This is a genomic window from Staphylococcus nepalensis (genome assembly GCF_014635045.1).
Taxonomy (GTDB): domain Bacteria; phylum Bacillota; class Bacilli; order Staphylococcales; family Staphylococcaceae; genus Staphylococcus; species Staphylococcus nepalensis.
In genome coordinates this window covers 57,672-115,342 of sequence record NZ_BMCF01000004.1, presented here as the reverse complement: position 1 = coordinate 115,342, position 57,671 = coordinate 57,672, and the positions used below count along the sequence as shown (strand labels likewise).

Here is a 57,671-nt window from a genome sequence, read left to right as displayed (position 1 = left end):
CAAAACTTTGAAAAACGTCAAAATATATATGAACAAATGAAACAATACGTTAATGATCCAGAAAAAATAAAACAGTATCTTCAATCACTTGAAGATTTAGAATAATAGAACACATAAAGGAGGGTATTGATATGGCATTTGAAGGACTGTCCGATCGTCTTCAAGGGACGATGCAAAAAATCCGAGGCAAAGGAAAAGTGACAGAAGCAGATATTAAATTGATGATGCGAGAAGTCAGACTGGCATTACTTGAAGCCGATGTTAACTTTAAAGTTGTAAAAGATTTTGTCAAAACCGTATCAGAACGAGCTTTAGGTTCAGATGTAATGAAATCATTAACACCTGGGCAACAAGTTATTAAGATTGTACAAGAAGAATTAACACAACTGATGGGTGGCGAAAATGCTACAATTCAGATGGCTAATAAACCACCAACAGTAGTGATGATGGTTGGTTTACAAGGTGCAGGTAAAACAACGACCGCTGGTAAATTAGCATTATTAATGCGTAAAAAATATAACAAAAAACCTTTATTAGTAGCAGCAGATATTTACCGTCCAGCTGCGATTGATCAGTTACAGACTGTAGGTAAACAAATTGATATTCCTGTCTATAGCGAAGGAGATCAAGTAAAACCGCAACAAATAGTAGAAAATGCAATTAAACATGCTAAAGAAGCACATTTAGACTTTGTGATTATTGATACTGCAGGTCGTTTACATGTGGATGAAGCATTGATGGAAGAATTAAGTGATGTTAAAGAGATTACACAACCAGATGAGATTATGCTTGTTGTGGATGCTATGACTGGTCAAGATGCAGTTAATGTCGCCCAATCTTTTGATGAACAGTTAGAGGTTTCAGGTGTTACGTTGACTAAATTAGATGGCGATACACGTGGTGGTGCTGCATTATCAATTAGAGCGGTAACACAAAAACCAATTAAATTTGTTGGTATGAGTGAAAAATTAGATGGCTTAGAACCCTTCCATCCAGAACGTATGGCATCACGTATATTAGGTATGGGTGATGTGTTAAGCTTAATTGAAAAAGCACAGCAAGATGTGGATGAAGACAAAGCCAAAGATTTAGAAAAGAAAATGCGTACGTCGTCATTTACATTAGAAGATTTCTTAGGACAATTAGATCAAGTGAAAAATCTTGGCCCGTTAGATGATGTTATGAAAATGATTCCTGGTATGAACAAGATGAAAGGTGTTAACAATTTAAATATGGATGAAAAACAAATTGACCATATCAAAGCGATTATTCAATCTATGACACCGAATGAGCGTAACAATCCAGAAACATTGAATGTATCCCGTAAAAAACGTATTGCTAAAGGTTCTGGTCGAACTGTCCAAGAAGTCAATAGACTAATGAAACAATTTAATGAGATGAAGAAAATGATGAAACAATTTTCTGGTGGCGGTAAAGGCAAAAAAGGTAAACGTAAACAAATGGAAAATATGCTTAACGGTATGAACTTGCCATTTTAATGTTTGCTTAAAAGACCAACCAAATGGATTAAACGAATACGTATGGAATATCAATACCTACGCTTAAAAGAAAAATTTGAGGCCGGGACATAAAGTTCTTGGACAAGAGAGAAGGCAATTTCTATTGAAATAATATAGAAATTGCCTTTTTCATTATTGTTTTGATTATAGTTAGCTCGTTGAGCTACTACTTTTCTTATATTAAGTGCCATTAATACAAAGCCCAGTTCTCTTTTGACTTTATTTATGCCTCTAACCGACATTCGAGTGAAACCCAAAATAGCCTTCATAAATCCAAAAACAGGTTCTACATCCATTTTTCTTTGATTGTAGATTTCTTTTGTTTCTGGTTCCGAAAGCTTTTGATTGATCTGGGCTTTGAAATATTCCCAGTTATAATTTCTCATTATTTTTTATTCGATTGTGAATTTGATTTCATACAATCGTTCTTCAGTGGACATTCTGAACAATCATCGCATTCATATAATTTAAAATCTTTCCTAAACCCATATTTATCATGGCGATAGGCATATCTTTTAAAACCAAGTCTTTTATGATTCGGGCAAATAAATTCATCATTGATTTCATCATATTCCCAATTGTGAGTATTAAAAATGTCACTTTTATATTTGTTAGTTTTATCTTTAATAAACATGCCATAAGTTATGAGCGGTGTTCGATTAAATTCATCTATAATTGCCATATAATTAGGTTCACTACCATAACCAGCATCAGCTACAATATATTCAGGTAAATGACCGTAGGTCTCTTTAATTAAAGTTAAAAGAGGAATCATTGTTCTTGTGTCTGTCGGATTTTGATACACATCATATGATAAAACAAATTGAGAATTTGTCGCTATTTGTAAATGATATCCTGGCTTAAGTTGTCCATTTTTCATATGGTCTTCTTTCATTCTCATGAAAGTCGCATCATGGTCTGTCTTAGAATAACTATTTCTATCTTGGAGTATGGCTTTTTGTGTTTTATATTTATACTTTCGTTCTGACTAAGCAGCGAATTTCTTTTTATATCTTTTGATTTCAGTTCGCTTTTGACGTGTTTGCTTTCTTAACCGAGTAGATTTTTCATGTTCAATGTAATGATTTAAATCTTCGATTTCTTTATCCAAATGAGTACCAATTAAATCTATTTCTTCTTGTGTTAATTTACAATTTAACTTCTTTCTGAAATCGTAGCCTGTTTCGCATTCCATGCTACAGCGTAAACAGCATCTGCATATTTAGTAGCTAAAGCAATGCCAGAATCTGAAGCGCCAGCTTGCATTGCGACAGGTTTACCTTGTGGGCTACTCGGCGTAGTTAAAGGGCCTTGTACATTGAAATAGTGTCCTTCATAATTTATAGCGTTAATACCATCACTATTTACTAAAATATTTTTTCCTTGTTACCCAAAAAATCTGAAACATGGCAAGATTCTAATAATTGGTTTGTTACGAATGCAAATTCATCTGCTTTTTTATAACGCTCATGATGGTCAGGTAGTCTGGACATACCGTGATTAGCCGCTTCTAAATCTGACATAGATGTGACTAAACTCCAACCTGCGCGTTCATGACTCATATAATCAAGGCTTAATAATTGTCTTGCGACGGTAAACGGATTAGAAAAAGTACTCGAAATAGTAGCAACTAATCCGATATTTTAAGTAACTTGTGGTATTGCTGCTAAATTCATTAAAGGATCAAACCAAAATGCTGGCATATCACTATCAGATTGAGCTGGGAAAGATTGGTTATCTGCAAAAAACACATCATCAAATACTCCTTGTTCTGCTATTTGGCCTAATGATTGATAATATGTTATATCACTAATGCGTCCAATGCTAGACTTAGGCATACGCCAAGCAGCTTGATGATGACCACAGCCATAAATTCAAACACCAATATTGAGATGTCGTGTATGTGTCATTGATTACTTCGACCTCCATTCCTCAATTATTTTTAATTCATTGTTAAGCCACCGTCAATGGTAAAGTTTTGACCAGTTATACCTTTGGCCTGGTCTGTAACTAAATAAGCAACCATATTTGCAACGTCTTGTGGAGATGTAACTTTACGTAATGGGGTAGTCTGTGCAATTAAATCAAATACTGCATCTGATGTTACTGCACTGGCGTCTGTAGATTTTAATAAGCCGCCAGAAACTACATTAGCATTGATGCCATATTGACCTAATTCGGCAGCGATATTTCTTGTGAAACCGATTAAGCCTGCCTTGGCTGTCGTGTATTCATGATAGGGGACGACCGGGTTTTGATATAAATTTGTTCCAATTGATAGGATGGTTCCTGATTTGTTTTGGATAAATTGTTGAATAACACTTTGCGTGACATTAAAAGCGCCTTTTAATGTACCATCAATTTGTTGTTGGTAATCCGTCCAAGATAAATCTTTAAACGATTTTTGAGAGGTAGGGTCAAACTTAAACCCTACTAGTGCATTGTTCACAACCGCATCTATTTTTCCAAAGTGAGTGGATGCTGTCGCAATTAACTGATCAACTTGTGCTCTGTCAGTGATATCTGCTTGTATTGCAAGCGCAAGGTCATTTCCGATTTCATTTACCAATTGCTTTGCCAAAGTTTCGTTCTGAACATAATTGATAATCACATTGTGGCCTTGAGCAGCTAAAGTTTTTGCAATCGTTGCGCCCAACCCCCTACTGCTACCAGTTACTAGAATTGTTTTACGCATTATTTCACTCCTAAAATAATATATTAAATAAAAAATACACAATCTTCACTAGGGAAGTTGTGTATTAAAAAGATATAGATGAAAGATTATAGATATTAAAATATCATCGTTATTTTCTAACACTTTCCTTCGCTAGTCTTGGCTAGATCAGGTTCAAAGGGTTTGAGTAAATCTCATCTCAGTTTAAAAAACACCCCTAGTGCGTGCATGATTTCATTTGTTTTCAATGTATATCTTTTCAAGCCTGATGTCAATATTGTTTCAACCCGGTAAAGTTTAAGTGTAGGGATACTATGATTAGAAAAATATATATTGGTAAAGAAGAAACGCTTTACAAAGTAGTTAATTACTGTTATTATTATTTCTTGTAGAAAATAAAAACTATGAAAATTAAAGGAGAGAATATAAATGGCAGTTAAATTACGTTTAACACGTTTAGGTTCAAAAAGAAATCCATTCTATCGTATCGTAGCAGCAGATGCTCGTGCGCCACGTGATGGTCGTAACATCGAACAAATTGGAACATATAACCCAAATAATGTGAATGCTCCAGAAGTTAAAATTGATGAAGCATTAGCATTAAAATGGTTAAAAAACGGTGCTAAACCAACAGACACTGTACACAACATTTTATCAAGAGAAGGTATCTTGAAAAAATTTGACGATCAAAAATAGTCGTTATTATTCACAAATATAAAATTTGTAAAGGCTGGGGCATGAAAAAGTGTCTCAGCCTTAAATATTATATTGGCAGTATTTGATAAAGCACTACTTATCCATGTGCTTTAGTTCATGTAATCTGTCTAACCCAAGTGATGCCTTCTAGTTAATTTCCAGGATAGTATCATGAAATTTTAGAAAAAATCGGATTGCTATTCTGTTTCATTTTCACACTGAAATAGTCTAAAAAGCATATTGACGATGTAGAAACGATATTTTAATATCATAGCAATTATAATGATTTATAATAATACAAATATTTCATGTTATAATAATTTAAGTTATAGTAAAGATGAAATCAATTATCAAAATAATTGATACACGGATATTATCGGAGGAACATATATGAAAGTTGAAATTGGTAAAATTATTAACACACATGGTATAAAAGGCGAAGTAAAAGTGAAATCCCATTCAGATTTTACTGATATACGCTTTCAACCTGGTGAATCTGTCATGATAGAACGTCAAAATGGAACGGCATTAGAATTAAAAATCGCGTCTTATCGTATGCATAAAGGATTACATATGCTTACTTTTGAAGATATCAACAACATTAATGATATTGAATATTTAAAAGGTGAAACACTTTTACAAGAACGTGACCATGAAGAAATCGAATTAGGCGAACATGAGTATTATTATTCAGATATCATCGGGTGTACTGTGTTCGATGATAAAGAAACGCCAATTGGTAGAGTAATAGAAATCTTTGAGACAGGTGCTAACGACGTGTGGGTCGTCAAAGGCGATAAAGAATACCTTATTCCTTATATAGAAGATGTTGTTAAACGTATAGATGTGGAAGGTAGACGCATCGACATTACGCCTATGGAAGGGTTGTTAGAATAATGAAAATTGATTATTTAACATTGTTTCCGCAAATGTTTGAAGGCGTATTAAATCACTCAATTTTAAAAAGAGCGCAAGATAAAGAGATGTTACAAGTTAATACTGTAGATTTTAGAAATTTTGCTGAAAATAAACATAATCAAGTAGACGACTATCCGTTTGGCGGTGGTCAAGGCATGGTACTGAAACCTGAACCTATCTTTAATGCCATGAATAGTATTGAAAAAACAGAAAGCACACGTGTGATATTAATGTGTCCGCAAGGGCGGCCATTTAACCAAGCAATTGCGCAAGAACTGAGTCAAGCAGAGCATTTAGTTTTTATTTGTGGACATTATGAGGGGTATGATGAGCGTATACGTGAGCATCTTGTGACAGATGAAATTTCTATGGGAGATTATGTATTAACAGGTGGGGAACTACCAGCAATGGTAATGACTGACGCTATAGTCAGATTAATACCAGGTGTTTTAGGAAATCAACAGTCCCATGAAGACGATTCGTTTCAAGATGGCCTATTAGAATTTCCACAATATACAAGACCGCGTTTATACAAAAACATGGATGTTCCGGAAGTATTATTATCAGGCAATCACGCCAATATTGATCAATGGCGTCATGAACAAAAAATTATACGTACTTGGGAAAAGCGTCCAGATTTATTAGCAGATTACCCACTTACAGACAAAGATAAAGATATTATAGAAAGATATAAAAAGCAATTGAAAAATGAATGACAGTGTGCTAACATAATTTAAGTGTGCGACACACGAAAATCACTATGATCCGCTGCTATATATTTGTCTAGGCAAGAACATAGGTTGAAGGAGAGAAAAAATAATGAGCAATCACAAATTAATTGAAGCAGTAACACAATCACAATTACGCACAGACTTACCTTCATTCCGTCCAGGTGACACTTTAAGAGTTCACGTACGTATTATTGAAGGTACACGCGAACGTATCCAAGTATTTGAAGGTGTAGTTATCAAACGTCGTGGTGGAGGCATTTCAGAAACTTTCACAGTACGTAAGATTTCTTCAGGTGTTGGTGTGGAACGTACATTCCCATTACACACTCCAAAAATTGAAAAAATCGAAGTTAAACGTCGCGGTAAAGTACGTCGTGCTAAATTATACTACTTACGTGAATTACGTGGTAAAGCTGCTAGAATTAAAGAAATTCGTTAATCAGTATAAAAGTTATAAAAAAGAAGCGATTCCTAAAAGGAATCGCTTCTTTTTTATATTAATTATTTTGTTTTTGAGGGTTAAGCCATTTTGTAAATATGAAACTTAAGATGATGCCAATAATACTTATAATAATCAATTTCCATATATGAGGGGGCGTATATTTAAGATTGATCGTCTCATGTCCCTGTTCTACTGGAATCACAGTCATAATTCCATTTCCTTGCTTAACAGGTAAATCTTTTCCATTATCTGTATATGCCTTCATGCCATCTCTATAAGCCATTGGTAATACGAGATAACCTTCGTCATTTTTATTTTTTTCAACCTTATAACCGCTTGCGTTTTGTGAAACTTTCACAGAATTTAATTGTTTACGTGCTTGGTTTAAAGTATTGTAATTTTCACCGTAAATGCCTTTAATATTAAATCGATAAGTACCTTTAGATAATTTGATATTTAAATCCTCAGTTGATTTAACACGCATTGTAATGGGAGTAACGAAACGTCGGTATTTATATGTTAATTTGTTTCGCTGTTGATTGTACTCATTCACGCCCACATCATGTGCTTTATCTGGTGTTAGCAATTCAACATCCATTTCTACATATAAATCCTTATATTGATTTGCTATAGAGGAGGGTAGTTGATAATTGATGCCACCTTGGTCTTTGGTTACATTTAGTTTGTTGTTTTGGATATACTGCGCGTTAATCAATTTAGATGAAGCTTGGTTTAATAAATTTTTGTTTGGCGTAAAATTTTGGTTAATAGTGGCTTTGTTATTGTTTTCAAATACCACACCTTGTAACATAGCTTGTTCTCTATCTAAAGGAGAGTCGAGATCGTTTTTGTTAAACACTTTTTTAGTTATATGTGCACTAGGGTAGTCGATTTTATTAACTGAATGAAGAAATGATGCTTCATCAGAATGCTTGATAATATCTTGTTGAGAGAAACCATAAGGCATATTCATGTCTTTTGGACGACGAATACGGTCATTTACGTCCCAAAGTGCCATTAAGTTCGCTCTATTGGAAAGTAAGCGATATGTACTATTTTTATCTGTATGCATATTGATTTGTAACGTTTTATCATAATAATTTAAAATATCTCCATCAAAAATACTAGAGTACAATGCGATACCGTTGAAATGATAAAGCATGGGTGAATTCAACCCATATTGTGACATATAATCAATTCTACTGAGAGGATTATCATGACCTTTTTTGATAGATTCTATTTTTTTTGCTAACGCTGGGCTTTTATATTTTGAGTCATGCATTGAAGAAATAGTTGATTCGTACTTTTGAATATTATTAACATAATTATTTGCTAAAATAAAACTTTGTTGAATAATGAATAACGATATAATGGCAACATACGGCCATTTTGATTTGAATAAAGATTTTTTATAAAGCAAAACGCTAATAAGTATCATTAGGATAAAACATATCAGCATCCATGACATTTCTTGTTCTTTAACGATGAATTGCATCACCAACATGATAACCAACACAGGACTACAGGCTAAAATATATGATTTTAATGTTAATTCTGAAAGATGTTGAATAAATAATGCAATTAGGCCTGCTGTGGTAAGTGCAAAAATATAAACCCAACGACGTTCTGGCGTTGAAAAGCCGTTGAACATACTATCGAAAAGCGGGGTTAATGATCCCAGAAGCATGATCCAAGTTGCAATCGCAAATAATCTATAATAGTAATGTTTGTATAGTTTAAAAGATAATAATGCAACCACTGCTATAATTGAAACAGTAATATAAAATCCATTTGTAAAAAAATGTTTTTGCCGTGCAAAGTCTGTGATAAGGCCATAATCAAAATGAGGATTACTCACCCTATCATTATTTAAAAAAGAAGAAACGCCTGTATAAAAGCCCCAGATGCCAATTAAAGTGCTCAATAAAACGGCTGTTGGAATCATCCATAGTTGTTGCTTTCTAGAAACGATGTCCTTAGCATGCGGGAATATACACCTATATAAAAAGTAAGCAAAGATAACGATAGCTTCATAATAACTGAAGTAAAAATTTGAAAAAAGTGTTAAGGCAATCGCAAAAATAAACAAGCCTATTTTCTTTTCTTTATAGAACCTTTCAATCGCTAATATGGATAGTGGAAGAAATATAAATAAATCACCATAATACGACCAAGTAAAATTAAAATAAACCAGGGTTGTTGATGCGGCGTATAACATTGCACCTAAAAAAGATGTGTAATATTTAAGTCTTATATAATTAAATAAATAAAAGGCTAGGATAAAAGTAACGACGCCTTTACAGAAAGCGACAATTAATTGGTTACTTGCCCAATATGTAATATTACTAGGGCTACTGTTAAATACGGACTCGGTAAGCCAGACAAATAAAAAGTTTATCATCACAAATGGTGAGGTCGCATAATAATAAGATAAATCTTTGATGTAGTCTCCACCTAAACCAAAAGAATGATCATAAAAACTTTTGAATTGAATGACATGTTCGTACAGATACATTTGAAAAGGCATCATTTGTCTAAAGCCATCGCCATTACCGCTAAAGACAATACCCTGAGTCAAATAGCGGTAAATATGCGGCGTGAAAGTTAATAATGCTACTGCTATTCCCATTAAAAAAATACATAAAAATCTTGTTAATTTGTGAGACCAAAGTCTATGAAACATGGTCATACCTCATCTCAGACAAACTCCTTTATTTAAATTTAAATTTTTTGATTAAACACCAAAAAACACTTATTACGATACATATAGCTGAAATTGTAATCATTGTAAACCAATATTTAGGGCGGTATTTAATAACTATGTTGCTATCATTTTCTGAAACAGGGATACCTGTCATCATATAATTGACTTTTATAGGTTTTACCTTTTTATGATCTACATAAGCTATCATACTGTCACGAAAAGGTATATTAACCGTCGCGATGCCTTTTTGATGCGGCGCTAATGTCATCTTAACGCCATTTTTAATATCTTTATAGTGGTTGTTTTGTTGTAACTTAAACGCACGTTTAAGCTTATTATAGTTTTCACCATGAAGGCTTAGAATTTTAAAATGATAGTTTCCATTTGGGCTAAGCGTAATATTAATATTACCATTTTCATCTGGTTGCGTCCTATATAATTGAGTTTCGACCCCAGTTTTATACGTTGAATTATTATATAAACGCTGATTGGCATAATTATTAATATTAATCGTGTAATTACTATCGGGTTGACCGCGTCTGATTTTCAAAGTTAAATAAAAGTCTGTATAGCGTTCTCTTAAATCACTAGGTACGTGTATTTGTATGCTGCCATTTGATTGAGGCAGATAAATCTGGTTATTATCCCTAAAATCTATATTTTTGGATGATATATCAGTACTATTTTTAAGATTATTGGCATTATCAGTGTATGATTTCCCTTTATCATTGATAATGACACCATCTAACATTGCATGTTCTCTATCAATAGGCGTCTTTAATTTTTGAGCATCATATAAATGGTTGGTTACTTTGACTGAAGGTAAATTTAAAGTATTTTCATAAATTTGGTATTGTCCTTTACTTTCAACTTTTTTAAAATACGCAGGCACGTTATCTTGATAATCTTTTAACATTAAATATTTAATTGAAAATAAACTATTAATATTTTGTCTACCATTAGTAGATTGATATCTGCTTACAGATTCAGATTGTAAATTGATTTTTAACGCGTCATAATAATAATCTAAAATGTTATGGTCAAAAATACTTGAGTATATACTTGTACCTTTAAAAAATTGGTACATTGGTGTATTATCTTGTTCATTAACACGCCAATCGATACGTTCGTCTTCTGATTTAGAATAGTTCATTTGAGATACTAATTGATGTTGTAATGGCGTATTAAAAAGACTTGCATTAACATAATCATTATTTGCACGTTCAACGTGATCTTCAAAATAAATTTGATTTCGTATAAAAACATCCGCTACTAATGTTGCAAGAATCATTATGGCAATATAGTAAAAATAAGATAATTTATTACGATAAATGGACGCTTTGACGCATAATACTAATAAACCAACTAAACTGACAATCGGTGTAAACCATAGCCAGGATACATATGTATCATAGACCCATGCACTGACAAAAACAAAACCTAAACTTACTATTGAAGAAAATATGTAGTTTTTGATAGTTAATGTACTAAAATATTTTGCGTATAACCCCATGAGCATTGCAGCATTAAAAGCAATTAAATAATGCCATCTTTTTTGAGGCGCAGAAAACCCGTTAAATAACTGGTCGACAAATGGTAAAAAATGAGCACCTATGGACATAATCATAAAAATAGCAAAAAGTTTAAAATAAAAATGTTTATAAAGCTTAAATGATAACAAAGCTTGTATCACTATATATAAAATGACAATTAAATAATTATCGTAAAACAAGTTGGTATTTTGATTAAATGGTTCAAAGGCGTCTACGTTTCCATCAAAAGGTATACGTCTATTATTTAAATAAGCTTGTATTCCATGATAAAAAAAGAAAAGGCTACATCCAAGAGACAATAGCGCAGCCGTAGATAATGTATATATGGCTTTGAACCTAGGGATTACGTCGTGTCTATGTTTAAAAATCAATCTAGCTATAAAGTAAATTAAACCTACTACTAATTGATAATAAGCAAAATAAAAATTATTAATTAATGATAAGGTTACTATCAAAATAAATATACCCTTTTTTCCTTTTTGTAAATATAATTCAATAGACCATAATAATAGAGGCAATAATATAAAAATATCACTAAAAAAGGGCCAATATACAGTAAACCTAAAATAAATAGGTGATATGACAAAAATGTATGAAGTCAGTAAGGAAATAATTGTATTATTAGTTATTCTTCGTACAAAACCAAATGTTGCTAACATAGCTAAACTAGATTTAATGATTGAGATAACAATTGCGTTTGTCATCCAAAACATCACATCTTGTGTATTTAAATGAAAGCATAAATCCACCGCAAAGATAAATAAAACGTTTAATATAAACAAGATATTTGTTGAAAAATAATAACTTAAGTCAGTGAAAAAATCTCCACCTAAACCGAAATCAGTTGCGTAAAACCATTGTCCTTGACTCCATTTATCATATAAATACATTTGAATAGGTACCATTTGCTCCATACCATCATTAGGACCAGTAAATAAAATACCATCACTAATAAATCTGTAAATAACATATCCATGACCAATGATTGCTAATATAAAGCTTAGTATTATGTAAATAAGTATCCTTTTCATGAATAATCTCCTGTAATTTAAGTCAATTTAATTCTATTGTAACCATTTTTTTGAATGATTGATAAAAATTACTATTATTTTATCTATATTAAATAATAGTGATTTTAAAAATACATTTAAATCATTACAACGCGTTGAAGGTGTAAATTCAGTTCTAATGATACAATGATTTAATTAATTAGAGCTTACAACAAAAAAATACTGTAAAATAGTGATTATCATCGTAAAGTAAAGCAAAATTTTTATTTATCTTTAATCGAGCAACATGTTATCATTTTAAGGTCAAATAATAGAGGAATAAATTTTAAAATATTGAAAATACAGTATAAGAAAGGTGAAGCAAATGGTAATCCAATGGTATCCAGGCCACATGGCAAAAGCAAAACGCGAAGTTGCTGAACAATTAAAAAAAGTAGATGTTGTATTTGAACTTGTAGATGCTCGTATTCCTTATAGTTCACGTAATCCAATGATTGATGAAGTCATACAGCAAAAACCAAGAGTTGTGATCTTAAATAAAAAAGATATGGCAAATTTAAAAGAATTAGAAAAATGGGAATCATATTTCAAGTGTAAAGGATATTACCCAGTTGCAATCGACGCTAAGCATGGTAAAGGTTTGAAATTAGTAGAGCAAGCTGCTATTAAAGCAACACAAGAAAAATTTGAACGTGAAAAGAAAAAGGGTTTAAAACCACGTGCAATTAGAGCTATGATTGTCGGCATCCCAAATGTAGGCAAATCTACATTAATTAATAAATTAGCGCATAAATCTATTGCTAAAACAGGTAATACACCTGGAGTAACAAAGCAACAACAATGGATCAAAATCGGTAATTCACTTCAGTTGTTAGATACGCCGGGGATTTTATGGCCTAAATTTGAAGACCAATTAGTAGGAAAAAAATTAAGTATTACGGGTGCAATTAAAGATAGTATTGTTCATTTAGATGAAGTTGCCATCTATGGTTTAGAATTCTTAAAGGAACACGACTATGAAGGGCTTAAAAACCACTATAAAGTTGATGTTGCTATAGAAGCGGAAAACATTGAATGGTTCGATGCTATCGGACGTCGTAGGGGATTATTACGTAGTGGGAACGAAGTGGATTACGAAGCGGTAATTGATTTAATTATTCATGAAGTTAGAAACGCTAAAATTGGCACTTACACATTTGATGTAATTAAAGAAATGGATGTGTAACCTTAGAATATGAAACAGACAATAAAAGAAATTAAAGCACATTTAACTCAACTTCAGTCTATTAAAGCAATTCAACAACAAGCATATTTTATGGACAAACGTATAGGAGTTCAAAAAGCGATAGCGACTCGACTTAAACAATTAGACAAAGCCCAACAATTGGTAAAGCAATATGAAGCAATGTCTTATTATGAAACACAAATATTAGAAAAAGATAACAATGCTTTTGTTTGCGGTATTGATGAAGTTGGTAGAGGACCACTTGCTGGGCCAGTTGTAGCATGTGCCGTTATTTTAAATAGCGGTCATCAATTTACCGGTCTTAATGATTCAAAACAACTTTCATCAAAAAAACGTAAAATGTTGGAAAGTCAATTACTAGAAGATTTGTACGCGTATGCTTTTGGTTATGCATCTGTTGAAGAAATTGATCAAATTAATATTTATGAAGCTACAAAATTAGCAATGAATCGGGCGATTGACGGGCTACCAGTAAAACCGACGCATCTTCTTATTGATGCAATGACATTAGAGACTGATATACCGCAGACATCATTAATTAAAGGAGATGCTAAAAGTGTATCGATAGCTGCAGCAAGTGTTTTAGCTAAAGAGAATAGAGATCGTTACATGATTAAACTTGCTCAAAAAAGCCCCGGATATGGTTTTGAAAAAAACGTTGGATATGGAACACAACAACATTTAGATGGAATTAAGCAGTATGGGATTTTAAATGAACACCGAAAAACTTTTGAACCAATTAAATCACTTTATAAATAATCATAAAATTAAAAGAATTGAAATAAGTAGTTTAAATGAGTTTACAATAGCGCTTTCATTTCCTATAATTAAAGGTGAACTTAACCTAAGAAACAGGAGGATGGAGAATGAATATCCACGAGTATCAAGGTAAAGCAATATTTCGTTCAATGGGCGTTGCTGTCCCAGAAGGACGCGTAGCATTCACTGCAGATGAAGCAGTGGAAAAAGCAAAAGAATTAGATTCAAATGTATATGTTGTAAAAGCACAAATACACGCTGGGGGTAGAGGTAATGCAGGCGGTGTTAAAATTGCAAAATCACTTTCTGAAGTGGAAACATATGCAAAGGAATTGTTAGGTAAAACCTTAGTGACACATCAAACGGGTCCAGAAGGTAAAGAAATTAAACGCCTTTACATAGAAGAAGGCTGCGATATTCAAAAAGAATATTATGTTGGATTTGTAATTGACCGTGCAACTGACAGAGTAACATTGATGGCTTCAGAAGAAGGCGGCACTGAAATTGAAAAAGTTGCTGCTGAGACACCTGAAAAAATCTTTAAAGAAACGATTGATCCAGTTGTTGGTTTAGCGCCTTATCAAGCAAGAAGAATTGCTTTCAACATTAATATTCCTAAAGAATCCATCAATAAAGCAGCTAAATTTTTAGTATCACTTTATAATGTATTTATAGAAAAAGATTGTTCTATTGTAGAAATTAACCCACTAGTGACAACTGGTGATGGTCAAGTACTTGCGTTAGACGCAAAACTTAATTTTGATGATAATGCATTATTCAAACATAAAGATATCCAAGAATTACGCGATTTAGAAGAAGAAGATCCAAAAGAAATTGAAGCTTCTAAGTATGATTTATCATACATCGCTTTAGATGGTGACATTGGTTGTATGGTAAATGGTGCTGGTTTAGCAATGGCAACGATGGATACAATCAACCACTTTGGTGGAAACCCAGCGAACTTCCTTGACGTAGGGGGCGGCGCAACTAAAGAAAAAGTTACTGAAGCATTTAAAATCATCTTAGGAGATAAAAATGTAAAAGGTATCTTTGTAAATATCTTCGGTGGCATAATGAAATGTGACATTATCGCAGAAGGCATTGTTGCTGCAGTTAAAGAAGTAGAACTTACACTACCACTTGTTGTACGTTTAGAAGGTACAAATGTTGAAAGAGGTAAAGAAATCCTTAAAGAATCTGGATTAGCAATTGAACCAGCTGCAACAATGGCAGAAGGCGCACAAAAAATCGTAAAACTTGTAAAAGAAGCGTAAGGAAAGGATGGGAACGCTAAGATGAGCGTAATGATAGACAAAAATACAAAAGTAATTGTACAAGGTATCACAGGATCTACTGCACTTTTCCATACAAAACAAATGCTTGAATATGGTACACAAATTGTTGCAGGGGTAACTCCAGGTAAAGGCGGACAGGTAGTAGAAGGCGTGCCTGTTTTTAATACAGTTGAAGAAGCTAAACAAGAAACTGGTGCAACGGTTTCGGTAATCTATGTACCTGCGCCATTTGCAGCAGATGCTATTTTAGAATGTATAGAAGCTGAATTAGACTTAGCGATTTGTATTACTGAACATATTCCAGTAATTGATATGGTTAAGGTAAAACGTTATTCAGAAGGTAAGAAAACACGTGTTATTGGGCCGAACTGTCCAGGTGTTATTACTGCTGATGAATGTAAAATTGGTATCATGCCAGGTTATATTCATAAAAAAGGTCATGTGGGCGTAGTTTCACGCTCAGGTACATTGACTTATGAAGCAGTACACCAATTGACAGAAGAAGGCATTGGTCAAACAACAGCAGTGGGTATTGGCGGAGACCCGGTCAATGGTACGAATTTTATTGATGTATTAAAGCAATTTAATGAAGACGATGAAACAAAAGCAGTTGTAATGATTGGTGAAATTGGTGGCACAGCAGAAGAAGAAGCTGCTGAATGGATTAAAGATAATATGGACAAACCAGTTGTAGGTTTCGTAGGTGGTCAAACTGCACCTCCAGGAAAACGTATGGGCCACGCAGGTGCTATTGTCTCAGGCGGTAAAGGAACTGCAGAAGAGAAAATCAAAACGCTTAATAGTTGTGGCGTGAAAACTGCAGATACACCATCTGAAATTGGCACAACATTAATCGAAGCTGCTAAAGAAGTAGGCATATATGAACAGTTACTTACTGTCAAACAGTAATAATGAATGCACCAAATTAAAACCAGCACAAATTCCAACATATGTTGGAGTTTGTGCTATTTCAAGTGGGGTTGTTCACCCTATTTTTACGTGTGAAAAATACATAGGCCTATCCAAAAATAATTCAGCATGCGTTGTAGCTGAAATTAATTTTGGATAGGTCTATTTTATTGATTGATTTGGGCATTTGGGTTATGGTTTTGATTAATTATAAAATTACTTCTTAAAAATAGATTACATTTCTTGTTTAAATGAATCTAATTTGTAACCCGTTTTTATGCCGTTTTACTTTATAATAAGGTTATAAAGGAGAGCGATAAATGGACATTAATCATCTATACTTAAAGTTACGCTTTGCAGGAATGACAACGAGACAAATACATCAATTATTTAATTATGAATGTGATTTTGGCTCTTATAATAAGAGAGAACAGCAGTATAAGTTGAAATTGTATTTAACTAAAATTAAATCAACGAAAAAAATGAATATATATGATAATTTTATTAAGCATGATATCGAATCTATTTTATTACAATTAGATAGGTGGGAAGTAAAATTCATCGGAATCAAAAACACTGCGTATCCAAATTTACTCCGTGAAATATTTGAGCCTCCACTTATACTTTTTTATAAAGGAAACCTATCATTGGCACAAAATGCACAAAGTCTTGCGGTTGTTGGTTCTAGGCAAGCTACAAGTTATACAAACGAGGCCTTAAGGATTCTTTTTCCTTCATTTAAAAAGAGAAATTTAACAATTGTTTCTGGCTTGGCAGAAGGCGCAGATAAATTAGCACATCAACACGCTTTAGCGCACCATATGCCTGCAATAGCAGTTTTAGGATTTGGACACTTAAACCATTATCCTAAGACAACATACGTTATCAGAAAGCAACTGGAGCAAAAAGGATTAGTCGTTAGCGAATACTTACCATATCAAAAACCACTCAAACATCACTTTCCAGAAAGAAATAGAATTATTAGTGGTCTATCAAAAGGTGTTTTAATTACAGAATCGACAATCAATAGTGGAACATCTATAACAACAAATTGTGCATTAGATCAAAATAGAGAAGTGTATGTTTTACCAGGGTCAATATTTAATAAAATGACAATGGGTAATTTAATTAGTGCGCAAGAAGGCGCCAAAATCGTAATATCTGCAAAAGATATCATAGAAGATTATCATTAATTCTCTGTGGTTATTTGCATGCGTTAAAGCTCAAATTTACAGCCAGTGATAACATGTGAATAAACGATGACTTTTCTTAATTTTAAACCTAATTATTCCTGTGATTAAATAAATTTAAAATTAAAAACATTGACAAAAACAAAATAGACCGTTTATCATTTATCTTTGTAATTAGAAATGCAAGGGGGTAACTACTTTGGCAGAAAATTTAGTCATAGTTGAATCGCCTGCAAAAGCTAAAACCATTGAAAAATATTTAGGTAAAAAATATAAAGTTATCGCATCTATGGGGCATGTAAGAGATTTGCCGAGAAGCCAAATGGGCGTAGATGTAGAAAATGACTATGAACCCAAATATATTACTATACGCGGCAAAGGTCCTGTTGTTAAAGAATTAAAAAAACATGCTAAGAAAGCTAAAAAAATATTCTTAGCAAGTGACCCTGACCGTGAAGGTGAGGCAATTGCTTGGCATTTGGCAAACATATTAGACTTAGAAGATTCAACTGAAAATAGAGTAGTATTTAATGAAATAACAAAGGATGCTGTGAAAGAAAGTTTTAAACATCCAAGAGGCATTGAGATGGAACTTGTTGATGCTCAACAAGCAAGAAGAATATTAGACCGTTTAGTTGGATATAATATTTCTCCTGTTTTATGGAAAAAAGTAAAAAAAGGTCTTTCTGCTGGTCGCGTACAATCAGTCGCTTTGAGATTAGTGATAGATAGAGAAAATGAAATTAGAAATTTCAAACCAGAAGAATATTGGAAAATTGAGGGCGAATTTAGATACAAAAAATCAAAATTCAATGCTAAATTCCTTCATTACAAAAATAAACCATACAAATTAACAAACAAAAACGATGTTGAAACAATAACGTCCCAGTTAGATGGAGATCAATTTGAAGTAACGAAAGTAACTAAAAAAGAAAAGACGCGTTATCCTGCTAATCCTTTTACGACCTCGACGCTGCAACAAGAAGCGGCGAGAAAATTAAACTTTAAAGCGCGTAAAACAATGATGCTTGCACAACAACTGTATGAAGGTATTGACTTGAAGAAACAAGGTACGGTTGGTTTAATCACATATATGCGTACGGATTCTACAAGAATTTCTGATCAAGCTAAGAATGAAGCAAAGGATTATATTAAAGAAACTTATGGTGATAATTATACTTCGAATCGCAAGGCCAAAGGTCAAGGAGATCAAGATGCTCACGAAGCTATTAGACCATCAAGTACTTTACGTACACCTAATGAAATGAAAAGTTACTTGACTAGAGATCAACATAGACTATATAAACTTATTTGGGAGCGATTCGTTGCAAGTCAAATGGCTCCAGCTATTTTAGACACAGTAGCATTAGATTTAACACAGAACGATTTAAAATTCCGTGCAAATGGCCAAACAATTAAATTCAAAGGATTTATGACTTTATACGTTGAGACAAAAGATGACAGTGATGAAGGTAAAGAAAATAAATTACCTCATATCGATGAAGGTGAAATGGTAACTGCAACTCAAATTGAACCTTCACAACATTTTACTCAACCCCCGCCACGTTATACGGAAGCAAGACTCGTAAAAACGTTAGAAGAAATGAAAATCGGTCGCCCATCTACTTATGCACCAACTATTGATACAATTCAAAAAAGAAATTATGTTAAGAATGAAAGCAAACGCTTTGTACCAACTGAGTTAGGTGAAATTGTACATGAGCAAGTTAAAGAATATTTCCCTGAAATTATCGATGTAGACTTTACAGTTAATATGGAAACGCTATTAGATAAAGTGGCCGAAGGAGAAATTGCTTGGAAGAAAGTTATTTCTGATTTTTATAGCAGCTTTAAGCAAGATGTAGAGCGTGCAGAAGAAGAAATGGAAAAAATTGAAATTAAAGATGAACCTGCCGGTGAAGATTGTGAAGTTTGTGGTGCACCTATGGTTATAAAAATGGGTCGATATGGAAAATTTATGGCATGTTCCAATTTCCCTGATTGTAGAAATACAAAAGCTATCGTTAAAACAATCGGAGTAACATGCCCAAAATGTAAAGAAGGCGACGTTGTTGAACGAAAATCTAAAAAGAATCGTATTTTTTACGGATGCTCTAAATATCCAGAATGTGACTTTGTAACTTGGGATAAACCAATCGGCCGTGACTGTCCAAAATGTAAGCATTACTTAGTTGAAAAAAAACAAGGGCGTAAAAGTCAGGTTATTTGCTCAAATTGTGATTACAAAGAAGAAGAGCAAAAATAACAATTATATATAAATTGATTATTAGAAAAGTGTAACAATTTCATTTTTTAATAGTTATTAGCAACTTACGATTCATATTTTATAACGTAGATGTATGTTATTAATATTATAATAAAAAATCGTAGTTGCTATTTTTGTGTATAGGGGGAAAATAAATGTCTCAAATTGTCAATGTTATAGGGGCTGGTCTAGCTGGTTCAGAAGCGGCATACCAATTAGCTCAAAGAGGTATAAAGGTGAATTTAATTGAAATGAGACCGGTGAAGCAAACGCCAGCACATCATACAGATAAATTTGCCGAACTAGTCTGCTCTAATTCATTACGTGGTAACGCATTGACTAATGCTGTTGGTGTATTGAAAGAAGAAATGAGGCGCATGGGTTCACTCATCATTACTGCAGCTGATAAAGCACGTGTTCCAGCCGGTGGCGCGTTAGCTGTTGATCGACACGATTTTGCTGGTTACATTACTGACACATTAAAAAAGCATCCTAACATAACTGTAATCAATGAAGAAATAAACAGTATACCAGAGGGTTATACTATTATTGCAACTGGACCATTAACAACTAACCAACTAGCGACTGAAATTGTAGAAGTTACTGGTAAAGACCAATTATACTTTTATGACGCAGCAGCGCCTATAGTTGAAAAAGATAGTATTGATATGGATAAAGTTTATTTAAAATCTCGTTATGATAAAGGTGAAGCTGCTTATTTGAATTGTCCAATGACTGAAGATGAATTTAATCGATTCTACGATGCATTGCTAGAAGCTGAAGTAGCGCCAGTAAATGAGTTCGAAAAAGAAAAATATTTTGAAGGGTGTGTGCCTTTTGAAGTTATGGCAGCACGTGGGCGCAAAACATTGTTATTCGGACCTATGAAACCAGTAGGGTTGGAAAATCCTAGAACTGGAGAACTTCCGTATGCAATTGTGCAGTTACGACAAGATGATGCAGCAGGAACATTGTATAACTTAGTAGGTTTCCAAACGCATTTGAAGTGGGGTGCTCAAAAAGAAGTGCTCAAACTAATCCCAGGCTTAGAAAATGTTGAAATTGTTAGATATGGTGTCATGCATAGAAATACTTTTATCAATTCTCCAGACGTTTTAACTGAAACTTATGAATTAAAAGGAAGAGAAAAACTTCATTTCGCTGGTCAAATGATTGGCGTAGAAGGCTACGTAGAAAGTGCTGCAAGTGGTTTAATCGCTGGTATCAATGTCGCTCATAAAATCGAAAATAAAGGGAAAGTTATTTTTCCTAGAGAAACGATGCTAGGCAGCATGGCTTATTATATTTCACATGCGAAAAACGAAAAAAACTTCCAGCCAATGAATGCTAATTTTGGTTTATTACCATCTTTAGACGAAAAAATTAAAGATAAAAAAGCCCGTTATGAACAACTTGCTCACAGAGCATTAACATATTTAGATAATTATAAACAAACATTGTAGAATTTATAACTAATCTATGTTGTTTCAGAAAATTAAGAAAGTTTTTCTCAATTTAATAGTTATGTTTCGCAGTTCCCTCTATCGATATGCTACAATTTATGTTGATGGAGGGGTTTTTATTGGAAGAAATCCAGCAAGCATATCTATACATGCTTAAAGTAGAACGTCAATTTTCAGAGCATACTTTGAAATCATACTATGATGATTTAGAGCAATTTAATGACTTTTTAAACCAAGAATATTTAAGCTTAAAAACATTTGAATATAAAGATGCCAGAAACTACTTGAGTTATTTATATTCAAAAAACTTGAAAAGAACATCAGTTTCTCGTAAAATTTCTACGCTGAGAAGTTTTTACGAATACTGGATGGTTCAAGACGAAAACGTCATAAATCCATTTATACAATTAGTACATCCTAAGAAAGAACAATATTTACCACATTTTTTCTATGAAGAAGAAATGGAAGCATTATTTCATACAGTAGAAAAAGACCTAAAAAAAGGTTTGAGAGATCGTGTGATTTTGGAACTTTTATATGCAACTGGCATTAGAGTTTCAGAGTTAGTTAATATAAAAGAACAAGATTTGGATATGAACTTGCCAGGTGTTAAGGTTTTAGGTAAAGGTGGCAAAGAACGTTTTATCCCATTTGGAGAGTTCTGTAAGCAAAGTATTGAACATTATTTAGAATCATTTAGCCCGAAAAAAGGGAATGAGCACGATTATTTGCTAGTCAATATGAACGGTGCGCCAATTACTGAGCGTGGCGTTCGTTATGTGTTGAACGATGTAGTGAAACGGACAGCAGGCGTGACTGATATACATCCACATAAATTAAGACACACATTTGCAACACATATGCTCAATCAAGGCGCGGATTTACGTACCGTGCAATCATTATTAGGCCATGTTAATTTATCGACTACAGGTCGTTATACACATGTTACTAATGAACAGTTGAAAAAAGTATATTTAAATGCACATCCTCGTGCAAAAAAGGAGAATTAGTATATGAGTACATCTATTCATGCTACGACCATCTTTGCAGTCCAACATAACGGTCATTCAGCAATGGCTGGTGATGGTCAAGTTACACTTGGAGAACAAGTAATTATGAAACAAACTGCTAGAAAAGTGCGACGTTTATATAATGATAAAGTATTAGCCGGCTTTGCAGGTAGTGTTGCAGACGCGTTTACATTATTTGAAAAATTCGAAACAAAATTACAACAATTTAGCGGCAATTTAGAAAGAGCTGCAGTTGAATTAGCACAAGAATGGAGAGGCGACAAGCAATTAAGACAACTAGAAGCGATGCTTATTGTTATGGATAAAGAATCCATACTTGTTGTTAGTGGAACTGGAGAAGTTATTGCGCCAGATGATGATTTAATTGCAATTGGTTCAGGCGGTAACTACGCATTGAGTGCTGGTAGAGCATTAAAACGTCACGCGACTGATTTAAGTGCACGCGAAATGGCTTATGAAAGTTTAAAAGTTGCGTCAGACATATGTGTATTTACTAATGACCAAATTGTCGTGGAAGAACTTTAAATAAAATATTTTTGAAGTAAAAAGTGATAAAGCAGAAAAGAGCGTAAACAACAATATTATTGTATAATAAATAACGGAATTTAAAATGAGAAATTCATAGTTACGGAGGTATTTTTTTCTTATGGAGTCGAATGGTATTAAATTAACGCCAAAAGATATCGTTTCAAAACTTAACGAATACATTGTCGGTCAAGATGATGCAAAACGCAAAGTGGCAGTAGCATTAAGAAATCGATATAGACGAAGCTTATTGTCAGACGAAGCAAAACAAGAAATTGCACCTAAAAATATATTGATGATTGGTCCAACGGGTGTAGGTAAAACAGAGATTGCGAGACGAATGGCTAAAGTTGTTGGCGCACCTTTTATTAAAGTTGAAGCCACGAAGTTTACAGAAGTAGGATACGTCGGCCGTGATGTGGAAAGCATGGTTCGAGATTTAGTTGACATCGCTATCAGATTAGTTAAAGATCAGAAAAAAGCTTTAGTTAAAGACGAGGCAAGAACCAAAGCAAATGAAAAATTAGTAAAACTTTTAGTTCCCAGTATGAAGAAAAAGGCTAATAATAGCAATGGTAGTAATCCATTAGAATCTCTTTTTGGCGGAGCAATACCCAATTTCGGTCAAAATAATGAAGAAGAAGAAGAAACTCCAACTGAAGAAATCAAGACAAAACGTTCTGAGATTAAACAACAATTATTAAATGGCGAGCTTGAAGAAGAGAAAGTTAGATTAAAAGTTGAACAAGACCCTGGCGCTTTAGGTATGCTAGGAACAAATCAAAATCAACAAATGCAAGATATGATGAACCAATTAATGCCTAAGAAAAAAGTTGAAAGAGAAGTTCCAGTTAAAACAGCACGTAATATATTGACAGATGAATATGCGGATGAACTTATCGACCAAGAAACTGCTAACCAAGAAGCAATCGAATTAGCTGAACAAATGGGAATTATCTTTATTGACGAAATAGATAAAGTCGCAACTAATAATCAAAGTTCAGGCCAAGATGTTTCGCGTCAAGGTGTACAGAGAGACATTTTACCTATACTTGAAGGTAGCATGGTCCAAACTAAATATGGTACTGTTAATACTGAACATATGCTATTCATTGGTGCAGGGGCTTTCCATGTCTCAAAACCAAGTGATTTAATTCCAGAATTACAGGGCCGTTTCCCAATTCGTGTTGAATTAGAAAGTCTTTCTGTAGAAGACTTTGTAAGAATCCTTACAGAGCCTAAACTATCACTGGTTAAACAGTATGAAGCATTGCTCCAAACTGAACAGGTTACGGTTAATTTCACAGAAGATGCAATTAAACGTTTAGCAGAAATTGCATTCCAAGTTAACCAAGATACTGATAATATTGGTGCACGTAGGTTGCATACAATACTTGAAAAAATGTTAGAAGATTTATCATTTGAAGCACCAAGTATGCCACATGCAGTAGTTGATATCACGCCTCAATACGTTGATGATAAGTTGAAATCAATTTCAACGAACAAAGATTTAAGTGCGTTTATTTTATAATATAAATAAAAAGGAGTAGGAATATGAGCTTATTATCGAAAACTAGAGAATTAAATACACTTTTGCAAAAACATAAAGGTATTGCTGTAGATTTTAAAGACGTAGCACAAACGATAAGTAGCGTAACGGTAACGAATGTTTTTATCGTATCAAGAAAAGGGAAAATTTTAGGATCAAGTTTAAATGAACTTCTAAAAAATGAACGTATTATTCAAATGTTAGAAAACCGACATATACCTGTTGAATATACAGATAAATTGATGGATGTAAAAGAAACGCAATCTAACATTGGCATAGAAAGTGATTTATCAGTATTCCCACCTGAAAATAAAGACGTGTTTAAAGATAGTAAATCAACAATCTTTCCAATATTAGGTGGTGGAGAAAGATTGGGGACATTAGTGCTTGGGCGTGTACAAGATGATTTTTCTGAAAATGACTTAGTGTTAGGTGAATACGCTGCTACAGTTATCGGTATGGAAATATTACGTGAAAAACACAATGAAGTTGAGCAAGAAGCGCGAGATAAAGCAGCAATAAATATGGCGATTAATTCACTATCCTATTCAGAAAGCGAAGCAATTGAACACATTTTTGAAGAATTAGGCGGTAAAGAAGGTTTATTGATTGCTTCAAAAGTAGCAGACAGAGTAGGGATTACACGTTCTGTTATTGTAAATGCTTTGCGTAAATTAGAAAGTGCAGGCGTTATTGAATCCCGTTCATTAGGCATGAAAGGAACATTCATTAAAGTTAAAAAAGAAAAATTCTTAGATGAATTAGAAAGAATTAAATAATTCATCACAAAGCGAGCGCTCGGGATAAAGCTTATGTTGAATTTGCTCCTTGAAAGGCGATATGAACCAAGTTTATGTATAAGAGACATTTTTGGGTCAGTTTTTCGAGAAAGGACGTCTTTAAAAATTACCCCCAAAGAGTTGAGTAAGCATCATATCAGGCCTATTTGACATTCATTCATAACATAATAAGTGGCTGAGACATAAACTAACCGCTCAGCCACTTATTAATGAGAAATTGTAAACTGAACTATTGCTTTATACGTATAGGTATGATATATTTATTCACGGCTATAAAGCCAATACGCACACGAAAAGCAGAAGTATAAAGGGTGCGATATTAAATTATCGTGTTTATATGAGCTTTTTGTGGAGGTAAAAAACCAGTAGGAGGATTTTAATTATGGCAGTAATTTCAATGAAACAATTACTAGAAGCAGGCGTTCACTTCGGTCACCAAACACGCCGTTGGAACCCAAAAATGAAAAGATACATTTTCACTGAAAGAAATGGTATCTATATTATCGACTTACAAAAAACAGTGAAAAAAGTTGAAGAAGCGTACAACTTCATGAAACAAATTTCAGAAGATGGCGGAAAAGTTTTATTCGTTGGTACGAAAAAACAAGCACAAGAATCAGTTAAAGCTGAAGCAGAACGTGCAGGTCAATTCTACGTTAACCAAAGATGGTTAGGTGGAATTTTAACTAACTATAAAACAATTTCAAAACGTATTAATCGTATTTCTGAAATTGAAAAAATGGAAGAAGATGGCTTATTCGAAGTATTACCTAAAAAAGAAGTTGTAGAACTTAGAAAAGAATATGACCGTTTAATTAAATTCTTAGGCGGAATTCGTGATATGAAATCTATGCCTCAAGCATTATTTGTAGTTGACCCTCGTAAAGAGCGCAACGCAATTGCTGAAGCACGTAAATTACACATCCCAATCGTTGGTATTGTGGATACTAACTGTGATCCAGATGAAATCGATTATGTTATCCCTGCAAACGATGATGCTATCCGTGCCGTTAAATTATTAACTGGTAAAATGGCAGATGCAATCTTAGAAGGTCAACAAGGTGTATCAAATGAAGAAGTAGCTGCAGAACAAAATATTGATTTGAATGAATCAAAAGAAGAAGCTACTGAAGCAGAAACAACTGAAGAAAACACTTCTGTTGAATCAAACTAAGAATAATGTAAAATGGGTGATAAGATATTTAAGCTTATCACCTTTTTTTAAAATAAATATAATAAAATTTATTAAATAATGGAGGAATACGAAATGGCAATTTCAGCTAAACTTGTAAAAGAATTACGTGAAAAAACTGGCGCTGGCATGATGGACTGTAAAAAAGCGTTAACAGAAACTGACGGTGACATCGATAAAGCAATTGATTTCCTACGGGAAAAAGGTATTGCAAAAGCAGCTAAAAAAGCTGACCGTATTGCGGCAGAAGGTTTAGTACACGTTGAAGAAAGAGGTAATGAAGCAGCAATTGTAGAAATTAATTCTGAAACTGACTTCGTAGCACGTAACGAAGGTTTCCAAGAGTTAGTCAAAGAAATTGCTATCCAAATTTTAGATACTAAAGTTGAAACTGTAGATGCTTTATTGGAAACAGAATTAGCTGACGGTAAAAGTGTTGACCAACGTATGAAAGAAGCAATCTCTACAATCGGTGAAAAATTAAGTATCCGTCGTTTTGCTGTGAGAACAAAATCTGACAATGATGCATTTGGTTCTTATTTACACATGGGTGGCCGTATCGGTGTGTTAACAGTTGTTGAAGGTACAACGGATGGCGATGCTGCTAAAGATGTTGCAATGCATATTGCTGCAATCAATCCTAAATACGTTTCATCAGAACAAGTTAACGAAGATGAAATCGCTCATGAAAAAGAAGTTTTAAAACAACAAGCATTAAACGAAGGTAAACCAGAAAAAATTGTTGAAAAAATGGTTGAAGGCCGTTTACGTAAATATTTACAAGAAATTTGTGCAGTTGACCAAAACTTTGTTAAAGATCCTGACCAAACAGTTGAAGCTTTCTTGAAATCAAAAGGTGGAAAACTAGTTGACTTCGTACGTTATGAAGTAGGCGAAGGTATGGAAAAACGTGAAGAAAACTTTGCTGACGAAGTAAAAGGACAAATGAAATAATTTTTCATAGTTTGAACAAGAAAGAAGACACCTTTTGTGCGCCGTATGAAAGATTTACTTTTATATTGGAAGGCCTACTGTGTCTTCTTTACTTGTATCAAATACATATTTTTACAATAGAGAGGATAAGACAATGGCTCAAACTTCTAAATATAAACGTGTCGTTTTAAAATTAAGTGGTGAAGCGCTCGCAGGCGATGATGGATTTGGAATTAACCCGATTATTATTAAAAGTGTTGCTCAACAAGTAGCTGAAGTTGCAAAAATGGATTGTGAGATTGCAGTTATTGTTGGTGGAGGTAATATTTGGAGAGGTAAAACGGGTAGTGACCTCGGTATGGACCGTGGTACTGCAGATTATATGGGCATGTTGGCTACTGTTATGAATGCTTTAGCGCTACAAGATAGCCTAGAGCAATTAGATTGTGATACACGTGTTTTAACATCCATCGAAATGAAACAAGTTGCAGAACCATACATTCGTCGACGCGCAATCAGACACCTAGAGAAAAAACGGGTTGTCATTTTTGCAGCTGGAATAGGAAATCCATATTTCTCTACTGACACTACTGCTGCTTTACGTGCTGCTGAAGTGGAAGCAGATGTTATCTTAATGGGTAAAAATAATGTTGATGGCGTTTATTCTGCAGACCCTAAAGTAGACGAAAACGCAGTAAAATATGAACACTTAACGCATATTCAAATGCTTCAAGAAGGTTTACAAGTCATGGACTCGACAGCATCTTCGTTCTGTATGGATAACAATATTCCATTAAATGTATTTTCTATAACAGAAGAAGGTAATATTAAACGTGCTGTTATGGGTGAAAAAATAGGAACATTAATTACAAAATAATTTAGAGGTGTATGAAAATGAGTGACATAATTAATGACACGAAAACAAAAATGAAAAAATCGATTGACAGTTTATCTAGAGAACTAGCAAATATCAGTGCGGGTAGAGCAAATTCAAACTTGCTAAATGGCGTTACAGTAGATTATTATGGTGCACCTACGCCAGTTCAACAACTTGCTAGTATTAGTGTGCCAGAAGCACGTCTTTTAGTCATTTCTCCATATGACAAATCATCTGTTGGTAATATTGAAAAAGCAATTAATGCAGCAAACTTAGGCGTCAACCCATCCAACGATGGCGAAATTATTCGTATAAGTATACCTGCCTTAACAGAAGAACGCCGTAAAGAACTTGTAAAAGAAGTTAAAAAAATTGGTGAAGATTCTAAAGTTGCAGTTAGGAATGTGCGCCGTGATTCAAATGATGAGCTTAAAAAGCAAGAAAAAAACGGTGACATCACTGAAGATGACTTAAGAACTCAAACTAATGAAGTTCAAAAAATAACTGACGATTCTATAAAAGACATTGATAAATTATTAGAAGAAAAAGAACAAGATATTATGTCAGTATAAACATGGTAATGATGATATGACTTCAAATCAACAGTAGGCATAAACTTTTTAATACTTGAGATTTGAAAAGAAGCATATTATAAATTTATCTGAACTGTATCAAATCAGACTTTGGTACAGTTTTTTTATTTGTTTATTCATTGCGCTTATCTAGTATGATAAAATGGTAGATAATTGCATTTAAAACCTATTAATAATAAGCAGAGATGATAACGCTCGGAGGAAATACCATGTTTAAAAAGTTAAACAAGAAGAAAAAAAACCAGCCTATAGAATCTAATAGTGAAATAGATTTACATAATGTACCTAACCATGTTGCTATCATTATGGACGGTAATGGTCGATGGGCTAAACAAAGGAAATTGCCTAGAATCAAAGGCCATTACCAAGGTATGCAAACAATTAAAAAAATAACTAAAGAAGCTAGTGATTTAGGTATTAAGTACTTAACACTTTACGCGTTTTCAACAGAAAATTGGACGAGACCTAAGAATGAAGTCAATTATATCATGAACTTACCGGTTAACTTTTTAAAAACGTTTTTACCAGAATTAATCGAAAACAATGTCAAAGTTGAAACAATTGGTTTTTTAAAAGAATTGCCAAAAGCAACGCTTGAGGCCATAGATAAAGCGAAAGAAAAGACTAAAACCAATACTGGTTTAAAATTAATTTTTGCAATTAATTACGGTGGACGTGCTGAAATTGTTCACAGTGTAAAATCAATTTATGAGAAATTATCTTCAGAGGGGTCATCCAGTGATCAAATAACCGAACAGATGATTAACGAGTATTTGATGACACATAGTTATCCTGATCCAGACCTTTTAATAAGAACTTCAGGAGAACAACGAATTAGTAACTTTCTTATCTGGCAAGTATCTTACAGTGAATTTATTTTCAATGAAAAATTTTGGCCAGATTTTGATAAAGAAGAATTAATAAACTGTATTAAAATTTATCAATCTCGGCAAAGACGCTTTGGCGGATTATAAATGGTTAGGAGAATAGTATGAAAGTTAGAACTTTAACAGCAATCATAGCACTTATTGTTTTTCTTCCTGTATTGTTAAAGGGTGGCCTTATTTTAATGTTGTTTTCATATTTGTTAGCGTTTATTGGCCTTAAAGAATTGCTGAATATGAATATGATTAAGTTTTTGTCCATTCCAGGAATTATAAGTGCATTAGGTATTTTAATTATTATGTTGCCACACGAAGCTGGAGCATGGGTAAATGATTTTCAATTAAAATCTTTAATAGCAATGAGTTTTATTTTATTAAGTTATACAGTGCTTTCTAAGAATAGATTTAGCTTTATGGATGCCGCATTTTGTCTTATGTCTATCGCTTATGTAGGTATAGGCTTTATGTATCTTTATGAAACGAGATCTGAAGGATTACATTACATACTATTAGCTTTCTTAATCGTTTGGTCTACAGATACTGGTGCTTATATTTTCGGTAGATTAATGGGCAAACATAAATTATGGCCTGTAATCAGTCCTAATAAAACCATTGAAGGTTTTATAGGAGGCATTATTTGTAGTTTAATTGTTCCACTTATTATGATGATTTTTGTGGATTTTGGTATTACGGTTTGGTTATTATTATTATGTACTGTTGTATTGAGCATGTTTGGCCAGTTAGGCGATTTAGTAGAATCAGGTTTTAAACGCCATTTTGGCGTGAAAGATTCTGGCCGAATTTTACCCGGTCATGGTGGTATATTAGATCGTTTCGATAGTTTTATGTTTGTGTTACCACTTTTAAACATTTTCTTAATTTAAGTGATTTTACAAGAAAAGATGTGCTTTTAAAATTGTATAATCGTAAAATCAAGGAGTTAATAAATTAAATACTGATTATATTATCAGTGATTTGATTTTTTAACTCCTTTTCACAAACAAAGATAATATAAAGTATTTATGTCACAAAAGCAGTATTATTTTCTTAATACTGTTTCAAGTTATGTGTATCAGTTAGTACTGTTATGTTATAATTTTATAATCAAAAGTAATATATCGCTCTATAGATTATAATAAATTACAAATAATGGAACAATTTTTCGGAAAATATGAGGTGTATCAATTTGAGTTTTCTAGTGACAATCATTTCTTTTATAATCGTCTTCGGTATTCTTGTAACAGTTCATGAATACGGTCATATGTTTTTTGCTAAAAGAGCTGGCATCATGTGCCCAGAATTTGCAATTGGGATGGGGCCTAAAATTTTTAGTTTCAGGAAAAATGAAACGCTATATACCATCCGTTTGCTGCCTGTTGGGGGTTACGTACGAATGGCAGGAGATGGATTGGAAGAACCCCCCGTTCAACCGGGCATGCATGTTAAAATAAAGCTAAATGATAAAGATGAGATTACACATATCATTCTAGACGACCAACATAAATTTCAACAAATCGAAGCAATTGAAGTAAAACAATGTGATTTTAAAGAAGATTTATTTATTGAAGGTGTAACGGCATATGATCAAGAAAGACATCGTTACCATATAGCGAATAAAGCTTATTTTGTAGAAAATGGTAGCTTAATTCAAATTGCGCCAAGAAATCGTCAATTTACACACAAAAAACCTTATCAAAAATTCTTGACGTTATTTGCGGGTCCGTTGTTTAATTTCTTGCTTACATTAGTATTATTTATTGGCTTGGCTTATTACCAAGGAACGCCAACGAATATAGTTGACGAAGTAGCCAAAGATGCGCCAGCAGCTCAAGCAGGTTTGCAATCGGGAGACAAGATTGTAAAAATCGATCATCATTCTATCGATAGTAAATCTGATATTGATAATGCAGTATCACAGATAAAAAACAACAATACGCAAATAAAAGTAGAACGTGATGGTAAAACAGAAACATTACAAGTGAAACCTAAAAAGGTAGAACAAAAACTTACCAAAACACATTCAGAAACCAAATATTTATTAGGTTATACTGCAACAACTGAACACACGTTATTTAAACCGATTGTGTCGGGCGTAGAGCGTTCGTTAGAAGCAGGAAAATTGATATTTACTGCGATTTTAAGTATGATTGCGAGTATTTTTACGGGTCAATTCTCTTTCGACATGCTCAATGGACCAGTTGGAATTTATCACACTGTCGACTCTGTAGTTAAGACTGGTATTATTAATTTAATTTCTTGGACTGCATTACTAAGTGTGAATTTAGGTTTAATGAACTTATTACCAATTCCAGCACTGGATGGCGGTCGTATCTTATTTGTTATTTATGAAGCTATTTTCAGAAAACCACTTAACAAAAAAGCTGAAACTACGATTATTGCTATAGGTGCAGTATTTGTATTAATTGTTATGGTATTAGTTACATGGAATGATATTCAACGTTATTTCTTATAAAAGGAGAGCATTTAAATGAAACAATCTAAAGTATTTATACCAACGATGAAAGAAGTACCAGCTGCTGCTGAAGCTTTAAGTCATCGACTTCTGTTAAAAGCAGGTTTGATTAAACAAAGCACAAGTGGAATTTATAGTTATTTACCACTTGCTACAAAGGTTTTAAATCATATTGAAACGATTGTAAGAGAAGAAATGGAACGCATCGATGCTGTTGAAATTTTAATGCCAGCATTACAAAAAGCAGAGCTATGGGAAGAATCAGGTCGTTGGGATGCATATGGCCCAGAATTAATGCGTTTGCAAGATCGTCATGGCCGTGAATTCGCGCTTGGACCAACACATGAAGAGCTTGTGACTTCTGTTGTAAGAGATGAACTTAAATCATATAAACAATTACCACTTACATTATTCCAAATACAATCTAAATATAGAGATGAAAAACGTCCACGTTTTGGTTTACTTCGTGGTCGTGAATTTATCATGAAAGACGCTTATTCATTTCATGCAGATGAGACATCGTTAGATGAAACATATCAAGATATGTACAATGCTTACGCGCGTATATTTAAACGTGTTGGTATCAACGCTCGTCCGGTGGTTGCTGATTCTGGAGCAATTGGTGGCAGCCATACGCATGAGTTTATGGCATTAAGTGAAATTGGTGAAGATACAATCGTATACAGCGAAAATAGTGACTATGCTGCTAATATTGAAAAAGCAGAAGTCATTTATCATCCAAATGAGAAACATGTTGAAATTGCTGAATTAACAAAAATAGAAACGCCTCAAGTTCATACTGCGCAAGAATTAGCCACATTTTTAAACAAACCATTGGATGAGATTATCAAGTCTATGGTATTTAATGTTGATGGTGAATTTATTATGATACTCGTTCGTGGTCATCATGAAATTAATGACGTTAAATTAAAAGCATATTTTGAAACAGATCATATTCAATTAGCTACTGAAGATGAAATAAAAAATCTATTAGGTGCTTCACCAGGTTCACTTGGACCAGTTTTTGACAAGGATATCAAAATCTATGCAGATCATTTTATAAAAGATTTAAATAACATGGTTGTAGGTGCAAATGAGGATGGTTACCATTTATTAAACGCTAATGTTGGTCGCGATTTTGAAATAGATGCTTATGGTGATTTTAGGTTTATTTTAGAAGGTGAACAGCTAGCAGACGGATCTGGTGTTGCTAACTTTGCAGAAGGCATAGAAGTTGGGCAAGTATTTAAACTTGGCACTAAATATTCCGAAGCAATGAACGCTACATTTTTAGATAACCAAGGCAAGGCCAAACCATTATTAATGGGGTGTTATGGCGTAGGTATTTCTAGAACGCTAAGTGCTATTGTAGAGCAAAATAACGATGACAATGGAATAATCTGGCCAAAATCTGTGACACCTTTTGATTTACATTTGATTACAATCAACCCTAAAAAAGAGGAGCAACGTGAATTAGGCGATCAATTGTACGCACAATTAAAAGAGAATTATGATGTGCTTTATGATGACCGAAAAGAACGTGCAGGTGTTAAGTTTAATGATGCAGATTTAATTGGTTTACCAATTCGAGTAGTTGTCGGTAAAAACGCAGCTGAAGGTGTCGTTGAAGTTAAGCGTCGGGATTCAGGTGAAAGTGAAGATGTCCAAATAGATAATTTAAGTCATTATGTCAATGAATTATATAAGAATTTATAATACAAAGATATATGATGTTTATTGGAAAAGTTACTACACTAAATAGACATATAAATAAACAACTAACAATGATTCATCCAGTATATCTGGCGTGGCGTTCATGTATTAAAAATATATGAAAATATGACGTGATTACTGACTGATTTAAAGTTAATTTTGGCCAAAAAATTTGTGAACACGGCTAACGAATCAGGGGGGCGGGAATACGAAATCAATTTAGAAATTTTGATTTCAATCTCGCTCCCATTTGTTATTATTTATTATAATGGTATATAGTTTAAGTTTAAGTATTAGAAATCCAATCTTTTCCGTTATATTATAGAGAATGTAAAAAATACATACGCCGATATTTGCTGATATTTAAAGTGAATATTAAAAACAGGAAACGTAGTGTAATTATTAGTAAGGTGGTTATCGTCTTGTCAATGACAAATCAGGAAAAATTTAAAATCCTAGCTGACCAAATAAAAATTGCAGACCATTTGGACCCAGAAATTTTAGAACAAAGTGAATTAACACGTGTAGATGTTAAAACGACCGACCGAACTTGGGTATTTCAGATAACATTTCCATACTTTTTATCTATAGAAGATTATCTATTATTCAAACATGCAATCACTGAAGAATTTAAAACAATAGCTAAAGTAGATTGCAATTTCACGATAACGAATAAGGCGAATCAAGATGAATATGCAATGAAATACTTTAGCCACTGTATTGATCAAACTAAATTATCACCAAAAGTAAAAGGGCAACTTAAACAAAAACGTTTGATTATGTCAGGAGATGTCATCAAAGTTATGTGTCAAAATGATATAGAACGTGATCACTTTGACAAAGCTTGTAATGGCAGTTTGATTAAAGCCTTTCAACAATGTGGATTTGCTATTAGTAGAATATTATTTGAAACAGATAATGCATCTAACGGTGACGATTTAGCATCACTCGAAGCTCATATTCAACAAGAAGATGAGCAAAGTGCACGTGAAGCTACAGAGAAATTAGAAAAAATGAAAGCTGAAAAAGCAAAACAACAAGATAATAACGAAAGCACTGTCGCTAAATGTCAAATTGGAAAACCAATTCAAATAGAAAATGTAAAACCTATTGAATCCATCATAGAAGAAGAATTTAAAGTTGCAGTAGAAGGTGTTATCTTTGATATCAACTTAAAAGAACTAAAAAGTGGACGCCATATTGTAGAGTTGAAAGTTACAGACTATACAGATTCTTTAGTGCTAAAAATGTTTACTAGAAAAAACAAAGACGATTTAGCGCATTTTAAAGCTTTAAGTGTAGGTAAATGGGTTCGCGCTCAAGGTCGAATAGAAGAAGATTCTTTTGTGCGTGACTTAGTAATGATGATGTCTGATATTGAAGAAATCAAGAAAGCAGTTAAACAAGATAAAGCTGAAGAAAAACGCGTTGAATTCCATTTACATTCTTCGATGAGCCAGATGGACGGCATACCTAATATAAGTGCATATGTAGATCAAGCTGCAAAATGGGGTCATAAAGCTATAGCAGTTACTGATCATAATGTTGTACAAGCATTTCCAGATGCGCATGCTGCTGCAGAAAAAAATGGTATTAAAATGATTTATGGCATGGAAGGTATGTTGGTAGATGATGGTGTACCTATCGCTTATAAGCCACAGGATATAGACTTAAAAACTGCAACATATGTTGTGTTTGACGTTGAGACAACAGGTTTATCTAACCAATACGATAAAATTATTGAACTTGCAGCCGTTAAAGTGAAAGAGGGAGAAATCATTGATAAATTTGAACGTTTCAGTAATCCACATGAACGATTATCTGAAACAATTAAAAATTTAACGCATATTTCTGATGATATGTTAGTAGATGCTCCTGAAATTGAAACAGTACTCACAGAATTTAAAGAATGGGTTGGAGATGCCATCTTTGTAGCCCATAATGCTTCATTCGATATGGGCTTTATCGACACAGGTTATGAAAAAGCTGATCTAGGCGCCTCAACTAACGGTGTGATTGATACGTTGGAATTATCAAGAACGATCAATACAGAGTATGGTAAACATGGCCTAAACTTCTTAGCTAAAAAATATGGTGTAGAATTAACACAACACCATAGAGCGATTTATGATACAGAAGCTACAGCTTACATTTTTATTAAAATGCTAAAACAATTAGAAGAAGCAGAAGTTTCTAATCATCAAGATATCAACACCTCTTTATCTAATGAAGATGCATATAAACGAGCTCGCCCTAACCATGTAACACTTATCGTTCAAAACCAACAGGGACTCAAGAATTTATTTAAAATAGTGAGTGCATCGCTCGTTAAATATTATTATAGAACGCCAAGAATTCCACGTTCACTTTTAGATGAGTATCGTGAAGGTATTCTTGTTGGCTCAGCATGTGATGAAGGAGAAGTTTTCACCGCAGTTATGCAAAAAGATCAGTCACAAGTTGAGAGAATAGCTAAATATTATGATTTTATTGAAGTTCAGCCACCAGCATTGTACCAAGACTTAATAGATAGAGAACTGGTTAGAGATAATAAAACATTGCATGAAATATATGACCGTTTAATCCAAGCTGGTGACGCAAATAATATTCCGGTGATTGCTACGGGTAATGCACATTATTTAAATGAGCATGATGCTATTGCACGTAAAATTTTAATCGCATCCCAGCCTGGTAACCCTTTAAATCGTAGTACATTACCTGAGGCGCATTTTAGAACCACAGATGAAATGTTAGATGAATTACATTTCTTAGGTGAAGAAAAAGCATATGAATTAGTCATTAAAAATACAAATGAATTAGCTGACCGCATCGAACGTGTTGTGCCAATCAAAGATGAATTGTATACACCACGTATGGAAGGTGCCAACGATGAAATTCGAGAGATGAGTTATTCAAACGCCAGAGCTTTATACGGTGAAGACTTGCCTCAAATTGTCATCGACCGATTAGAAAAAGAATTAGAAAGTATTATCGGGAATGGCTTCTCTGTGATTTATTTAATATCACAAAGACTTGTGAAAAAATCATTAGACGATGGTTATTTAGTAGGTTCCCGTGGTTCAGTCGGTTCAAGCTTTGTAGCGACGATGACTGAAATTACTGAAGTTAACCCACTACCGCCTCACTATATTTGCCCACAGTGTAAACAAAGTGAATTTTTCAATGACGGTTCGGTCGGTTCTGGTTTTGATTTACCAGATAAAAAGTGTGGAACATGTGGTTGTGATTTAATTAAAGAAGGACAAGACATCCCATTCGAAACATTCTTAGGCTTCAAAGGTGATAAAGTACCTGATATTGACTTAAACTTTAGTGGTGAATATCAACCTGAAGCGCATAACTATACAAAAGTATTGTTTGGTGAAGATAAAGTTTTCCGTGCTGGTACGATAGGCACAGTGGCAGAAAAAACAGCATTTGGTTTTGTAAAAGGCTTTTTAAACGACCAAGGTATTCATAAAAGAGGAGCCGAAGTAGATAGATTAGTTAAAGGGTGTACTGGTGTCAAACGTACGACTGGACAGCATCCAGGGGGCATTATCGTTGTTCCAGACTATATGGATATTTACGACTTTACACCCGTTCAATTTCCAGCAGATGATCAATCATCTGCGTGGATGACAACACATTTTGACTTCCACTCAATACATGATAATGTCCTAAAACTTGATATTTTAGGTCACGATGACCCAACGATGATTCGTATGTTACAAGATTTATCTGGTATCGATCCTAAAACAATCCCTGTTGATGATAAAGAAACAATGGGTATCTTTAGTTCTCCAGAACCATTAGGCGTGACCTCAGAACAAATTTTATGTAAAACAGGCACTTTTGGCGTGCCTGAGTTTGGTACAGGGTTTGTGCGACAAATGTTGGAAGATACGAAACCGACGACTTTTTCAGAATTAGTTAGGATTTCTGGTTTGTCACATGGTACAGATGTGTGGCTAGGTAATGCGCAAGATTTAATTCGTTCAGGTACTTGTGACTTATCGAGTGTAATTTGTTGTCGTGACGATATTATGGTTTATTTAATGTATAATGGCTTGGAGCCTTCATTAGCATTTAAGACTATGGAGTTTGTTCGTAAAGGTAGAGGCCTTACCGATGATATGGTAGAAGCAATGGTAGACAATGAAGTGCCAGATTGGTATTTAGATTCATGTAGAAAAATTAAATACATGTTCCCTAAAGCCCATGCTGCAGCTTACGTACTAATGGCAGTACGTATCGCTTATTTCAAAGTGCACTATCCACTTTATTATTATGCTAGCTATTTTACAGTTCGTGCATCTGATTTTGATTTATTATCAATGATTAAAGATAAAGACGGCATCAGAAACACTGTAAATGATATGTATTCACGTTATATGGATTTAGCTAAAAAAGAAAAAGATACTTTAACTGTACTAGAAATCATGAATGAAATGGCTCAACGTGGTTACCGTATGCAGCCAATCAGCTTAGAAAAAAGTAAAGCGTTTGATTTTATAATTGAAGATGATAGTTTGATCCCACCATTTATATCTGTGCCTGGATTAGGTGAAAACGTTGCGAAAAGAATTGTTGAAGCACGTGAAGAAGGTCCATTTTTATCTAAGGAAGATTTGAATAAAAAAGCTGGTTTATCACAAAAAGTTATTGAATATTTAGATGAACTAGGTTCATTACCAAACTTACCAGATAAAGCACAATTATCTATATTTGATATGTAAAAGTGCAAGTAATAAATGGTATTTAAGTATTAAATGCAAGTTTAAAGGAAAGCCGTGTGATGTTTAGCTATCATCCCATATGTGAAAAGATATAGTTGTTTGTATAGAAAATAAACATATGGTATAATAATGTTGCTTAAAAAATTAGACTCAGGCAGGAAGAGTGGGCGTTATACCCGCTCTTTTCTATTTGCCAAAAAAGGAGGTCAGTATGAGTAAAGTAACTGAGCAAGTTGAATCAATCATTCAACCCGTCCTTGACGACTTAAATTTTGAATTAGTAGAAGTCGAATACACAAAAGAAGGTAAGGATCGCTTCTTGAGAGTATCTATTGATAAAGAAGGTGGCGTCGATTTAAATGATTGCGCCTTAGCATCTGAAAAAATCAGTGAAATGATGGATGCAGAAGATCCTATTCAGGAAATGTATTACTTAGATGTGGCTTCTCCAGGTGCCGAAAGACCTATAAAAAAAGAAAAAGATTTCCAAAATGCCGTTTCAAAACCCGTTTTTGTTTCTTTATATGCGCCAATTGAAGGTGGGAAAGAGTGGTTAGGTATTTTAAAAGAGGTAACAAGTGAAACGATTACTATGGAAGTTAAAGAAAAGTCAAAAACAAAGCAAGTTGAAATTCCAAGAAATAAAATCGCTAAAGCACGTCATGCTGTAATGCTTTAATGTGATGAGGAGGATGATAAGCCGTGTCAAGTAATGAATTATTATTAGCTACAGAATATTTAGAAAAAGAAAAAAAGATTCCAAGAGAAGTTTTAATTGATGCAATTGAAGCAGCACTAATTACTGCTTATAAAAAAAATTACGATAGTGCAAGAAGCGTTCGTGTAGAATTAAACATGGATGAAGGTACTTTCCATGTTATCGCGCGTAAACAAGTTGTAGAAGAAGTGATGGATAATAGAGAAGAAATTGACTTAAGCACAGCTTTAGTTAAAAATCCAGCTTATGAAGTGGGCGATGTTTATGAAGAAGATGTAACGCCTAATGATTTTGGTCGCGTAGGTGCACAAGCTGCTAAACAAGCTGTAATGCAACGTTTACGTGACGCTGAGCGCGAAATATTATACGATGAATTTATCGATAAAGAAGACGATATTGTTAATGGGTTAATAGATAGAGTTGACCATCGTTATGTTTATGTAAATTTAGGACGTACAGAGGCAGTATTGTCTGAAGCTGAAAGAAGCCCTAATGATAGTTACATCCCTAACGAAAGAATCAGAGTATATGTAAATAAAGTAGAACAAACAACAAAAGGGCCGCAAATTTATGTTTCACGCAGTCATCCAGGATTATTAAAACGCTTATTTGAACAAGAAGTCCCGGAAATTTTTGATGGCACAGTAATTGTTAAATCTGTTGCCCGTGAGGCTGGCGATCGTTCTAAAATCAGCGTACATTCTGACAACCCAGATATAGATGCTGTGGGTGCGTGTGTAGGTGCTAAAGGTTCTCGTGTTGAAGCGGTTGTAGAAGAACTCGGTGGCGAAAAAATTGATATCGTTCAATGGAACGAAGATCCAAAAGTATTCGTGAAAAATGCGTTAAGTCCATCTCAAGTTTTACAAGTTATTGTTGATGAAGCAAATCAATCAACTGTTGTAGTTGTGCCAGATTATCAGTTATCATTAGCGATTGGCAAACGTGGCCAAAATGCGCGCTTAGCTGCTAAATTAACTGGTTGGAAAATTGATATTAAATCAGAAACAGACGCTAGAGCTGCAGGTGTTTATCCATCAGAGGAATCAGAAGAAATAGCGGAAAACGAAAACACTGATGAAACTGAAGATAATGATTTAAAAACATACAATGCTGATCCAGAAGCATTCGATACAACAGCTGAATCAGAAACAGAAGTAAAAGATGATGCTGATGTAATTTCTGAAGAAGACACTGAAAAATAATTTGGAGTGAGCTTTATGAAAAAGAAAAAGATTCCAATGCGTAAATGTATACTTTCAAATGAAATGCATCCTAAAAAAGATATGATACGAGTTGTTATTAATAAAGAAGGCAAAATTTTTGCTGATGCTACTGGAAAACAACAAGGGCGTGGTGCTTATGTATCAAAAGATGTTAAATTAGTAGAAGAAGCACAAAAACAAGGTGTTTTAGAAAAATACTTTAAAGTTGATGCTGAAACATTAGACCCAGTGTATAAAGAAATTATACGTCTTATTTATCGTGAAGAGATACCTAAATGACCTTAGAGAAAATCGTAAATTTTTTAGGTTTAGCAATGCGTGCTGGAAAAGTTAAAACAGGTGAGTCAGTCATTTTAAATGACTTAAAGAAAAACAGACTAAAGCTCGTAATTATTGCAACTGATGCTTCTGAAAACACAATAAAAATGTTTCAGAACAAATGTGAAAGTTACCATATATCATTTCGTATATTTGGAACAAGAGCTGAATTAGGACAAGCTTTAGGTAAAGCAGAACGAGTAAACATTGGAATCACTGATCAAGGCTTTGCTAAAAAGCTAGTGTCAATGATTGATGAATATCGTAAGGAGTGACTATATGAGTAAAAAAAGAATTTACGAATACGCCAAAGATTTAAAATTAAAAAGTAGAGATATTATAGATGAATTAAAGAAAATGGACGTTGAGGTAACGAGCCACATGCAAACGTTAGAAGACGACCAAATTAAGGCATTAGATAAAGTATATAAACCTGAACAAGCTAAACAATCAGAGAAATCACAACAACAAGGTCAAAGCCAACAAAAAACGACAAATAATAAACCTAATAAAAAAGACAACACTAGTAATAACCAAAAGCAAAATAATAAAAACAATAAAAAGAATAATAAAAACAACAAAAATAATAAAAAGAATAAGCAAACTAAACAAGAAGAACCAAAAGAAATACCTTCACAAATTACTTATCAAGAAGGTATAACTGTTGGAGAACTTGCAGAAAAAATAAATGTAGATTCATCAGAAATTATTAAAAAATTATTCTTATTAGGCATAATGGCAAATATTAACCAATCATTAGATGATGAAACTTTGGAATTAATCGCTGGTGATTATGGCGTAGAGATTGAAAAAGAAGTTGTAATCGATGAAGAAGATTTATCGATTTACTTTGATGACGAAACAGAAGACGAAGATGCAGTAGAAAGACCTGCAGTTGTTACAATTATGGGTCACGTTGACCACGGTAAAACAACATTATTAGATTCTATTCGTCATACAAAGGTAACAGCAGCAGAAGCTGGTGGTATCACTCAACACATTGGTGCATATCAAATCGAAAATGATGGCAAGAAAATCACATTCCTGGATACACCAGGACACGCAGCTTTTACAACGATGCGTGCGCGTGGTGCACAAGTAACAGACATCACAATTTTAGTAGTAGCGGCGGATGACGGCGTTATGCCACAAACAATCGAAGCCATTAACCATGCTAAAGAAGCTAATGTGCCAACTATAGTAGCGGTTAATAAGGTTGATAAACCAACTGCTAACCCAGACCGTGTTATGCAAGAATTAACAGAGTATGGTTTAATACCTGAAGATTGGGGCGGCGATACAATTTTCGTTCCACTATCTGCATTAAGTGGTGAAGGTATTGAAGATTTACTAGAAATGATTGTATTGACTTCTGAAATGCAAGAATTAAAAGCTAACCCAAGTAAGAAAGCAGTAGGAACAGTGATTGAAGCTGAATTAGATAAATCACGTGGACCTTCTGCATCACTTTTAGTTCAAAATGGTACATTACATGTCGGTGATGCATTAGTTGTTGGTAACACTCACGGTAGAATCCGTGCAATGGTTAACGATTTAGGGCAACGTATTAAATCAGCAAACCCTTCTACACCGGTTGAAATAACAGGCATTCATGATGTGCCTCAAGCAGGCGATCGTTTTGTTGTATTTAAAGACGAAAAACAAGCAAGACGTATCGGTGAAGCACGTCATGAAGCTAATGTATTACAACAACGTCAAGAAAGTAAGAGCGTGTCATTAGATAACCTATTCGAGCAAATGAAACAGGGTGAAATGAAAGATTTAAACGTAATTATTAAAGGTGATGTTCAAGGTTCAGTAGAAGCACTTGCAGCGTCCTTAATGAAAATTGAAGTAGAGGGCGTAAACGTTCGTATTATACACACAGCAGTTGGTGCGATTAACGAATCAGATGTGACATTAGCAAATGCTTCAAACGGTATTATCATCGGCTTTAATGTGAGACCTGACTCTGGAGCAAAACGTGCAGCAGAAGCTGAAGGCGTAGATATGAGATTACATCGTGTAATTTACAGTGTAATTGAAGAAATTGAAGCTGCAATGAAAGGCTTGTTAGACCCAGAATACGAAGAGCAAATCATTGGACAAGCGGAAGTACGTCAAACATTTAAAGTATCAAAAGTTGGTACCATTGCTGGTAGTTATGTTACAGATGGTAAAATTACTAGGAACGCTGGCGTACGTGTTATTCGTGATGGCATTGTGCAATTTGAAGGCGAACTTGACACATTAAAACGTTACAAAGATGATGCTAAAGAAGTAGCACAAGGCTATGAATGTGGTATTACAATTGAGAAATATAATGACTTAAAAGAAGGCGACATTATTGAAGCCTTTGAAATGGTTGAAATTAAAAGATAATTATTAAACAAAAACACGCTATATCAATTAAGACAAATTTCATTATAAAATGATTAATTACCGTGAGCTAAAAATTTATATTAGCTTACGGTCTTTTTATGTTGAATATGTTATCTTGTGGGTAAGAGGTATAATATGCTAATAATACAGTTTTTGAAAATGAGATTAACTCAATATTTTCTCAAATCACTAATTTAATGTTCAAAAATTAAAATTTAAATCCCGTCTTTTTATGATTGTAAATGAGTGTAAAAAATATAGTGAGATTGCTTAATACCTTTAACATAGACACTAGTTGTCTATATACTTAATTAAAATTAAGATAAATAGGAGGTTATAAGTTATGAGTGAATATTTAAAAGAAATCAATGAATTTTGGCAGGAATACATGGCTCAATATAACTCTATTTATGATTTAGATACCTTAAATAAAATGGTAAAAAATAATGACACAACTGCTTTCTTGCACCCACAAGATTTAGCATATTTAAAAAAACATTTTGGGGATAATTTCAGTGAGATACCAAGATTTAAAAAAATGGTTGATTACGCAAATGGAAAAGTTAAAATTAATAAAAACAGACAACGCGTGGTTCAAGAAAATGCAGAAATAAGTCCTGCAATAGCTAGACCTTACTTTGGTAATCCTGAATCAGCAGATATTGTTATATTGAAAAAACAAGCAGAAAACGATTTTAAAATTAATGATCCGAACTTACCAGTAGAAGTAGTATTACGTTATCGCAACAGAGTGTTAAGTGATATTCAAGGTAAATTAAAAATGAATGGTCAAAAAATATTTCTCCCCTACTTGGATAGGCATTGTTGGTTTGAAAAATATTTATATAGCAATGGATCAATCCTAAAGCAATTTAGGATTAATCCTAACAGAGTAATGGTAATGAATTTCTTCCCATATCAAACAGGGCATACAGCAGGATTACCTAAAGATTTTTTAACATTCAACCATTATTTACCCTCACAAGAAATGAATTTTGAACTTATGTTAAAAATTATTAATGATGAAAAACCAAGAATTTATATTGTTAGTGAAGAAGAATTGTTTATATCCATATTTAAAAATTTCGCAGATAGCGAATTGTATCAATACCTTGTAGAAAATTTATTCGTACTTTCTTCTAAACAGAATAGGCATATTACTGTCTGCAATGTGTTAAGTTATAAAGAACATATTACTCGGCTAAGAAAAAAAGAAACATTGAGTAAAACGGATTACTATAATTGGAATAAGCAACAAAAAATAGAACGTGATCAAGGGAATTCTGATTTTATACAAAAGCTAAAAGCGATTCAGCGTCCAGCTGAACTGCTTCATTGATTAAATATTAGTTTGTACAACTTGAAAAAGGTGATTTTCGTTTTTTAAAAATGAAAATCATCCTTTTGCTATTTTAGATATCATAGTTTTTAAATAACGATTTTAATTTAATTTTAAAGTCTTCAACATATTGCGAAGGTTTTAATAAGGTAATTAATTGAGGAAATTCAAGTGCAAGGGTAAAGCATTCTTTTTTTGAAATAATAAGTTCAGCGTTAACATAATTGTCGTCTATATTTGCCGTCATAATTATAAATTGTGATTTTATTTCAGACCAAATTGAATTGTGAATGTTTATAGTGACAGTGGGGGTTTTCATAAAAACGCTATTATCAAAAGATTCATCATGCTGGTAAACGTGATTGATGGAAGTTAAATCATGGATGTGGATGTTGCCATTGTATAAATAAGTAACCCAAAAACGTTTATTGAAGTATCGTGTATAGATTGGGATAACTTTAAATGTCTGGTGATTTATATCGTTGATTGAAATCATTTGATTATTTTCAATAGCGAGTTGAATTTTCAAAATTAAGGTTGATTCAGTTAATTCACGATTAATATGAAATTGATTTAATAAAGTGTTAGACAGTAGCTTTTCTGCTAAATTAGAATGTGCATTTAATCCTAATATCAAATTATATGTATCTTCATGAATATTAGGGGTGAAACTTTTCATTCTAAACAGTAAGTTGAGGATTCTGTGATTTTTAAACTTAAAACGGTCAATTCTAAGACGGTGCCGACCTATATTGTTTTCGTAAACGATTCTGCCATTTAATCCTTCCCATTCTTGATCTTCGTATAAAAAATTATTTATATCACTGAAATCTCTTTGTATTGACCTAATGTTAACGTTAAGGCTTTGTGCTAGTTCTTCTTTACTCAATTTCTTTCCATTTAACAAACGAGTATAAATATAAAGCAATCTCTCTGGTTTATCCAAATATACACGCTCCTAACTAATTTAATAGACAGTCAAATATCTAATTAGCTTAAATTATAACATGTTTCATTTCTATAACGTGTAAAATTTTAAGTGAATAAAAAATAATTATAATTATTTTAGAAATTTTAAAATTTAAATAACGTGCTTGATTAGCGATTTAGAAATATGTATTGTCTTGAAAATGTAATAATGTTTCATTAAAATACAGTTTGGCAATATAAATTGTGCCTAACTGTTGTTATAAAATATAATAACCGATAGGTAATAAAGAAGTATGTTAAAATTACTGACACCATTAACAGTATATAGTTTAAATAAAGCATAAATTGATATCATATTCTTAAATTACAGGGAGAGGCATAAACGCTTTGTCATTTTATAAAACTAGCCTAAGTTAATGTGTCATACAATGGATTCAGATCGCAATATTCTGTTTTTAGAATACTTTAATGATTATGATTAACAAAATAGTAAAAATATGTTTTTGTTTTAGCCACTTATACAAATGTATTAAATAAAATATTTGGATAGAACAGGGAATTATGGCATTATGTCATTTTTCATGAATAAAAAATTGAATGAAATTTGTTTGACGGTATGAAATAAACTGTCATATAATCTGTTAGTAAGGGAAGTATACATGTAGTATGATATATGTGAGGTGAAATTTATGAATATGAGAGCTGAACGCGTTGGCGAACAAATGAAACAAGAAGTTATGGATATCGTTAACAATAAAGTGAAAGACCCAAGAATTGGTTTTCTAACCATTACTGATGTGCAATTAACAAATGATTTATCTATTGCAACAATTTATTTAACTGTACTTGGAAATGACAAACAAATTGAAGATACGTTTAAAGGTTTAGAAAAAGCAAAAGGTTTTATAAAATCTGAAATTGGTTCAAGAATGAGATTAAGAATTGTTCCAGAAATCAAATTTGAGTATGATGAATCAATCGATTACGGAAATAAAATTGAAAGAATGATACAAGATTTACACAAAAATGATTAATATAAGCAAGCTGAAACAGGAAACCTTTAAGGTTGTTGTTTCAGCTTTTTTATGGCCATTTATTTGTTAATACGTGTTAATATAAATAAGGAATGATATAAAAGAACGTTTAAAGGTGGCGTAAGCATGTATAATGGTATATTGCCAGTTTACAAAGATCGTGGTTTAACAAGTCACGATGTTGTATTTAAATTGAGAAAAATTTTGAAGACAAAAAAAGTAGGACATACTGGTACGTTAGATCCAGAAGTATCAGGCGTGTTGCCAATTTGTATAGGGTCAGCTACTAAGGTGAGTGACTACATTATGGAAATGGGCAAAAACTATGCTGCAACTGTCTATTTAGGGTACAGCACCACTACAGAAGACCAAACTGGTGACATTTTAGAAAAAGAGATAATCAAGGAAAATGCGGTGTCATCTGAACAAGTGGATTATACTTTAGATCAATTTAAAGGAATTATTACTCAAATTCCGCCCATGTATTCTTCAGTAAAAGTAAAGGGAAAAAAACTTTATGAATATGCAAGAAATAATGAAACAGTAGAAAGACCATCTAGAGAAGTTAAAATTTATAATATTCAACGGGTATCTGACTTACGTTTTACAAACCATGGTTGTCAATTTGATATCCACGTGGAATGTGGAAAGGGAACTTATATTAGAACGTTGGCAACAGATATAGGGAAAGCACTCGGCTTACCGGCGCACATGTCTCAATTAACTAGAACACAAAGTGGTGGTTTTGATATTAAGGAAAGTTTGGCGGTCGACGACATCAAGTCACTACATGAGCATGAAACATTACAAGCATGCCTTTTTCCTATAGAATATGGATTGAAAGGTCTGAAAAGAATTGACATTTCAAATGAAAAACAAAAATTTCAGATTCTAAACGGTCAAAAATTTAATGTAAATGAATTTGAGCAACCAATTGATACGGTGGTTGTGATGTTTGACATGAAAGATAATAAGGCGTTAGCCATTTATACACCACATCCAGATAAACCATATGAAATTAAACCCAAGAAGGTATTTAACTAAAGGAGAAATACGCATGAAAGTAATTGAAGTAACTCATCCAATTCAAGAAGATCAATATATTTCAGAAGATGTTGCAATGGCTTTTGGCTTCTTTGATGGCATGCACAAAGGTCATGCAGAGGTATTTGATACTTTAGAAAAAAAAGCACAAGAATCGGATTTAAAAAAAGCAGTAATGACTTTTGATCCCCATCCGTCAGTGGTGTTAAATCCTAAACTTAAACGAACGGATTATTTAACACCTATTCAAGATAAAATAGAAATTTTAGAATCTTATGGTATTGATTATTGTATCGTCATTAATTTTTCTTCTAAATTTGCAAATGTCAGCGCAGAAGAGTTTATTCAAGATTATATTATTAATAATCATGTTAAAGAAGTGATAGCAGGATTTGATTTCACCTTTGGTAAATTTGGTAAAGGTAACATGCTCATATTAAGTGAAATGTCCGAATTTAATACAACTATCGTGAGTAAACAAGAAATTAAATCAGAAAAAATATCTACTACTGAAATTAGAAAAGCGCTGAAAAGCGGAGAATTACAAAAAGCAAATGATGAGTTAGGTTATCGCTATCTTATCAAAGGAACAGTTGTACAAGGTGAGAAACGCGGACGTACAATTGGTTTCCCAACTGCAAATGTACAGCCCAGTGGAGATTACGTGTTACCTAAAAACGGCGTCTATGCCGTAAGTATGAAAATAGGCGCTGAAGAAATAATTTATCGTGGCGTCGCAAATGTTGGTGTGAAACCAACATTCCATGACCCTTCTAAGGCTCAAGTGGTCATAGAAGTTAACTTGTTTGATTTTCATGAAAATATTTATGGTGAGCGCGTCATTGTTTATTGGCATCATTATTTAAGACCAGAAGTTAAATTTGATGGTATTGACCCTTTAGTAGAACAAATGAATAAAGATAAAGAAAAGGCGAAATACTTACTTTCTGTTGATTTTGGCGACGAAATATCATATAATATTTAAGTCTAATGTGTTTCACACATTGAAGGCACCTTTACCTTGGCAGTTCGAGACTCCGACGGTCTGCTCAGATAAAGGCGCATAAAAATAAAAAGGAGGAAATTGACTATGGCAATTTCACAAGAACGTAAAAATGAATTAATTAAAGCATATCGTACACACGAAGCGGACACTGGTTCTCCAGAAGTACAAATCGCTGTGTTAACTGCAGAAATTACTGCATTAAACACTCACTTACGTGAACATACGAAAGACCACCATTCACGTCGTGGACTATTAAAAATGGTAGGTCGTCGTAGACACTTATTAAACTACTTACGTAGCAAAGATATTCAACGTTACCGTGAATTAATTAAATCATTAGGTATTCGTCGTTAATCTTTAGACGTATATGAATGGGGAAAGAACCTTTGGGGTCTTTCCCTTTTTTATAATTTGATATTTGAAACTATATAATAAGTTATATACTAATATAAATAATGATTGATAAATGATATGATAGGACTAATAGATAAATGAGAGGAGATTCATAATGTCTCAAGAGAAAAAAGTTTTTAAAACTGAATGGGCAAATAGATCTTTAACGATTGAAACGGGACAGCTTGCAAAACAAGCAAACGGTGCGGTACTTGTTAGATATGGTGAAACAGTCGTGTTATCAACTGCTGTCGCCTCAAAAGAACCTCGTGATGGTGACTTTTTCCCATTAATGGTTAACTATGAAGAAAAAATGTATGCTGCAGGTAAAATACCAGGTGGCTTTAAAAAACGTGAAGGACGTCCAAGTGACGAAGCTACATTAACAGCACGTTTGATTGATAGACCAATCAGACCGCTTTTCCCAAAAGGTTATAGATATGACGTCCAAATTATGAATACAGTATTAAGCGCTGATCCAGATTGTTCTCCTGAGATGGCAGCGATGATAGGTTCATCAATGGCATTGAGTGTTTCTGATATTCCTTTCCAAGGGCCCATTGCAGGTGTGAATGTAGGTTACGTTGATGGCGAATACGTGATTAACCCTACAGTTGCACAAAAAGAAGTGTCTCGTCTTGACTTAGAGGTTGCAGGTCATAAAGATGCTGTAAATATGGTAGAAGCTGGTGCGAGTGAAATCACAGAAGATGAAATGCTTGAAGCTATCTTTTTTGGACATCAAGAAATTCAGCGTTTAGTTAGCTTCCAAGAAGAAATTATTGATCATATTCAACCAGAGAAAAAAGCGTTTGTTCCAGTTGAAAAAGACGAAACACTTGTTGAAAAAGTTAAGAATTTAACAACATCATATGGATTAAAAGATGCAGTGTTAACTTTTGATAAACAACAACGTGATATCAATTTAGATGCACTTAAGGAAAAAGTTGCAGCAGTATTCGTTGATGAAAATGATGACGAAAATGAAGATTTAATCAAAGAAGTTTATAGTATTTTAGATGACTTAGTTAAAGAAGAAGTTAGACGTCTAATAGCAGAAGAGAAAATTAGACCTGATGGTCGTAAAACGGACGAAATTCGGCCTTTAGAATCAGAAGTTGGTATTTTGCCAAGAACACATGGTTCTGGGTTGTTTACAAGAGGACAAACTCAAGCCCTTTCAGTATTAACTTTAGGTTCAATGAGTGAATACCAAATCCTAGATGGACTTGGTGAAGAAGAGCAAAAACGCTTTATGCATCACTACAATTTCCCTAATTACTCAGTTGGCGAGACAGGTCCAGTTCGTTCACCAGGTCGTCGTGAAATTGGACATGGTGCACTAGGAGAACGTGCGTTAAGCCATATTATTCCAGATGTTAAAGATTTTCCATATACAGTAAGAATTGTAAGTGAAGTATTAGAATCAAATGGTTCATCTTCTCAAGCTTCTATCTGTGGTTCAACATTAGCGTTAATGGATGCAGGTGTGCCAATTAAAGCACCAGTTGCTGGTATCGCTATGGGATTAGTTACACGAGACGATAGTTATACTATATTGACTGATATCCAAGGTATGGAAGATGCGCTTGGCGATATGGACTTTAAAGTAGCAGGTACATCTGAAGGTATTACTGCTATTCAAATGGATATTAAAATTGACGGGTTAACTAAAGAAATTATCAAAGAAGCGCTAGAGCAAGCTAGAGCAGGTCGCCTAGATATATTAGATCACATGCTTCAAACGATTGATACACCACGTAGCGAATTAAGTGCTTTCGCACCAAAAGTTGTAACAATGACAATCAAACCGGAAAAAATTAGAGATGTTATTGGACCTGGCGGTAAAAAAATCAATGAAATTATTGACGAAACTGGTGTTAAATTAGATATTGAACAAGACGGTACAATATTTATTGGTGCAGTTGATAAAGAAGCAATTGAAAAAGCGCGCAGTATCATTGAAGAAATTACGCGTGAAGCAGAAGTGGGAGAAGTATACGACGGCAAAGTAAAACGTATTGAAAAGTATGGTGCTTTCGTTGAACTATTCCCAGGTAAAGATGCGCTTGTACACATTTCTCAAATTGCGAATGAACGTATCAATAAAGTAGAAGATGTGTTGAAAGTAGGAGACACATTTAAAATTAAAGTTACAGAAATTGATAAACAAGGTAGAGTAAATGCCTCACATAAAGCATTGTTATCTAAATAGCATGTATGCGTAGAGACTAGTAAAATGATGAGAACTTCTTACAATAGAATTTTCGAGATTCTATTGTAAAAATGTTCCAATCAGAAAAACTGGTTTCTTTTTTTATTTCCCACTATTTATGAGTTACAGTTGTGTTTTTTATCAATGCAATTCCGTTTTAAATACTAAATCATTTACATAAAAACTGAATCCAATCTATCTAGCGTTATTGTGAGTTACTTTCCCAATCATAAAAGCGAATAACCTGTATCATTTATGATAAAATAGGGTAGCTACTTTAATAGTGTACATAAGGCCTATTTTAACTTATAATAAACTATGAGTTTACATATGGACGGGTAATTTAAATAGGAGGTAACATTTTGAGTTTAATTAAGAAAAAAAATAAAAATATTCGCATTATCCCGCTCGGAGGAGTTGGAGAGATTGCGAAAAATATGTATATCGTTGAAGTAGACGACGAAATGTTTATGTTAGATGCAGGATTGATGTTCCCAGAAGATGAAATGCTGGGCGTCGATATTGTCATTCCTGATATTCAATACGTAATAGAAAACAAGGATAGATTAAAAGGCATTTTTCTTACGCACGGGCACGAGCATGCTATAGGGGCTGTAACTTATGTGCTTGAACAAGTTGACGCACCAGTTTATGGTTCTAAGTTAACAATCGCATTAATTAAAGAAAATATGAAAGCCCGTAACATTAATAAAAAAGTGAGATATTATACAGTTAATAATGAATCTATCATGCGTTTTAAAGGCGTGAATGTCACGTTCTTTAATACAACACACAGCATCCCAGATAGCCTAGGCATTTGTATACACACATCATACGGTGCAATTGTATACACAGGGGAATTTAAATTTGACCAAAGTTTACAAGGACATTATGCACCTGATTTGAAAAAAATGACGGAGATAGGTGAAGATGGCGTATTTGCTTTGATTAGTGACTCAACAGAAGCTGAGAAACCAGGCTATAATACACCAGAAAACGTGATTGAATCACATATGTATGATGCATTTACAAAAGTCAGAGGTAGATTAATTGTTTCATGTTATGCTTCTAACTTTATTCGTATTCAACAAGTTTTAAACATTGCACAAAGACTTAATAGAAAAGTATCATTCTTAGGACGTTCATTAGAAAGTTCATTTAATATTGCTAGAAAATTAGGTTATTTCGATATATCTAAAGATTTACTTATACCAATTAATGAAGTTGATAATTATCCTAAAAATGAAGTTATTATTATCGCTACCGGTATGCAAGGAGAACCAGTTGAAGCTTTAAGTCAAATGGCGCAAAAGAAACACAAAATCATGAATATAGAAGAGGGAGATTCCGTCTTCTTAGCAATTACTGCATCTGCTAACATGGAAGTTATTGTAGGTAATACATTAAATGAACTTGTCAGAGCAGGCGCAGAAATCATTCCAAATAGCAAGAAAATCCATACCTCTAGTCACGGGTGTATGGAAGAATTAAAAATGATGATAAATATCATGAAGCCAGAGTACTTCATCCCAGTAAATGGAGAATTTAAAATGCAAATTGCGCATGCTAAGTTGGCTAATGAAGCAGGTGTGCAACCTGAAAAAATATTCCTAGTTGAAAAAGGCGATGTCGTTAATTATGATGGGGAAGAAATGATTTTAAATGAAAAAGTAAACTCTGGGAATGTGCTTATTGATGGTATTGGCGTAGGTGATGTAGGTAATATTGTATTACGCGATCGTCATTTACTTGCAGAAGATGGCATCTTTATTGCAGTTGTAACTTTAGATCCAAAAAATCGTCGAATAGCTGCTGGGCCTGAAATTCAGTCGCGAGGCTTTGTCTACGTTAGAGAAAGTGAAGCTTTATTAAGTGAAGCAGAAGAGAAAGTGCGTGAAATTGTTGAATTGGGCCTACAAGAAAAACGAATTGAATGGTCAGAAATCAAACAAAGTATGCGTGACCAAATCAGCAAGTTGCTTTTTGAAAATACAAAACGCCGTCCAATGATTATCCCAGTAATATCTGAAATTTAATAATTTCTATTCTAAAACAAAGAGGTTTAGACAAACGCTTAAGGAAAAATATTTAAAAGTAGATTATATGTATGTTATATCTAGATATAATGTACATACAACCTTTAAATAGACTTAGAGCGAATAATGTCTTACCTCTTTTATGTTATTATAAGTATGTAATGAAATGAGAGAACAGTAATCATATGTTTCTAAAAATGACTGCGTGATTTCGTTCCAATAAAAATAGCTAAAGCGAAAATGTAGGGGCGTTAAATACTTTAAAATACCAGGATACATGTATTTTAGTTTATTAATCTGTCTATGGAGTTTAATAGTTTTTATGCAAAAGTTCCCGATTTTGTGTGCGCTTTCCTTGGATATTACTACCAGAGGGACAAATCAATTTTATTGAAAATGAGTTTGCTGTCTGGTTTCTATGATTACAATACATAAAATGATTTAATTATAAACAAATATAAATTAGATTTGAAAAGAAGGTGTGAATGTTGGCACAAACCAAAAAGAGATCAACAGCAAAGAAAAAAACATCGAATACTAGAAAAAAATCAACAAACAATAAAAAGAAACAGGGCGAAAGTCCTTTAAGATATATTATAGCAATTGTAGTTTTTATCGCTATCATTCTTGGTATTTTCCAATTAGGTATTATAGGTACAATGATAGATAGTTTCTTTAATTATTTGTTTGGTACAAGTAGATATCTGACATATATATTAATATTAATTGCTACAGTATTTATCACTTACTACAAGGCGTTGCCCAAAACGCGTCGGACAACAGGTGCATTTGTTTTGCAAATAGCCTTATTACTTGTTACGCAAGTAGTGTATTATTTTAGCCATAAAGCGCAATCACTTAGAGAGCCAGTTTTGTCTTATGTTTATAATGCTTATAAACAAACTATATTTCCTAATTTTGGCGGGGGCTTACTAGGACATTATTTATTAACGTTGCTTGTACCATTGATTTCTATTGTTGGAGTTATGATAGTTACTTTATTATTAATGGTTTCTAGTTTTATTTTATTAACAAAAAATAGACATAGGGACGTATCTAAAGTGGCATTTGAAAAAATGAAAGTTAAAAGTCAAGATGCTTCTGAACAGCTTAAAGAGCGCCGTAAAGAAAATAAAATTAAAAAAGATGCTAAAGCACGTATTAAAGCTGAGAAAAAAGCAGAAAAACAAGCTGAGCAAGAAAAACAGATGCAAGCACAAAATACTGTGAAAGATGTGAGTGATTTACCTGAAATCAGTAATGCTACGTCTGAACAACAAGTCATTCCGATATATGGGCATAGTGATAATGAAAATGAGTCTACACAACAAGACCAAGCACAAAAAAATAAGAGCATAAAGCGTGTGTATGACCAAGATAATCACGTGGCTCAAAAGCCTATTGATCATCAAAGTCAAAACGTAACCAAGCCATCATCAATTGAATCAGATCAAGAAGAATCACAGCTTGACGAAGACGCTTCAAACTCTATATCTGAAGCAGGGGAAGTTGAAAATGAAGCCTATAAGATTCCACCATTAACTTTGTTAAAACAACCAGCTAAACAAAAAACAACATCTAAAGCAGAAGTACAAAAGAAAGGTCAACTGCTAGAGAATACTTTGAAAAACTTTGGTGTAGATGCTAAAGTCACACAAATCAAAATAGGTCCTGCAGTTACGCAATACGAAATACAACCTGCACAGGGGGTTAAAGTGAGTAAAATTGTCAATTTGCACAGCGATATTGCTTTAGCTTTAGCTGCCAAAGATATACGTATAGAAGCTCCAATTCCAGGTCGTTCTGCGGTAGGGATTGAAGTTCCAAATGATAAGATATCGCTTGTCTCACTTAAAGAAGTTTTAGATGAAAAATTCCCTGCTTCTAATAAATTAGAGGTGGGGTTAGGTAGAGATATTTCAGGAGATCCTATTACAGTTGAGCTAAATAAAATGCCCCATTTACTTGTAGCAGGTTCTACAGGAAGCGGGAAATCCGTTTGTATTAATGGTATCATCACAAGCATTCTGTTGAATGCTAAACCACACGAGGTTAAACTGATGTTAATTGATCCAAAAATGGTGGAATTAAACATATATAATGGCATTCCTCACTTACTCATACCGGTTGTGACTAACCCTCATAAAGCTTCACAAGCTTTAGAAAAAATAGTAGCAGAAATGGAAAGACGGTATGATTTATTTCAGCATTCTTCTACAAGAAATATTGAAGGTTATAACGAAGCGATTAGAAAACAAAATGAAGAATTAGACGAAAAACAATCTGAACTACCTTATATTGTAGTCATAGTAGATGAATTAGCTGATTTGATGATGGTTGCAGGTAAAGAAGTGGAAAATGCAATACAACGTATTACTCAAATGGCACGTGCTGCAGGAATACATTTGATTATTGCAACACAACGCCCGTCGGTAGATGTGATTACCGGTCTGATCAAAAATAACATACCATCGAGAATCGCATTTGCTGTAAGTTCTCAAACGGATTCCAGAACAATTATTGATAGTGGCGGTGCAGATAAATTACTTGGTAAAGGTGATATGTTATATGTGGCTAATGGCGGTTCGACAAGAACACGTGTCCAAGGCGCATTTTTAAGTGACCAAGAAGTTCAAGATATCGTGAATTATGTCGTAGAGCAGCAAAAAGCAAATTATGTGAAAGAAATGGAGCCAGATGCGCCAGTTGAAAAGTCTGAAATGAAGAGTGAAGATGCACTGTACGATGAAGCATATTTATTTGTAATCGAACAACAAAAAGCAAGTACATCGTTACTACAAAGACAATTTAGAATAGGTTACAATCGTGCTTCAAGATTGATGGATGATTTAGAACATAATCAAATTATTGGACCACAAAAAGGGAGTAAACCTAGACAAATACTTGTGGATTTAGATAGTGATGAGGTGTAAATATGGAATTAACTTCTGTTTATAAAGTAAAAGAATGGATGATTCAAGAAATAAATTCTGGCGCATTAAAACCAGGTGATCATTTGCCAAGCAACCTATATATAGCAAGAAAGTTAAATGTGAAAACAGACGATGTATATGACGCAGTCGACGAACTTATTACCGAACAAGTATTATCAAATAATTTAGAAGAAGGGGCTAGTGTTAAACCGCTACACCCATTCTTCTACCCATTAGATGAGTTAGTAAGTATTAGCAAGATGATTGAAAATCAAGGATATCGTGCTAGTACAGAATATCTTAATTTAGACGAAAAGCCAGCTACATCTTTAGATGCAAAAAGGTTAAATGTACCTGACAAAGCACAAGTCACAATCATTGAACGCGTTAGAATGGCTGACCGAATGCCAGTTGTTTATTGTTTAGATAAACTGCCTACGACAGATTTAACATGTGCGCAATATCAAAATAGTGATGAATCTTTATTAAATGCAATTGAATTTTACGCTTCTAAAAAAGTAGCATATGCGGAAACAGAAATTGAAGCTATTAGTTATGAACCACATATTTCAGATGTTTTAGACGCCTCACCACATGAGGGACTTATGCTCTTGAAATTAATTCACTACGATATGGATGATCAACCAATACTTTATTCTTTTAATTATTTCAAAAGTAGTTTAGTAAAGTTTAAAACGGTTAGAAATAGTATATAATAATAAAATTATGAAAGCGGGGTATGAGAATTTGAACATAATTCAAAAGCAAAACGATTTGCATATTAAAGTACTACCAACTACTAAATTCAAAACAACGACGATTACATTGAAATTTATGGCGCCATTAGATAGCAAAACAATGACAGCACGCTCTATACTAAGTAAGTTATTAGTGCGTGCTACCCAACAATGGCCAACAGATAAGGCTTTTAATCGTCACCTCTCAGAATTATATGGCGCATATGTTAATAGCTTTGTCTCAAAATTCAAAGATAAACATGTAATCACTATTACATTAGAGTTAGTCAACGAGCGTTATCTTTCAGATCAAACGCCATTATTTGAAAAGGGATTAAATTTGTTAAAAGAAATTGTTTGGAATCCGTTAATTTCTAACCAAAGTTTTGATAATAATTTTGTTGCTCAAGAAAAAGCGTTGCTAACTAAAAAATTAGAAGCAATGGTAGATAATAAGTCTCAAATATCTTTTTTAAATCTTTTAAAGCTTATGTTTAACGAGCAACCTTATCGCCATCTTGCATCAGGGCAAGTAGAATACATAGCAGATATAACACCTGAAACTTTATACGATACATACCAATCTATGTTACTTAATGATTATTGTGCTGTTTATGTTGTTGGTAACGTAGAAGAACAAAAAGTAAAATCACAAATTAAATCTTATTTCGATAT

Annotated in this window: 45 protein-coding genes, 2 pseudogenes and 1 riboswitch (2 of these 48 cut by a window edge); of the genes and pseudogenes, 41 read left to right on the top strand and 6 right to left on the bottom strand. The window is 33.5% G+C overall.

Annotated features, from left to right (window positions below; all coding sequences use genetic code 11):
* Both IEU88_RS07620 and ffh read left to right on the top strand, forming a co-directional pair.
* Window positions 1-105: the 3' portion of a putative DNA-binding protein gene (locus IEU88_RS07620; RefSeq protein ID WP_096810118.1), read on the top strand. It extends 228 nt beyond the left edge of the window; the window shows 105 of its 333 coding nt (coding positions 229-333); its start codon lies beyond the left edge, outside the window; the stop codon is at window positions 103-105.
* 26 nt (window positions 106-131) lie between these two features.
* Window positions 132-1,499, top strand: coding sequence for a signal recognition particle protein (gene ffh / locus IEU88_RS07615; RefSeq protein WP_096810117.1), 1,368 nt, complete (start codon window positions 132-134; stop codon window positions 1,497-1,499).
* Between the two features lie 50 nt (window positions 1,500-1,549).
* On the opposite strand, the pseudogene IEU88_RS07610 reads toward ffh, so the two are convergent.
* The 3 genes and pseudogenes from IEU88_RS07610 to IEU88_RS07600 form a co-directional block, all read right to left on the bottom strand.
* Window positions 1,550-2,667, bottom strand: a pseudogene (locus IEU88_RS07610) (transposase); the annotation flags it as partial.
* Window positions 2,665-3,394, bottom strand: a pseudogene (locus tag IEU88_RS07605) (LLM class flavin-dependent oxidoreductase); the annotation flags it as partial. The pseudogenes IEU88_RS07610 and IEU88_RS07605, both read right to left, overlap by 3 nt.
* A gap of 68 nt (window positions 3,395-3,462) precedes the next feature.
* Entirely contained in the window at window positions 3,463-4,215 is a 753-nt protein-coding gene (locus tag IEU88_RS07600; RefSeq protein WP_096810116.1) for a 3-oxoacyl-ACP reductase, read from the bottom strand.
* A 107-nt stretch (window positions 4,216-4,322) separates the two neighbouring features.
* Window positions 4,323-4,423, bottom strand: a riboswitch (TPP riboswitch).
* A 200-nt stretch (window positions 4,424-4,623) separates the two neighbouring features.
* Between IEU88_RS07600 and rpsP the strand changes: the two genes are divergently transcribed.
* From rpsP to rplS, 4 genes are all read left to right on the top strand, one after another.
* Entirely contained in the window at window positions 4,624-4,890 is a 267-nt protein-coding gene (rpsP, locus tag IEU88_RS07595) for a 30S ribosomal protein S16 (protein WP_096810115.1), read from the top strand.
* A gap of 390 nt (window positions 4,891-5,280) precedes the next feature.
* Window positions 5,281-5,787, top strand: coding sequence for a ribosome maturation factor RimM (gene rimM, locus IEU88_RS07590; RefSeq protein WP_103373608.1), 507 nt, complete (start codon window positions 5,281-5,283; stop codon window positions 5,785-5,787).
* Window positions 5,787-6,524 carry a tRNA (guanosine(37)-N1)-methyltransferase TrmD gene (trmD, locus tag IEU88_RS07585; RefSeq protein WP_103373607.1) on the top strand — a complete coding sequence of 246 codons (738 nt, stop codon included), beginning with the start codon at window positions 5,787-5,789 and terminating at the stop codon, window positions 6,522-6,524. Before rimM ends, trmD begins: the two co-directional genes overlap by 1 nt.
* A 103-nt stretch (window positions 6,525-6,627) precedes the next feature.
* Window positions 6,628-6,978 carry a 50S ribosomal protein L19 gene (gene rplS, locus IEU88_RS07580; RefSeq protein ID WP_019468465.1) on the top strand — a complete coding sequence of 117 codons (351 nt, stop codon included), beginning with the start codon at window positions 6,628-6,630 and terminating at the stop codon, window positions 6,976-6,978.
* A gap of 58 nt (window positions 6,979-7,036) precedes the next feature.
* Here rplS and IEU88_RS07575 read toward each other — a convergent pair whose 3' ends face one another.
* Window positions 7,037-9,664, bottom strand: a complete 2,628-nt coding sequence (locus IEU88_RS07575; RefSeq protein ID WP_103373606.1) for a YfhO family protein — start codon at window positions 9,662-9,664, stop codon at window positions 7,037-7,039.
* Window positions 9,665-9,692: 28 nt separating this feature from the next.
* Window positions 9,693-12,269: a YfhO family protein gene (locus IEU88_RS07570; RefSeq protein WP_096810107.1), complete on the bottom strand. Its 2,577-nt coding sequence runs from the start codon at window positions 12,267-12,269 to the stop codon at window positions 9,693-9,695.
* A 343-nt stretch (window positions 12,270-12,612) separates the two neighbouring features.
* On the opposite strand from IEU88_RS07570, the gene ylqF reads away from it, so the two are divergent.
* The 26 genes from ylqF to IEU88_RS07440 all read left to right on the top strand — a co-directional run bounded on the left by ylqF (window position 12,613) and on the right by IEU88_RS07440 (window position 44,668).
* Window positions 12,613-13,473, top strand: a complete 861-nt coding sequence (ylqF, locus tag IEU88_RS07565) for a ribosome biogenesis GTPase YlqF (protein ID WP_096810105.1) — start codon at window positions 12,613-12,615, stop codon at window positions 13,471-13,473.
* A gap of 9 nt (window positions 13,474-13,482) precedes the next feature.
* Window positions 13,483-14,253: a ribonuclease HII gene (rnhB, locus tag IEU88_RS07560; protein ID WP_096810103.1), complete on the top strand. Its 771-nt coding sequence runs from the start codon at window positions 13,483-13,485 to the stop codon at window positions 14,251-14,253.
* Between the two features lie 107 nt (window positions 14,254-14,360).
* Window positions 14,361-15,527, top strand: coding sequence for an ADP-forming succinate--CoA ligase subunit beta (sucC, locus tag IEU88_RS07555; protein WP_096810101.1), 1,167 nt, complete (start codon window positions 14,361-14,363; stop codon window positions 15,525-15,527).
* Window positions 15,528-15,548: 21 nt separating this feature from the next.
* Window positions 15,549-16,457, top strand: coding sequence for a succinate--CoA ligase subunit alpha (sucD, locus tag IEU88_RS07550; RefSeq protein WP_096810099.1), 909 nt, complete (start codon window positions 15,549-15,551; stop codon window positions 16,455-16,457).
* 320 nt (window positions 16,458-16,777) lie between these two features.
* Window positions 16,778-17,650, top strand: coding sequence for a DNA-processing protein DprA (gene dprA, locus IEU88_RS07545; protein WP_103373309.1), 873 nt, complete (start codon window positions 16,778-16,780; stop codon window positions 17,648-17,650).
* Between the two features lie 196 nt (window positions 17,651-17,846).
* Window positions 17,847-19,913, top strand: coding sequence for a type I DNA topoisomerase (topA, locus tag IEU88_RS07540; protein ID WP_096810096.1), 2,067 nt, complete (start codon window positions 17,847-17,849; stop codon window positions 19,911-19,913).
* A gap of 155 nt (window positions 19,914-20,068) precedes the next feature.
* Complete coding sequence (gene trmFO / locus IEU88_RS07535; protein ID WP_103373308.1) at window positions 20,069-21,376, top strand: FADH(2)-oxidizing methylenetetrahydrofolate--tRNA-(uracil(54)-C(5))-methyltransferase TrmFO; 1,308 nt, start codon at window positions 20,069-20,071, stop codon at window positions 21,374-21,376.
* Between the two features lie 119 nt (window positions 21,377-21,495).
* Window positions 21,496-22,386, top strand: a complete 891-nt coding sequence (xerC, locus tag IEU88_RS07530; RefSeq protein ID WP_096810092.1) for a tyrosine recombinase XerC — start codon at window positions 21,496-21,498, stop codon at window positions 22,384-22,386.
* Window positions 22,387-22,389: 3 nt separating this feature from the next.
* A complete protein-coding gene (gene hslV, locus IEU88_RS07525; protein WP_096810090.1) occupies window positions 22,390-22,932 on the top strand; it encodes an ATP-dependent protease subunit HslV in 543 nt (180 codons plus the stop codon).
* A 121-nt stretch (window positions 22,933-23,053) separates the two neighbouring features.
* Window positions 23,054-24,463: an ATP-dependent protease ATPase subunit HslU gene (hslU, locus tag IEU88_RS07520; protein ID WP_096810089.1), complete on the top strand. Its 1,410-nt coding sequence runs from the start codon at window positions 23,054-23,056 to the stop codon at window positions 24,461-24,463.
* 23 nt (window positions 24,464-24,486) lie between these two features.
* Window positions 24,487-25,260 carry a GTP-sensing pleiotropic transcriptional regulator CodY gene (gene codY, locus IEU88_RS07515; protein ID WP_096810087.1) on the top strand — a complete coding sequence of 258 codons (774 nt, stop codon included), beginning with the start codon at window positions 24,487-24,489 and terminating at the stop codon, window positions 25,258-25,260.
* Between the two features lie 403 nt (window positions 25,261-25,663).
* Window positions 25,664-26,455 carry a 30S ribosomal protein S2 gene (gene rpsB, locus IEU88_RS07510; protein WP_096810084.1) on the top strand — a complete coding sequence of 264 codons (792 nt, stop codon included), beginning with the start codon at window positions 25,664-25,666 and terminating at the stop codon, window positions 26,453-26,455.
* A gap of 93 nt (window positions 26,456-26,548) precedes the next feature.
* Entirely contained in the window at window positions 26,549-27,427 is an 879-nt protein-coding gene (gene tsf / locus IEU88_RS07505) for a translation elongation factor Ts (RefSeq protein WP_096810082.1), read from the top strand.
* Window positions 27,428-27,560: 133 nt separating this feature from the next.
* Complete coding sequence (gene pyrH, locus IEU88_RS07500) at window positions 27,561-28,283, top strand: UMP kinase (protein WP_096810080.1); 723 nt, start codon at window positions 27,561-27,563, stop codon at window positions 28,281-28,283.
* 17 nt (window positions 28,284-28,300) lie between these two features.
* Window positions 28,301-28,855: a ribosome recycling factor gene (frr, locus tag IEU88_RS07495; protein ID WP_096810078.1), complete on the top strand. Its 555-nt coding sequence runs from the start codon at window positions 28,301-28,303 to the stop codon at window positions 28,853-28,855.
* 230 nt (window positions 28,856-29,085) lie between these two features.
* Window positions 29,086-29,850 (top strand): undecaprenyl pyrophosphate synthase, encoded by a 765-nt coding sequence (gene uppS / locus IEU88_RS07490; RefSeq protein ID WP_096810076.1) that lies wholly within the window; start codon window positions 29,086-29,088, stop codon window positions 29,848-29,850.
* Between the two features lie 17 nt (window positions 29,851-29,867).
* On the top strand, window positions 29,868-30,644 hold the full coding sequence (locus IEU88_RS07485; RefSeq protein ID WP_096810073.1) for a phosphatidate cytidylyltransferase: 777 nt from the start codon (window positions 29,868-29,870) through the stop codon (window positions 30,642-30,644).
* Between the two features lie 302 nt (window positions 30,645-30,946).
* The gene (gene rseP, locus IEU88_RS07480) at window positions 30,947-32,233 is read left to right on the top strand and encodes an RIP metalloprotease RseP (protein WP_103373307.1); all 1,287 of its coding nucleotides are present in this window, start codon (window positions 30,947-30,949) and stop codon (window positions 32,231-32,233) included.
* 15 nt (window positions 32,234-32,248) lie between these two features.
* A complete protein-coding gene (locus tag IEU88_RS07475) occupies window positions 32,249-33,949 on the top strand; it encodes a proline--tRNA ligase (protein WP_096810069.1) in 1,701 nt (566 codons plus the stop codon).
* A 425-nt stretch (window positions 33,950-34,374) separates the two neighbouring features.
* Window positions 34,375-38,685 (top strand): PolC-type DNA polymerase III, encoded by a 4,311-nt coding sequence (locus tag IEU88_RS07470; RefSeq protein WP_103372851.1) that lies wholly within the window; start codon window positions 34,375-34,377, stop codon window positions 38,683-38,685.
* Between the two features lie 211 nt (window positions 38,686-38,896).
* Entirely contained in the window at window positions 38,897-39,364 is a 468-nt protein-coding gene (rimP, locus tag IEU88_RS07465; protein ID WP_096810067.1) for a ribosome maturation factor RimP, read from the top strand.
* 23 nt (window positions 39,365-39,387) lie between these two features.
* Complete coding sequence (gene nusA, locus IEU88_RS07460) at window positions 39,388-40,608, top strand: transcription termination factor NusA (RefSeq protein WP_096810065.1); 1,221 nt, start codon at window positions 39,388-39,390, stop codon at window positions 40,606-40,608.
* 15 nt (window positions 40,609-40,623) lie between these two features.
* Window positions 40,624-40,908, top strand: coding sequence for an RNase P modulator RnpM (gene rnpM / locus IEU88_RS07455; RefSeq protein ID WP_096810063.1), 285 nt, complete (start codon window positions 40,624-40,626; stop codon window positions 40,906-40,908).
* Complete coding sequence (locus IEU88_RS07450; RefSeq protein WP_096810062.1) at window positions 40,905-41,222, top strand: L7Ae/L30e/S12e/Gadd45 family ribosomal protein; 318 nt, start codon at window positions 40,905-40,907, stop codon at window positions 41,220-41,222. The genes rnpM and IEU88_RS07450 overlap by 4 nt, the downstream gene beginning before the upstream one ends.
* Before the next feature lie 4 nt (window positions 41,223-41,226).
* Window positions 41,227-43,329, top strand: a complete 2,103-nt coding sequence (gene infB / locus IEU88_RS07445) for a translation initiation factor IF-2 (RefSeq protein WP_096810060.1) — start codon at window positions 41,227-41,229, stop codon at window positions 43,327-43,329.
* Between the two features lie 343 nt (window positions 43,330-43,672).
* A complete protein-coding gene (locus tag IEU88_RS07440; RefSeq protein ID WP_103372850.1) occupies window positions 43,673-44,668 on the top strand; it encodes a hypothetical protein in 996 nt (331 codons plus the stop codon).
* 73 nt (window positions 44,669-44,741) lie between these two features.
* Here IEU88_RS07440 and IEU88_RS07435 read toward each other — a convergent pair whose 3' ends face one another.
* Complete coding sequence (locus IEU88_RS07435) at window positions 44,742-45,614, bottom strand: HTH domain-containing protein (RefSeq protein ID WP_107644043.1); 873 nt, start codon at window positions 45,612-45,614, stop codon at window positions 44,742-44,744.
* Window positions 45,615-46,287: 673 nt separating this feature from the next.
* Here IEU88_RS07435 and rbfA point away from each other — a divergent pair.
* The 9 genes from rbfA to yfmF form a co-directional block, all read left to right on the top strand.
* The gene (rbfA, locus tag IEU88_RS07430; protein ID WP_096810056.1) at window positions 46,288-46,632 is read left to right on the top strand and encodes a 30S ribosome-binding factor RbfA; all 345 of its coding nucleotides are present in this window, start codon (window positions 46,288-46,290) and stop codon (window positions 46,630-46,632) included.
* Window positions 46,633-46,758: 126 nt separating this feature from the next.
* Window positions 46,759-47,676 carry a tRNA pseudouridine(55) synthase TruB gene (gene truB / locus IEU88_RS07425; RefSeq protein WP_096810055.1) on the top strand — a complete coding sequence of 306 codons (918 nt, stop codon included), beginning with the start codon at window positions 46,759-46,761 and terminating at the stop codon, window positions 47,674-47,676.
* Window positions 47,677-47,689: 13 nt separating this feature from the next.
* Window positions 47,690-48,661 (top strand): bifunctional riboflavin kinase/FAD synthetase, encoded by a 972-nt coding sequence (locus IEU88_RS07420; RefSeq protein ID WP_103373590.1) that lies wholly within the window; start codon window positions 47,690-47,692, stop codon window positions 48,659-48,661.
* A gap of 105 nt (window positions 48,662-48,766) precedes the next feature.
* Window positions 48,767-49,036 carry a 30S ribosomal protein S15 gene (gene rpsO, locus IEU88_RS07415; protein WP_096810053.1) on the top strand — a complete coding sequence of 90 codons (270 nt, stop codon included), beginning with the start codon at window positions 48,767-48,769 and terminating at the stop codon, window positions 49,034-49,036.
* Between the two features lie 154 nt (window positions 49,037-49,190).
* Window positions 49,191-51,290: a polyribonucleotide nucleotidyltransferase gene (pnp, locus tag IEU88_RS07410; protein ID WP_096810052.1), complete on the top strand. Its 2,100-nt coding sequence runs from the start codon at window positions 49,191-49,193 to the stop codon at window positions 51,288-51,290.
* A 362-nt stretch (window positions 51,291-51,652) separates the two neighbouring features.
* Complete coding sequence (rnjB, locus tag IEU88_RS07405; RefSeq protein WP_096810051.1) at window positions 51,653-53,326, top strand: ribonuclease J2; 1,674 nt, start codon at window positions 51,653-51,655, stop codon at window positions 53,324-53,326.
* A 485-nt stretch (window positions 53,327-53,811) separates the two neighbouring features.
* Complete coding sequence (locus tag IEU88_RS07400) at window positions 53,812-56,259, top strand: DNA translocase FtsK (protein WP_371871913.1); 2,448 nt, start codon at window positions 53,812-53,814, stop codon at window positions 56,257-56,259.
* Window positions 56,260-56,261: 2 nt separating this feature from the next.
* The gene (locus IEU88_RS07395; RefSeq protein ID WP_103372877.1) at window positions 56,262-56,975 is read left to right on the top strand and encodes a GntR family transcriptional regulator; all 714 of its coding nucleotides are present in this window, start codon (window positions 56,262-56,264) and stop codon (window positions 56,973-56,975) included.
* Between the two features lie 10 nt (window positions 56,976-56,985).
* Window positions 56,986-57,671, top strand: the 5' portion of a protein-coding gene (yfmF, locus tag IEU88_RS07390) for an EF-P 5-aminopentanol modification-associated protein YfmF (RefSeq protein WP_103372876.1). The gene runs 604 nt beyond the window's last position; only the first 686 of its 1,290 coding nucleotides appear in the window; its start codon is at window positions 56,986-56,988; its stop codon lies beyond the right edge, outside the window.

Coding starts and splice junctions, on each gene's coding strand:
- codY (WP_096810087.1), top strand. CDS start 24,487: ATGAGCTTATTATCGAAAACTAGAGAATTAAATACACTTTTGCAAAAA.
- IEU88_RS07395 (WP_103372877.1), top strand. CDS start 56,262: ATGGAATTAACTTCTGTTTATAAAGTAAAAGAATGGATGATTCAAGAA.
- rnpM (WP_096810063.1), top strand. CDS start 40,624: ATGAAAAAGAAAAAGATTCCAATGCGTAAATGTATACTTTCAAATGAA.
- hslU (WP_096810089.1), top strand. CDS start 23,054: ATGGAGTCGAATGGTATTAAATTAACGCCAAAAGATATCGTTTCAAAA.
- hslV (WP_096810090.1), top strand. CDS start 22,390: ATGAGTACATCTATTCATGCTACGACCATCTTTGCAGTCCAACATAAC.
- IEU88_RS07475 (WP_096810069.1), top strand. CDS start 32,249: ATGAAACAATCTAAAGTATTTATACCAACGATGAAAGAAGTACCAGCT.
- frr (WP_096810078.1), top strand. CDS start 28,301: ATGAGTGACATAATTAATGACACGAAAACAAAAATGAAAAAATCGATT.
- sucD (WP_096810099.1), top strand. CDS start 15,549: ATGAGCGTAATGATAGACAAAAATACAAAAGTAATTGTACAAGGTATC.
- IEU88_RS07450 (WP_096810062.1), top strand. CDS start 40,905: ATGACCTTAGAGAAAATCGTAAATTTTTTAGGTTTAGCAATGCGTGCT.
- tsf (WP_096810082.1), top strand. CDS start 26,549: ATGGCAATTTCAGCTAAACTTGTAAAAGAATTACGTGAAAAAACTGGC.
- truB (WP_096810055.1), top strand. CDS start 46,759: ATGTATAATGGTATATTGCCAGTTTACAAAGATCGTGGTTTAACAAGT.
- rimM (WP_103373608.1), top strand. CDS start 5,281: ATGAAAGTTGAAATTGGTAAAATTATTAACACACATGGTATAAAAGGC.
- rimP (WP_096810067.1), top strand. CDS start 38,897: ATGAGTAAAGTAACTGAGCAAGTTGAATCAATCATTCAACCCGTCCTT.
- dprA (WP_103373309.1), top strand. CDS start 16,778: ATGGACATTAATCATCTATACTTAAAGTTACGCTTTGCAGGAATGACA.
- trmFO (WP_103373308.1), top strand. CDS start 20,069: ATGTCTCAAATTGTCAATGTTATAGGGGCTGGTCTAGCTGGTTCAGAA.
- sucC (WP_096810101.1), top strand. CDS start 14,361: ATGAATATCCACGAGTATCAAGGTAAAGCAATATTTCGTTCAATGGGC.
- rnhB (WP_096810103.1), top strand. CDS start 13,483: ATGAAACAGACAATAAAAGAAATTAAAGCACATTTAACTCAACTTCAG.
- uppS (WP_096810076.1), top strand. CDS start 29,086: ATGTTTAAAAAGTTAAACAAGAAGAAAAAAAACCAGCCTATAGAATCT.
- rpsP (WP_096810115.1), top strand. CDS start 4,624: ATGGCAGTTAAATTACGTTTAACACGTTTAGGTTCAAAAAGAAATCCA.
- rplS (WP_019468465.1), top strand. CDS start 6,628: ATGAGCAATCACAAATTAATTGAAGCAGTAACACAATCACAATTACGC.
- infB (WP_096810060.1), top strand. CDS start 41,227: ATGAGTAAAAAAAGAATTTACGAATACGCCAAAGATTTAAAATTAAAA.
- ffh (WP_096810117.1), top strand. CDS start 132: ATGGCATTTGAAGGACTGTCCGATCGTCTTCAAGGGACGATGCAAAAA.
- pnp (WP_096810052.1), top strand. CDS start 49,191: ATGTCTCAAGAGAAAAAAGTTTTTAAAACTGAATGGGCAAATAGATCT.
- IEU88_RS07600 (WP_096810116.1), bottom strand. CDS start 4,215: ATGCGTAAAACAATTCTAGTAACTGGTAGCAGTAGGGGGTTGGGCGCA.
- IEU88_RS07470 (WP_103372851.1), top strand. CDS start 34,375: ATGACAAATCAGGAAAAATTTAAAATCCTAGCTGACCAAATAAAAATT.
- rpsO (WP_096810053.1), top strand. CDS start 48,767: ATGGCAATTTCACAAGAACGTAAAAATGAATTAATTAAAGCATATCGT.
- IEU88_RS07485 (WP_096810073.1), top strand. CDS start 29,868: ATGAAAGTTAGAACTTTAACAGCAATCATAGCACTTATTGTTTTTCTT.
- rpsB (WP_096810084.1), top strand. CDS start 25,664: ATGGCAGTAATTTCAATGAAACAATTACTAGAAGCAGGCGTTCACTTC.
- trmD (WP_103373607.1), top strand. CDS start 5,787: ATGAAAATTGATTATTTAACATTGTTTCCGCAAATGTTTGAAGGCGTA.
- IEU88_RS07440 (WP_103372850.1), top strand. CDS start 43,673: ATGAGTGAATATTTAAAAGAAATCAATGAATTTTGGCAGGAATACATG.
- pyrH (WP_096810080.1), top strand. CDS start 27,561: ATGGCTCAAACTTCTAAATATAAACGTGTCGTTTTAAAATTAAGTGGT.
- IEU88_RS07575 (WP_103373606.1), bottom strand. CDS start 9,664: ATGTTTCATAGACTTTGGTCTCACAAATTAACAAGATTTTTATGTATT.
- ylqF (WP_096810105.1), top strand. CDS start 12,613: ATGGTAATCCAATGGTATCCAGGCCACATGGCAAAAGCAAAACGCGAA.
- rbfA (WP_096810056.1), top strand. CDS start 46,288: ATGAATATGAGAGCTGAACGCGTTGGCGAACAAATGAAACAAGAAGTT.
- IEU88_RS07400 (WP_371871913.1), top strand. CDS start 53,812: ATGTTGGCACAAACCAAAAAGAGATCAACAGCAAAGAAAAAAACATCG.
- IEU88_RS07420 (WP_103373590.1), top strand. CDS start 47,690: ATGAAAGTAATTGAAGTAACTCATCCAATTCAAGAAGATCAATATATT.
- IEU88_RS07570 (WP_096810107.1), bottom strand. CDS start 12,269: ATGAAAAGGATACTTATTTACATAATACTAAGCTTTATATTAGCAATC.